The following is a 57671-nucleotide window of genomic DNA, read 5'->3' on the forward strand; positions in this document are numbered from 1 at the left end:
ACCGTACGCAGTGGTGGTCCACCGTCGTCACGGGCCCGCTGCGCGCCGCCGGCTTCGAGGACTGGCTGGACAACTCCTTCGTCATCACCGAACTCCACGTCCTGCCGCTCCACCAGCGCCGCGGCCTCGGCCGCCGCCTGATCACCATGCTCACCGACGCCGCCGGGCAGCCGCGTTCGCTGCTCTCCGCGATCGACACCGACAGCCCGGCCCGCTCCCTCTACCACCGCCTCGGCTACCGGGACCTGGCCCGCAACGTGCACTTCCCGAGTGCGCCGAGTCCGTACGCCGTGATGGGGGCGTGGCTGCCGCTGCGCAGATCCTGAGCGGCGCGGGGTCCGGCCCTGAGCGGCGCGGCGGATCTGCGGGGGCGGGGGAATCGCATTTCCGTGCCGTGCACGGGGCCGGATAGTCTCCTCCCCAGTTGTTTCGACTGCTTTCAACCACCGCACGGAGAATTCCATGGCAGCCCGAGTCCAGCGTTTGTCCCGGTCGATGCTGAAGACACTGCGCGACGACCCGGCCGATGCCGAGACCGTCAGCCACAAGCTGCTGGTGCGTGCCGGATACGTGCGCCGTGCGGCGGCCGGGATCTGGACATGGCTGCCCCTGGGCCTGCAGGTGCTGGAGAACGTCACCCGGGTCGTACGCGAGGAGATGGACGCCATCGGCGCCCAGGAGGTGCTCCTTCCCGCGCTGCTGCCCAAGGAGCCCTACGAGATCTCCGGGCGCTACACGGAGTACGGCGATCTGCTCTTCCGCCTGGAGGACCGCAAGGGCGCGGGTTATCTGCTGGGGCCCACGCACGAGGAGATCTTCACCCAGGTCGTCAAGGACCAGTGCACGTCCTACAAGGACCTGCCGGTGACGCTCTACCAGATCCAGACCAAGTACCGGGACGAGGCGCGTCCCCGCTCGGGAATCCTGCGCGGGCGTGAGTTCACGATGAAGGACGCCTACTCCTTCGACGTGAGCGACGAGGGCCTGGCCGAGTCCTACGCGCGCGAGCGCGAGGCATACCAGCGCATCTTCGAGCGCCTCGGGCTCGACTACCGCATCGTCTCCGCGGTCTCCGGCGCCATGGGCGGCTCGGCCTCGGAGGAGTTCCTCGCACCGGCCGCCGCCGGCGAGGACACCTACGCGCAGTGCCCCTCCTGCGGGTTCGCGGCCAACACGGAGGCACTGTCGGTCGCCGTCCAGCCCGCCGCGGACGCGGACCACCCCGCGGTGGAGGAGCTCGACACCCCGGACACCCCGACCATCGAGACCCTCGCGGAGCACCTGGGCGTCCCCGCCTCGGCCACGCTGAAGAACCTGCTGGTGAAGATCGACGGTGAGATCGCGGCCGTCGGCGTCCCCGGGAACCGCGACGTGGACCTCGGCAAGCTCGCCGAGCATCTCGCCCCCGCCGAGGTGGAGTTGGTCACCGCCGACGACTTCACGGACAGGCCCGACCTCGTACGCGGCTACGTCGGCCCGCAGAACGGCATGGCGGGCAAGGCCTTCCGCTACATCGCCGACCCTCGCGTCGCCCCCGGCACGGAGTGGGTCACCGGTGCCAACAAGCCCGACAAGCACGCGCGTCACGTGGTGTGCGGCCGCGACTTCGAGGTCGACGACTATCTCGACGTGGTCGTCGTCGAGGCCGGCGACCCCTGCCCGCAGTGCGGTTCGGGCATCGTGCTCGACAGGGCGATCGAAATCGGCCACATCTTCCAGCTCGGCCGCAAGTACGCGGACGCCTTCGAGCTGGACGTGCTGGGCCAGGACGGCAAGCCCGTTCGCGTGACCATGGGCTCGTACGGCATCGGCGTGACGCGCGCGGTGGCGGCTCTGGCCGAGCAGACCGCGGACGAGCAGGGGCTGTGCTGGCCCCGGGAGATCGCCCCGGCGGACGTCCACGTCGTGGCCGCGGGGAAGGCCCTGCAGACCGAACTCGCCGTCGACGTCGCGGAGAAGCTCGGCGCCGCCGGTGTGCGCGTGATCGTGGACGACCGTGCAGGCGTCTCGCCCGGTGTGAAGTTCACCGATGCCGAGCTGATCGGCGTGCCCTCGATCCTGGTCGTGGGCCGGGGCGCCAAGGACGGTCTGGTCGAGCTGAAGGACCGCCGCAGCGGCCGGCGTGAGGAGCTGACGGTGGCGGACGCCGTCGCCCGGCTCTCGGCCGACGCCTGAGTCTGAGCCGGGGCCGGGACCTGAGCCGGGGCCGCTCGGTCGCTGACCGCCTGACTGCCTGACTGCCTGACCGCGTGGCCCCTGACCGCCCGACGGTCAGGGGCCCCCGCGTCGCCGGTGGCGCCTGAGGATCTCCTGGGCGTTGGCCGCCATGGCCTCGTCCACCATCTGTCCCTCGAAGGTCACGGCTCCGGCGCCCTGCGCCTGCGCCGCCCGCACGGCGGCGATCAGGCGCTCGGCGCGGGCGAGTTCACCGGCGTCGGGGGAGAACACCTCGTTGATCACCGGGACGTGCGAGGGGTGGATCGCCATCATGCCCGCATAGCCGAGGGAACGGTTCTGCTCGGCGAACCGGCGCAGCCCCGCGAGATCGTCGATGTGCGTCCACAGCCCGCTGACGGGGTGTTCGGCGCCGGCGGCCCGTACGTCCAGCAGGACGCGGGAGCGCAGCGCGTGGGTCTCGGTGCTCCTGGGACTCCAGCGGTAGCCCAGCGCGCGTTCGACGTCGCCGCCCGGGGCGGTCAGCGCGCCGGTGTAGTCGGTGCGGGAGGCCGCGGCGGTGATGTCGTGTGCGTTGCGCAGCGCCTGGGCCGTCTCCAGCAGCGGCACCAGGGCGATGCCGCCCGCCGGCAGCCCCTGGTCGCGCTCGGACCAGGCCAGCAGCCGGTCGGCGGTACGCACCTCCTGCTCGGACTGCACCTTCGGCAGGACGAGTCCGGCGAGACCGGGACGTGCGACGGCCCGCAGCTCCTCGACGGCGGACCAGGCGTCGAGCGAGTTGATCCGTACGAACAGGGCCATGCCGCCGCCGTCGTGTCCGGAGCCGCCGCCGTCGGCGTCCGGGGCACCGGCGCGGGCCGCGTGACGGGCGATGGCCTCGACGACGTGATCCAGGGCTGCCCGCTTGTCCTGCTCCGCGACCGCGTCCTCCAGATCGAGGATCGCCGCGTCGGCGCCGGACGCCTCGGCCTTGGAGAGCCACTCCGTCTTCGTGCCGGGCACGAACAGCAGCGAACGCAGCGGCGTCCGCGCGGGACGGGACGGCCTGCCGGACTCAGACGACACCTTGCTGCTCCAGTTCCGCGAGCTTCTCGTCAGCGACACCGAGCCAGTGATGGTAGACGAGACGGTTGTCCTGGCCGAGCTCGGGCCCGGTCCGCCACACCTGCCCCGGGTTCTGCCGGAAGTGCGGGATGACGGCCTGCATCCGTACGGGACCCAGGTCCGGGTCCTCGACCGTCACGATGTCCTCCCGCTCCTCGTAGACGGGGTCGGCCGCGATGTCCGCCGCGTCGAAGACCCGGGAGGCGACCACCTCGTTCTGTGCGAACAGCTCCAGGCACTCCCGTGTCGGGCGCCGTGCGACCCACTCCCGCAGCCCGCGTCGAGCCGCTCACGTCCGGCCTGCTGCGCCTCGGAGGTGGCGAACTCCGCCTCGTCCAGGCCGAGAAGGCGGGCGACGTTGCGTACGGAGCGGAGTGTCGCGGAGGTGACCGTGATCCACTCACCGTCCGCGGAACGGTAGGTGTTGATCACGGCGGCGGGTGCGACGGCGAGCTGGTTGCCGGACCGTTCGGGAACGGTGCCCAGCTGGTCGTGCACGATGACCTGCCATTCGACGAGCCGGAAGAGCGGTTCGAAGAGGGCCATGTCGATCCACTCGCCGTCGAAGTCCGGATCACGTTCGCGGCGGTGCAGGGCGGCGAGGACGGCGTAGGCGCCCATCAGCCCGTTCACGGCGTCCCCGTGGGAGAAGCCGGTGTGCACGGGCGGGCCGTCCGGGAAGCCGGTCAGATGGACGACCCCGCTTCGGGCCTCGCCCATCTTCCCGAAACCGGGGCTGTCGGCCAGCGACGAGGTGGCGCCGTAGCCGGAGATCTGCAGCAGCACGGCCCGGGGGTTCAGCCGGTGCACCGACTCCCAGTCGAGTCCCCAGTCGCGCAGGCGTCCGGCCCGCAACGTGACGATCACGACGTCCGCCCAGGCGACGAGGCGGTGCGCGAGCGCGCGTCCCTCTTCCTGGTGCAGATCGAGGGTGACGGACCGTTTGTTGCGTCCGGCGACCTTGAACCACAGGGGAGTGCCGTCGCGCCTCGGGCCCATGGCGCGGGCGGCGTCACCCGCACCGGGGGGCTCGACGTGTACGACGTCCGCTCCCTGGTCCGCCAGCATCGAGCCCGCCAGCGGGCCGGCGACGACATGGGCGAACTCGACGACCTTCAGGTCGCACAGCTGCCCGCGGCGTCCGGCGTCGTCGTGGTCGTCGGTCACAGGGGCGCTCCTCGCTCGGCGGTCGGTCACGGCGTCTTCGGCTCAGCCTCTCCGAGCGGAGAAATGCCTGTCCAGCAAGAAAGGACGATCAATCGATGCGCTTTTCGCATGAGGCGGGCGGGCGTGTACGTCCCGGCGTCATGCCCAAGTGACGCCCTCCGGGAGACTTCCGCCCTCCTCGCGCAGCGCGTCCAGTGTGTCGAGGAAGCCCCGGGCCGCCAGCGGCACCGTCCGCCTCGCCCTCATCACCACGTCCAGGCGGCGGTGGACCACCGGACGGACGAGCGGGGCCGGGACGAAGTCACCGGTCCCCAGCAGCGGCAGCACGAGCGCGGGCATCGCGGACACCCCCAGCCCGGCGGCCACCAGCCCGCCGACCGTCGCCACGCTGGCGGCCTCGGCCGCGGGCGGAACCCGGGCGTCGATCTGCGCGAACGTGGCGTCGGCGAGCCGCCGCACGCTGGAGTCCTGGCCGACCGCGAGAAACGGATGCCGTGCCAGGTCCTCCCAGGCCACCTCCGCCCGCCCGGCCAGCGCGTGCCCGCTCGGCAGCACTGCGACGAACCGGTCGCGCACCAGCGGCAGATGCTCCAGCTGGGCCGAGGGCTCGCCGGCCGTGGTGATGGCGAAGTCCGCGTCGCCGGAGGTCACATGGTCCAGCACCGGGCGCTCCGGGCCATCCATGATCCGTACGGCCGCGTGCGGCCGCCGGCCGCGGAAGTCGGAGATCACCCGCGGCAGCAGCACGGCGGCGACCGAAGGCAGCGTCGCCACGGCCACGGTCCCGGACTCGCCCAGCAGGAAGCGCTCCAGTTCCTTCATGCCCGCGCGGTGCGCGCCCAGGATCTGGTCCGCGATCCGCAGCGCCTCGGTCCCGGCGGCGGTCAGCTGCACGTTGCGGGTGTCGCGCTCCAGCAGCTGCGCGCCGAGCACACGTTCCAGGTCCGCGACCGCTCTGCTGAGCGACGACTGCGAGACGTGCAACTGCGACGCGGCGGCCGTGAAACTGGCCGCCCGTGCGACGGCGGCGTAGGCGGAGAGCTGGCGGAGGGTCGCATCCATGAGCGGCGAGCATAGGCGGCACAAGGCAGAACTGATGCACAGATCGCATGAGTGAATCCCGGTTCAATGCTGGACACCCATTCGATCCGGCTCCGAAACTCTCGGGCAGCGCGACGCCCTCGTACATACGTCGCCCGCCGCAAGGCCCGGGAACAGGAGAGCGAGAGATCATGCTGGCAGCACTGGGCTTCACCACGATCGGTCTCTTCCTGCTGCTCACCATGACGAGGCGGCTGTCCGTTCTCGTCGCGCTGGTGCTGCTTCCGGTACTCGCGGCGCTCGCCGGGGGCTTCGCGGACCGGCTCGGCGAGATGATCCTCGAGGGCCTGACGACGGTGGCGCCCACCGGCATCATGATCGCCTTCGCCTACCTCTACTTCAGCCTGATGGTGGACGCCGGGCTCTTCGACCCCCTCATACGCGGCATCCTCCGCTTCGGCCGCCGCGACCCGCTGCGCATATGCATGGGCACGGCCGTCCTGACGATGTGCGTCGCCCTGGACGGCGACGGCGCCTCCACATTCCTGATCACCGTCTCCGCCCTGCTGCCCGTCTACCAGAAGCTGGGCATGCGGCCACTGGTGCTGAGCGGGATCATCTGCCTGGGCGCAGGCGTGATGAACATGATCCCGTGGGGCGGTCCGACGGTACGGGCGGCTGCCGCGCTGAAGCTCGACACCTCGGAGGTCTTCCTGCCCGTCCTCCCCGCCATGGGGTGCGGGATCGCGTGGGTGCTGGTGGCCACGTACCTGATCGGTCGCCGTGAGCGGAACCGGCTCGGCAGCGTGGACGCCGTGCCGGCGGGCGGGGGCGAGCCCGGGGACCCCGGCGCCGGCTCGGCTCGGCCACGGGTTCGGGTTCGGCTCCGGGTTCCGGCGACGGTGAACGCCCAGACGTGAGCCGCGAGAACGCGGGCGGGGACGCGGACAAGGAAGGTCACGTACGGCTCGCGGTCGCCGGGCGTCCCCGCACCTGGCTGACCGTCTTCAACCTGGTCCTCACGCTCGCTCTGCTCGTCAGCCTCGTCCTGCAGCTGATGCCGCTCGAAGTGCTCTTCATCATCGGCTTCGCGGTCGCTCTGCTCGTGAACCACCCCCGGTGGGAGGACCAGCAGGCGCTGCTGGACAGGCACGGCAAGAACGTCGTCCTCGTCACCACCATGATCTTCGCCGCGGGCGTCCTCACCGGAGTCCTCACGGAGACAAAGATGATCGACGAGATGGCGAAGACCCTCGTCTCCGTCATCCCCGCTTCGCTGGGCGGCCACCTCCCGGGGATCGTGGCCGTCACCGGCATGCCGCTGAGCCTCGCCCTGACCCCCGACGCCTACTACTTCGGTGTACTGCCGGTGCTCTCCGAGACCGCTCAGGGGTTCGGCACCGAGCGGGCCGAGATCGCACGGGCCGCCATTCTCGGCCAGATGACGACGGGCTTCCCGCTCAGCCCTCTCACCGCCTCCACCTTCATCCTCGTCGGCATGACGGGCGTACAGCTCGGCGAACACCAGCGCTTCATCTTCGGCTGGGCGTTCGGGACCACGCTGGTGATGTCCGCCGCCGCGATGCTGACCGGCGTCGTCCCGCTCTGAGCGCCGACGAAGCAGGAGCGGGGGCGGCACCGGGGGCGGTGGGACCGGGACCGGTTCCGGACGGGCCGCTGGTCAGAGCCAGCCGGCGAACTCCAGCAGCAGCTCGCCGTCCTCCCGGTTGCCGCTGCCGATGTGCCGTACGCCGGACTCGACCGCACGGTAGAGCGACCAGCCCCGCAGCCGTTCCCGGTCCACCTCCAGGGAGTCGGCGAGCTTGTGCAGACGCCGCCGGGTCGCCGAGGCCGCGCCGGGGGAGGCGAGGAGGTCGTGCAGCCGGTCCCGTACGAGACGGGCCAGGTCGTACGTGCGCTCGCCCAGCAGCGGGTCCGGGCCGGTCGCGAGCCACGGCACCCGACCGGCGTCGGCGGCGAGGACCGCCCCCTGTCTGAAGTCGCCGTGCAGCAGCACCTCTTCGGGCGGATCGGCCAGCAGCCCGTCCCGCAGCTCCAGCGCCTCGTCCCGCAGCGGCCGCACCTCCTCCGGCGTCGCGGGGGAACGCAGGAACGCGCTGCCCGCGGCGGTGTGCCCGGCCACCGTGCCGAGGCTCCCTGCCCCCGCGGCCGAACCCGCGGCCGAGCCCGCCGCCGATCCGGCGCCCGGTCCCGCGACCGTGCTCTCGGCGGCCGCCGCGCCCGCGCCGTCCGGCTCCGGTGCGACCCACAACCGCCGTACGGCGGACGCGGCCTCCAGCATCGCTTTCGCCTCGGGCAGCGACCGCAGAGACATCTCACCGTGCAGCCGCTCCAGCAGCAGGGCACCTTCCGCGTCGTCCGAGCGCAGCAGCTGCACCGCACCGTGGCCGTTCCAGTGCGCGAGGGCCGTACGCTCCCGTTCGGTGCGCTCCCGTGCCCCGGAGACGTACGGAGCGAGCAGCTTCAGCGCGGCCGGAGCCCCGTCGGCCTGCCGCACGAGCGTCACCAGACTGCCGCGGCCCCCGGGCGATACCACGCGTTCCGGCGTCAGCTCCCACTTCTCCAGCACCCGCTCCAGCAGAGCCGGGAGCTGCGCGAGCCATTCCTCACCGGCCCGGCCCATCTGCTCGCCGGCGTGCCCGTGCTGCGAGCCGAGGGTGCGCACAAGCCGCTGCGGAGGATCGAGAGGCAGTGCAGAAGCCATGCGGTGAAGTGGACCTTTCCGGACGGATGTGGCCTACGGGCGGGACGGACGGCCGGCGGTGCCGTGCGTGCGGTGCGGGCGAAGCGGTGCAGTGCCGTGCGGGGCCGTGCAGAGCGTGCTGCGCAGTGCGCTGCCGGGTCGTGCCGGGTACCGGTACGCCGGGAGTGGGACCGTCAGAGCGAACCGGACGTCTCACCGTTCGCGGGCGACCCCGACGGCGCCGGTCCGTCGGAGGCGGAGCGCTCGGAGAGACCAGGGAAGGCTACGCTGCTGCCGCGCCACCGCGCCGACCGGACCGCCGCCTCGCTCAGCGCGGACGCCGCCTCCCGCCGCCGGGCACCCTCGCTCACCCGTACGAGATCCCCGTACACCCCCGCCAGCCGGTCCTCCAGTTCCGCCGCGAGCCGTACCGCGGCGGCGCTGTCCGGCACGGCGAACGGCAGGGCGTACGCCGCGGCGGCGGGCTCCGGTTCGCCGCCCAGATCCCGCACTTCGCGGCGCAGCGCGTCGCGGCGGGAGCGGTGCACGTCGTAGGCGCTGCGCGCCTCGTCCTGGCGTGACGATCCGATGCGGCCGCCGACGACGCCGTAGCCGTAGACGGTCGCGTGCTCCGCGGCGAGGGCCGCCTGCACGGCGTCGACCAGCTTCTTCATGCGCCGCCGTCCTTCCGGTCCTGCGTTTCCCGTCCGTCCTGCGCACCGAGCAGATACGCGTGCGCCGCGCCCGCCGCGGCCAGGGACGCGAGCACGCGCGCCGTCTCCGGCGGTGCCTTCACCATTGCCGCGGTGCGGGCACGTGCCGTGCGGCGCTCGGCGTCGCCCAGCGCCGTCAGCGCGGCCTTCTCGCCGTCGGGCACCCGGGGCCTGCCGTGCTTGCCTCCCCCAGAGCCTCTGGCCTGGGGGTGCCCCCACCGGTCGCCCCCGGCGCCGCCGTCGTTCCTGCTCCCGTCGTCGTCCTCGCTCCCGTGCCTGTCCCCGCCCTTGTTCTCGCCCCCGCCCTCGCCGCTGAGGACCTCGGCGTGCCGCATGGTCGACTCACGCAGCGGACGGAGCCGGTCCGCGAGCCCTGAGTGGGCGTCGGCGGTCGCGTCGTAGCTGGCCAGCAGTTCCAGGCTCTGACGGGCGGCCTCCCGCCGAAGCCGCTTGTCCGAGGCGGCGACCTGCTCGGCGTCCGCGCTCGCGTCGTCCCCGGAACAGCCCGAGGTGAGCGTCGTCAGGGCCCCGAGCGGAGCCAGAGTGCCGAGCGTCCCGGCGACCATCGACCGTCTGCGCGGGCCCGCCGGCGGCTGGGGGCACCCCCAGGCCGGAGGATCTGGGGGAGGCATGAGCGGCATGGGGGCTCCCTGATCGGCGTCGTATCGCTCGAACCTCTGCGGTGGGCACCGCATGCGGTGATCACCGCCCGTGAGGGTACCTGCGCGCATTCGAACGTATCGACGGGCCACCCTCGCTGCCCCATGAATACCCGCACGTCCCCTGACATCCCGCCCGGATCGCCCGTCTGGTCGGCGCCGCCCGTGGCAGACGTTAGGCTTGGACCGGTACACGACCACGTCATCTCCCCCATCACAGGCGCCCCTACAACAGCACACGCGGCCGAGGAGTCACCCGGATGAGCACCACCCAGAGCGAGAGGCTGCGCGAACTGCTGGAGCCCCTCGTGAGCAAGAAGGGGCTGGATCTCGAAGAGATCGAGGTGACGCCCGCCGGAAAGCGGCGGGTGCTCCGCGTCGTGGTGGATTCCGACGACGGAGTCCAGCTGGACACCTGCGCCGAGCTGAGCCGGACCCTCTCCGAGTCGCTGGACGAGACCGACATCATGGGCGGCTCCCCTTACGTGCTGGAAGTGACCTCACCCGGCGCCGAGCGCCCCCTGACCGAGCAGCGCCACTACCGCCGCGCGCTCGGCCGGCTCGTGAAGGCCGACCTCACCGAGAGCGCCGGCGGCGGCGAGCTGACGGCGCGCATCACAGGTGTGGACGCGGCAGGCGTCGATCTGGAGGTCCCGGGCGTGAAGGGCCGCAAGCCCACCGCCCGCCGGCTCGCCTTCGAGGAGATCGCGAAGGCGCGCGTCGAGATCGAGTTCAACCGCAAGGCCGCCGAGCAGAGAGCGCAGCACGAGTCCGCGGCCGCTGACGACGAAGGCAAGGAGGAGGCGTAGCCGTGGACATCGACATGAGTGCCCTGCGCGGGCTTGTGAGGGAGAAGGAGATCTCCCTCGATCTGCTGGTCGAGGCGATCGAGTCCGCCCTCCTCATCGCGTACCACCGCACAGAGGGCAGCTACCGGGACGCCCGCGTCGAGCTGGACCGCAAGACCGGACACGTGACGGTCTGGGCCAGGGAAAGCGCGTCAGAGCTGGCCGAGGGTGCGGAGCCGCGGGAGTTCGACGACACCCCCACCGGCTTCGGGCGCATCGCCGCCACCACGGCGAAGCAGGTCATCCTGCAGCGGCTGCGGGACGCCGAGGAGGAGGTCACCTTCGGCGAGTACGCGGGCCGCGAGGGCGACGTCGTCGCGGGCGTGGTCCAGCAGGGCAAGGACCCCAAGAGCGTGCTCGTCGACATCGGCAAGCTGGAGGCGATCCTTCCGCCGCAGGAGCAGGTCCCCGGCGAGGACTACTCGCACGGCACCCGCCTGCGTACGTACGTCGTACGCGTCGCCAAGGGCGTGCGCGGACCTTCGGTGACGCTCTCGCGCACCCACCCGAATCTGGTCAGGAAGCTCTTCGAGCTGGAGGTGCCGGAGATCGCGGACGGTTCGGTGGAGATCGCCGCCATCGCCCGCGAGGCGGGGCACCGTACGAAGATCGCCGTACGCTCGACGCGCTCCGGGCTGAACGCCAAGGGCGCCTGCATCGGCCCGATGGGCGGCCGTGTGCGCAACGTCATGGCGGAGCTGCACGGAGAGAAGATCGACATCGTCGACTGGTCCGAGGACCCTGCGGACCTGGTCGCTCACGCGCTCTCCCCGGCACGTGTGAGTCAGGTCGAGATCATCGATCTCGCGGCACGGTCGGCGCGTGTGACGGTGCCCGACTACCAGCTCTCCCTCGCGATCGGCAAGGAAGGCCAGAACGCACGCCTCGCCGCACGTCTGACCGGCTGGCGCATCGACATCCGCCCGGACACGGCTGAAGCGGGCGAAGCCGTATCGGCCGAGCCGGAGCCGGCGCCCGGACAGGCTGCCGAGCAGGGCTGAAACCATAGGGGTGGCCGTTACCCCCGAAGGGGTGTGACGGTGCGGGGAGGTAGACTTATCAGTGTCTGGCCGGACGCGAGTCCGAGCATGCCCACAGCGCACTTGCGTGGGCTGTCGGAAGCGCTCGGACAAACCCGATCTGCTGCGTGTGGTGCTGAACGGGGGCCGTTGCGTCCCTGATCTTCGCGGTACGCTGCCCGGCCGGGGCGCGTATCTGCATCCCACGTCAGCCTGCCTTGACCAGGCTGTCCGTCGACGGGCGTTCAACAGGGCCTTCCGTGGCCCGGGGCCGTTCGACGTGACGGAGCTGCACCGGCAGGTGGAGCAGATCGAGCAGGCGGAACCGTAAGACAGTCCGTTCGGAACCCTCCGTTCGGAGAGGTACCTCGCGAGTCGGAAGTAGGTCGAGATTGCGATGAGCACTCGATGAGTACGCGATGAGTACGCCCATGCATAAGTAGCGAAGGTCCGGCGGCGGACGAGCCCCCCGGACCGTAAGGAGCGAAGTGGCTAAGGTCCGGGTATACGAGCTCGCCAAGGAGCTCGGAGTCGAGAGCAAGGTCGTCATGGCCAAGCTCCAGGAACTGGGCGAATTCGTCCGCTCGGCGTCCTCGACGATCGAGGCGCCGGTAGTACGCAAGTTGACCGACGCCTTCGACGCGGGCGGTGGTGCCGGCGCAGCGTCCGGTGCCAAGAAGTCCGCGGCGAAGCCGGCGGCGCCGAAGAAGGCGGCCGCCCCCAAGCCCAGTGGCGCCGCAGCACCCAAGCCCGCCGACGGAGCGGCACCCAAGCCCGGTGCCGGAGCCGCCAAGACGGGCCAGTCCAAGACCCCGAAGCCGGGAGCCCCCAAGCCGGCGCCGGAGGCCCCCGCCGCACCCGCTCCCGCGGCCGAGACCGGCGGTCCGGTCACTCCGGCCGTTCCCGAATCGGAGAAGGCGCAGGCGCCCAAGCCGGGCGGCCCCAAGCCGGGGCCTGCGAAGCCCGAGTTCTCGGCGCCCGCCGCCGAGGCGGACGCGCCCAAGCCCGGCGCGACGGCTCCCAAGCCAGGCCAGGCGGCACCGAAGCCGGGCCAGGCGCCGCCGAAGCCCGGTCAGAGCCAGGGCCAGGGCGGCCGTGGCGGTCAGGGCGCACGTCCCGGTGGCGCACCCAAGCCGGGTGGCCGTCCCTCCGGGCCGCGTCCGGGCAACAACCCCTTCACGTCCGGTGGTTCCACCGGCATGGCACGTCCGCAGGCCCCACGGCCCGGCGGTGCGCCGAAGCCCGGTCAGCCCGGTGCCAAGCCGGGTCAGGGCCAGGGCGGTCCGCGTCCGCAGGCGCCGGGCGGCCGTGGCGGAGCCACGCCGGGCAACATGCCTCGTCCGCAGGGCGCCGGCCAGGGCGGTCCGCGCCCCGGTGGCGGCGGCGGAGGCGGTAGCCGGCCCAACCCGGGCATGATGCCGCAGCGTCCCGCTGCCGCTCCGCGTCCGGGTCCCGGCCGCGGTGGTCCCGGTGGCGGTCCCGGCCGCGGTGGTCCCGGTGGTGGCGCCGGCCGTCCCGGTGGCGGTGGCGGCGGCTTCGGCGGTCGTCCCGGCGGCGGTGGCGGCGGTGGCCGTCCCGGTGGCGGTGGCGGCGGCTTCGGCGGTCGTCCCGGCGGCGGTGGCGGCGGTCGTCCCGGTTTCGCGGGGCGCCCCGGCGGTCCCGGTGGCCGTGGCGGCACGCAGGGCGCGTTCGGCCGTCCCGGCGGTCCGGCACGGCGTGGCCGCAAGTCGAAGCGGCAGCGCCGTCAGGAGTACGAGCAGATGCAGGCGCCGTCGGTCGGCGGCGTGATGCTGCCGCGCGGCAAGGGCGAGACCGTACGGCTCTCGCGCGGCGCCTCGCTCACGGACTTCGCGGAGAAGATCAACGCCAACCCGGCGTCCCTGGTCCAGGTGATGTTCAACCTGGGCGAGATGGTCACCGCCACGCAGTCCGTCTCCGACGAGACGCTGAGCCTGCTCGGCGAGGAGATGAACTACGTCGTCCAGATCGTCAGCCCGGAGGAGGAGGACCGCGAGCTTCTCGAGTCCTTCGACATCGAGTTCGGCGAGGACGAGGGCGGCGAGAAGGCGCTCATGCCGCGTCCGCCGGTCGTGACCGTCATGGGTCACGTCGACCACGGCAAGACGCGTCTGCTGGACGCCATCCGCAAGACCAACGTCATCGCGGGCGAGGCCGGCGGCATCACCCAGCACATCGGTGCGTACCAGGCCTCGACCGAGGTCAACGATGAGGAGCGCAAGCTCACCTTCATCGACACCCCTGGTCACGAGGCGTTCACCGCCATGCGTGCCCGCGGTGCGAAGTCGACGGACATCGCGATCCTCGTGGTCGCGGCGAACGACGGCGTCATGCCGCAGACGATCGAGGCGCTGAACCACGCCAAGGCGGCCGAGGTGCCGATCGTGGTCGCGGTCAACAAGATCGACGTCGAGGGTGCCGACCCGACGAAGGTGCGCGGTCAGCTGACCGAGTACGGCCTCGTGGCCGAGGAGTACGGCGGCGACACCATGTTCGTCGACATCTCCGCCAAGCAGGGCGAGAACATCGAGGCGCTGCTGGAGGCGGTCGTGCTGACCGCGGACGCCGCGCTCGACCTGCGGGCCAACCCGGAGCAGGACGCTCAGGGCCTCGCGATCGAGGCGCACCTCGACCGCGGCCGTGGCGCCGTGGCGACCGTGCTGGTCCAGCGGGGCACGCTCCGCGTCGGCGACACCATGGTCGTGGGCGACGCCTACGGCAGGGTCCGCGCGATGCTCGACGACAAGGGCGAGAACATCAAGGAAGCGGGTCCCGCGACCCCCGTCCTCGTCCTGGGTCTGACCAACGTCCCCGGCGCAGGCGACAACTTCCTGGTGGTCGAGGAGGACCGTACGGCCCGTCAGATCGCCGAGAAGCGCGCCGCCCGCGAGCGCAACGCCGCGTTCGCCAAGCGCACCCGCAGGGTCTCCCTGGAGGACCTGGACAAGGTGCTCAAGGCGGGCGAGGTGCAGCAGCTCAACCTCATCATCAAGGGCGACGCCTCCGGTTCGGTCGAGGCCCTGGAGTCCTCGCTCCTGCAGCTGGACGTCGGCGAAGAGGTCGATCTGCGCATCCTGCACCGCGGCGTCGGTGCGGTCACCGAGACCGACATCGACCTGGCGACCGGTTCCGACGCCATCGTCATCGGCTTCAACGTCCGCGCCGAGGGGCGCGCGACGCAGATGGCCGAGCGCGAGGGCGTGGACGTCCGCTACTACTCGGTGATCTACCAGGTCATCGAGGAGATCGAGGCGGCCCTGAAGGGCATGCTCAAGCCGGAGTACGAGGAGGTCGAGCTCGGCACGGCGGAGATCCGCGAGGTCTTCCGTTCCTCCAAGCTCGGCAACATCGCGGGTGTTCTCATCCGCTCCGGCGAGGTCCGGCGGAACACCAAGGCCCGCCTCGTGCGCGACGGCAAGGTCGTGGCGGAGAACCTCAACATCGAGGGCCTGCGCCGCTTCAAGGACGACGTCACCGAGATCCGCGACGGCTTCGAGGGCGGTATCAACCTCGGCAGCTTCAACGACATCAAGGTCGACGACGTCATCGCCACGTACGAGATGCGGGAGAAGCCCCGCGGCTGACGCTCCGGCGTCAGAGCGCGGATGAGGCGGTCCGGGGCCGGTCGGCGGAGGAAACTCCGTCGATCGGCCCCGGCGGCATCTTCTACGATCTCCAGGTGTATGTGGGGACTCTTTCCATCGACTTGCTGCTGGGCGACGTGCGTTCGCTGAAGCAGAAGCGCTCCGTCATCCGCCCCATCGTCGCCGAACTGCAGCGCAAGTACGCGGTGAGCGTGGCGGAGGTCGCGGAGCAGGATCTCTACCGGCGCACCAGGATCGGCCTGGCTGCGGTGTCGGGGGACGCGGGGCACGTGACCGACGTGCTGGACCGGTGCGAGCGGCTCGTGGCCGCCCGTCCGGAAGTGGAACTGCTGTCCGTGAGGCGGCGCTTCCACGGAGAAGACGACGATTAGCGAGGAGACGGACCAGTGGCCGACAATGCACGGGCTAAGAGGCTTGCCGACCTCATCCGTGAGGTGGTCGCTACGACGCTTCACCGGGGGATCAAGGATCCGCGGCTCGGCACCCATGTGACCGTCACGGACACCCGGGTCACCGGGGACCTGCGGGAGGCGACGGTCTTCTACACCGTCTACGGGGACGACGAGGACCGCAAGGCGGCGGCCGCGGGCCTGGAGAGCGCGAAGGGCGTGCTGCGTACCGCGGTGGGCGCGGCGGCGGGCGTGAAGCACACCCCCAGCCTCAGCTTCGTCGCGGACGCCCTGCCGGAGAACGCCCGTACGATCGACGATCTCCTGGAACGGGCCAAGGCATCCGACGAGGAGGTGCGTAAGGCCTCCTCCGGCGCGGACTACGCGGGCGGCGCGGACCCTTACCGCAAGCCGGCCGACGGCGAGCAGTCCGAGGACGAATGAGCCGTGGCACGTAAGAAGGACCAGGAGCCCGGCGGGCTTGTCGTCGTCGACAAGCCCGCCGGCTTCACGTCGCACGACGTCGTGGCGAAGCTGCGCGGCATGGCCCACACGCGACGGGTCGGACACGCGGGAACGCTGGACCCGATGGCGACCGGCGTGCTCGTCGTCGGGACCGGGAAGACCACCCGGCTCCTCGGGCATCTCGCCCTCACGGAGAAGGAGTACACCGCCACGGTCCGGCTCGGGCAGAACACCGTGACCGAGGACGCGGAGGGCGAGGTCACCGATGCGCCCGGGGCGTCCGGCATCACCGGCGAGGCCGTCGGCGCGGCCGTCGGCAAGCTCACCGGGCGCATCCTTCAGGTGCCGTCGAAGGTGAGCGCGGTGAAGGTCGACGGCAAGCGCTCCTATCAGCGGGTGCGCGAAGGCGAGGCCGTCGAGCTCGCGGCCCGTGAGATCACCGTGTCCGCCTTCGACGTGCACGAAGTGCGCGGCGGGGAGCGGGCGGAGGACGGCACGGAGGTCACCGATCTGCTGGTCTCCGTCGTGTGCTCATCGGGCACGTATGTACGGGCGCTGGCGCGCGACCTCGGCGAATCCCTCGGTACGGGCGGGCACTTGACGGCTCTGCGCCGCACCAGGGTCGGGCCCTACCGGCTGGCGGACGCCCGTTCACTGGAAGAGCTGCAGAGCGAGGCCGACAGCGGTGCGGGGATCTCGCTGCTGCCCCTCGGCGAGGCCGCAGCCGCGGCCTTCCCGCGCTGGGACGTCGACTCGGAGGCGGCACGGCTGATCGGCAACGGTGTCCAACTCCGCATGCCGGCGCGGGAATCGGCGCGCCAGGAGGCCGGTGCGCCGGCATCGGGGGCGGCCGGGGCTTCGGCGCCCGTGGCGGTCTTCGGGCCGGAGGGCGGCCTCGTGGCGCTCGTCGAGGAGCGCGACGGTCGCGCGAAGAGCCTCGCAGTGTTCGTCTAGCCGTCCGCCTGTCCGCCTGTCCGCCTGTCCGCCTGTTCGGTCGTCGGGTTCGGCTGCTCGCTGTAGTTGCGCGGTTCGCGCGAAAACTCCTCTCCTTGTAGCTCTTGACAGCGCCTGCCTGCGGAGACGACGCTTCGTTGAACGAAACACGCAAGAAGCATTGCGTGAATCAGTCAAGAAGAGTTCGGTCGAGGCCGCCAGGCCGGATGCGGGCCGAAGCCGGGCAGGAAAGGGCATCGTGGCGCAGATACTCGTGGTCGCCGACGACCTCACCGGCAGCAACGCCACCGGCGCCCTCTTCGCCCGGCTCGGGCTGCACACCGTCACGGTCAGCGACGTCGCCCAGGTGCCCCGGTACGCCGGCTCCGTCGACGTCCTCGTGGTGAACACCGGCTCCCGGCACTTCACACCCCAGCAGAGCTACGACGCCGTGCACGCCGCGGTCTCCGCCGCCGCCGGCGACACCCTCGTCGTCAAGCGTGTCGACACCACGCTGCGCGGCAATCCCGGCCGCGAACTCGACGCCGTGGTCGAATCGGTCACCGCGCGCCACCCTTCAACTTCCGTACGGGTACTGGCTGTTCCGGCGTTCCCCGACGCCGGACGCACCACGGTCGGCGGCATCCACCTCGTGGACGGCGTCCCCCTGACCCGTACGCCGGTCGCCCACGACCTCTTCAACTCGGTACGGCACTCCCGGGTCGCCTCCGTCATCGGCGAGCAGAGCTCGCTGACCACCGCCGAAGTCCCGCTCGACGTCGTCGAGGACGGCGTGGGCGGAGTGGCCGAGGCACTGCGGCGTCCCGCCGGGATCGTGGTCTGCGACGCCACCGAGAACGAGCATCTGCGTACAGTCGCCGCGGCGGCCGCCAGGATCACCGCCGAGGACGGCACGCGCTGGATCTCCCTGGACTCCGGGCCGTTCGGCGCGGCGCTCGCCGCGGAGCTCGGAATCCGCCCCGCCGGGTCCCCGCCCTGCATCCTCGCCGTCGTCGGCAGCGTCACCGAAGCCACGCACGAGCAGCTCGTGAGGACCGAGAGGGCGCTCGGCGCGCACTACGTGGAGCTGGACCCGGAGGAACCGGCGCCCGATCCGCGCCGCATCGTCCGCGAGCTCCAGGAAGCGGCCGATTCCGGGGCCGCCGTCCTCGGCGTACGCATCGCTCCGCGTGCCGTACGCGATCCCGGCGCAGCGGCGCGCATCCTGCGCTGCCTCGCCGAGGCCGCCGCCCACGCCGTCAAGGCCCTGAACCCCGGTGGCCTCTACACCTCCGGCGGCGACGTCGCCGCGGCGGTCACCGGTGCGCTCGGCGCCGAAGGATTCCAGATCGAGGCCGAGGTGCTGCCGCTGGCAGTCGCCGGCCATCTGGTCGGCGGTCCGCACAGCGGCCTGCCGTTCGCGACCAAGGGCGGGCTCATCGGCGGGCCGGACGCCGCCGTGGCCTGCCTGGAGCGGTTGCGCGCCATGCACACGCGCGGCGCACTCCGTGCTCCGGGGGAGCCCGGCTTCCCCGTCCGCCCGTACGGGCCGGGCACCGCCCAGGCCGGCTCCGCACCCGGTTCCGGTCCCGACCACCCGACAGAAGAAGAGGTTTCCTCATGAGCAGCCGCCGGCTTCCCGTCCTCGCAGTCACACTCGGCGACCCGGCCGGCATCGGGCCCGAGATCACCGCCCGTACCCTCGCGGACCCGCAGACCGCGGACCTCGGCCACGGCATCGCCGTCGGGGACGCCGCCGTACTGCGGCGGGCCGTGCAGGTGTGCGGCCTGGACGTCGAGGTGAACGCCGTCGGATCGGTCGCGGAGGCACGCTTCACACCGGGCACCGTCGACGTGCTCGACCTGGGCATCGCGGGCGACGACCTGGAGTGGGGCGAGGTCAGCGCCGTCGCGGGCCGCTCGGCCGTGGCCGCCATCGAGGCGGCGACCCGTGCCGCCCTGGCCCGCGAGGTCGACGGAATCGTCACCTCGCCCATCAACAAGGAGGCGGTCTGGGCGGCCGGTGCCCAGCACCTCGGCCACACCGAGATGCTCGGTGAACTGACCGGCGCCGCACACTTCGACACGATGTTCGTCGTCCGCGGACTGAAGATCTTCTTCACGACGCGGCACGTCTCGCTGCGCAAGGCGCTGGACCAGATCGACGAGGAGCGGGTCGCCGCCAGCATCCGCCATGCCACCACCGCTCTGCGGGTCTTCGGGCACGACGAGCCGCGGCTCGGCGTCGCCGCCATCAACCCCCACGGCGGGGAGAACGGCCACTTCGGGGACGAGGAGATCACCGCGCTGCGGCCGGCGGTCGAGCGGACCGCGGCCGAGGGCCTCGACGTCACCGGTCCCGTACCCGCCGACTCCGTCTTCCACCAGGGCCTGCAGGGCCGGTTCGACGGGGTGCTCTCGCACTTCCACGACCAGGGCCACATCCCCGCCAAGACCGTCGACTTCGACGGGACGGTCTCGGTGACCGTCGGCCTGCCGATTCTGCGTACGTCGGTGGACCACGGCACGGCGTTCGACATCGCCGGCACCGGCAAGGCCTCGCCGGGCACCATGGCCGCCGCGTTCCGCTCCGGCGTGCACTTCAGCGCCTTCACCGACCGCATCCGGGCGGCCTACGGAACCGGCGCCTGAGCCGCCGGACCGCCAACCGAAGCGCCCAGCAACACCCGTACCACGCAAGTGCAGTTGGAGCAGCAGATGACCCCCGCCTCACCACCGCCCGCGTCGCCGGCGGCCGGAACGCCCGTACCCACGAAGCGCTGGACGTACGTCATCCCCGTGGCCGTCGTGATGTACATGCTGGCGTTCCTGGACCGCAGCAACGTCTCCGTGATCCTGCCGTACATGGACGGCGACCTGAGCCTGTCCGCCGCCGACGAGGGCATGGTCACCGGGATCTTCTTCCTGGGATACGTCTTTCTGCAGATCCCCGGAGCGATCCTCGCCCAGCGCTGGAGCGCCCGTAAGACCGTGACGATCCTGATGATCGCCTGGGGCGTCGCCGCCATGGCCTGCGGACTCGTGCAGACCAAGGAGCAGTTCTACGTCGCGCGGTTCGTGCTGGGCCTCTTCGAGGGCGGGGTGTGGCCGGCGGTGCTCATCCTGCTCGCCTCCTGGTTCCCGCTGCGGGAGCGTGCGCGGGCCAACGCCCTGTGGATGGCCTGCCTGCCGATCTCCTCGATCCTCATGGCTCCGCTCTCCGGTCTGATGCTCGACCACACGGACTGGCGCTGGGTGCTCGTGCTGCAGGGGCTGCCGCCGCTGATCTGGGCCGTGGTGTGGTGGTTCGCCGTCGCCGACCACCCCTCTCAGGCACGCTGGATCTCGCGGCGCGAGTCCGAGTACGTCGAGCGGGCGCTCGCCGAGGACGAGGCGGCCAAGCCCGCTGCCGGCAGCGGTTCCTACCTCGACGCCATCAAGCAGCGGTCCGTGCTCGTCCTGATCGGCGTGTACTTCTTCTGGATCACCGGCTTCTACGGGTTCACGCTCTGGCTGCCCTCCGTCGTCAAGACCCTTACGAACGACGGCTCTTCGACGGAGGTCGGGCTGCTCAGCGCGATCCCGTTCACGGTGGCGCTGATCGTGATGGTCGCCAACGCGGCGTGGTCGGACCGTACCGGGAAGCGGCGGCAAGCCGTCGCCGTACCGCTCGTCGTGGCGATGGCCGCGCTGCTGCTCGGGCAGGTCGTGGAGGGCGGCGTCCTCGGGATGCTGCTCCTGTGCGTGACCGCGGGCGCGCTCTACGCACCGTACGGACCGTTCTGGGCGATCCCCGGCGGAGTACTGCGCATCGAGGTGGTGGCGGTGGCCATGGGCCTCATCAACGCCCTGGGGAATCTGGGCGGTTACGTCGGCCCGTACCTGGTGGGCTGGCTCACCGACAGCACGGGTACGAGCGTGACCGGCTTCGGGGTGCTGGCCGGGTTCCTCGCCGTGGCCGTGGTGCTGGTGCTGGCGGGGCTGCGTCCGTCGGCCGAGGAGACGGCTCCCGTTGCCGGAGCAGGCCGTGCCGGCGGAGACGCCGGTGCCGAGGGCGGCGCGGATGCGGAAACCGGTGCCCGCACGCGTGCCGGTCAGGCCTTCGCGGAGAGGACGCGATGACGAACGCCCGGTCCCGCGCCCCGCGCCGTGGCACGGCACGGCGCCGCGACGACATCCTGCGAGAGGTCCTGGCGGGCAACGGCGAGATAACCGCGCTCGCCGACCGGTTCGGGATCTCCGTCTCCACGGTCCGCCGCGACCTGCAGGAGCTGGCAGGGGACGGGCACGTCCACCGCACCTACGGAGGCGCCGTCGCGGGCGGCCACACCGCCGAACGCACGCTGGACGAGAAGGAGTCGGGCAACCCCGCCCAGAAGGAGGCCATCGCGCGTGCGGCGGCCGCGCGGGTCTCCGACGGCGACGTGATCCTCATCGACGCGGGCACCACGACGGGGAGACTCGCGCGGGCGTTGCGGTCGCGCAGCGGGCTCACCGTCATCACCAACTCCACCATCGCGGTGCGCCATCTCGCCGAGGCGCAGGGGCTCGAACTCGTCGTGCTGGGCGGCCGGGTGCGCCGTCCGAACGGCGCGATCCTCGGGCCCGAGGGAGACGAGACGCTGCGGCGGCTCACGCCTGATCTGGTCTTCCTCGGGGCGGACGGACTGCACGCACGGGACGGACTGTCCTGCCCCACGCTCGAACAGGCCCATTCCAAGGAGCTGATGGCGGAGCGCGGCGGTGAGGTGTTCGTCCTGGCCGACTCCTCCAAGCTGGGCGACAGCCCGTTCCCGTACCACGCCCGTCAGCGCCGCCCGTGGACTCTCATCACGGACGCGGAGGCGTCGCCCGGGCAGGTTGAGGAGTTCGCCGCGAGCGGCGAGTGCGACGTGGTCACGGCGTAGGCGCTTTCAGGAGATCCGCAGTCGCCGCCGCATTCCCCTACCCGGCGGGATTCACTCCAACGGCCGGGCGCTCGGAATGAGTCGAGGGCGCAGGTGGGGGCGCTTTCCCGGATGCACTGTCGTTGCTGATCAACTTCCCTTTACGGTCAGGGCAGTTCGGCCGATCGGGACACAACTGGACGGTGCGTGATGGGAGCGGTGCTCGCGGAGCAGGCGCTGGTGCGGATCCGCGATCTGGCGGGACGGCCGCGCGGCACCGGCTTCGTCGCGGACGCCGGCGGCACCGTGATCACCAGCCATGAGGCGGTGGACGGGCTCACCCGCGTCGTCGTGCACGCTCACGGGGGCCGCGGCCACCTCGCGGAGTCCGGCGCCATCACGCCGCTCCCCGAATGGGACCTCGCCCTGATCCGTACGGAAGGCCTCGGCCTGGCGCCCCTTCTCGTCGGGGCGGAACGTGCGGCGGCCGGGAGTACGCCGGTGCGGCTCTTCACATGGGGCGACGAGGGCGGTGCCGCCGACGGGAGCGGTCCCGGCGGCTCGGACGGTGAGTGCGGCCCGGGCGGGACGGACAGCGCGGGAGGTACCCGCGCCGGTGCCGCGCGGCAGCCGGGCGGCGCCTGGACCGAGGCGGTACTGTCCGGCGGCCCGGCAACCGTCACCTACACCTCGACCGACCGCTTCCAGGAGCTGGAAGGGGCGCTCGAACTGACGATGCCCGAGTCCGCGGCCTCCCGGCTCCGGCTGAACCGCCGGGCATCGGGCTCTCCCGTGCTCGACGCCGGGACCGGCGCGGTGCTGGCCGTACTGGGCACCGCGCTGCACGCGCCCGGCGCGGGCAGCTGTTCGGCGTTCGCCGTGCCGCTGCGTACGGCCGGACTGTGGGACGCGGAAGGGCAGTTGGGGGCGTTGCTGGCCCGTAACGGTGCCACCGTCCCCGGCTTCGGCGCGGACCTCAATCTGGCGGGCGCACTGCGGCTGACGGCGGCGACGGTACGTCCCGCGGTGAGACGGGCCGCGGAAATCGCCACGAGGCACGTGGAGCGCCCCGAAGTCACCGGTGCGCTGCGCGAGTTCAGCGGAAGCGGTGCGTCGGTGGCGGCGCTCGTGGGGCGTGCGGGCACGGGCCGTACGACTCAGCTGGCCGCGCTCGCGGCCCGGCGCGCGAGCGACACGGCGCCCGCACCCACGGTGTGGCTGCGGGGCGCGCAGCTGCGCGAGGGCGACGGGAGCGTACGTGAGGCGGTGGGACGGGCGATGGAACCCGGCCCGCGGCAGCAGGGGTCCGCCGCGGCAGACGCGGCGGCTTCCCGTGCGGACGTGGTTGCCCGGCTGGCGCGGGAGGCGCGGCGTCCCCTGCTGGTGCTGCTGGACGCGCCCGAGGAGATGCCCGCGCGGCTTGCGCGCCAACTGCGCCGCTGGACCGCCGGTACGGCGGGGTGGCTCCGTGCCGCCGGTGCCCGGATGGTGATCGCGTGCGGGCCCGAACAGTGGGAGGAACTGGGGGAGTTGTTCCCCGCGGAGCTGCTGTTCCAAGCGACCGGCGAGGCAGACGGCAGCAGGTCGGCGGGTGAGGCAGCAGCACGCGGACGGTCGTCGCGAGGACGGCCTCCGTGCGTACGGATCGCCGGCCTGAACGCACCGGAGGCCCTGCGCGCACGCGAGCTGTACGGCCTCGGCGCGCATGACCTGGCACCGGCGGACGCCGGGCATCCACTGGTGATGCGCATGCTGTCGGAGATCCGGGCGGCACAGGACGACGGCCGGGCGGCGCTGCACGACAGCGCGACGCCGGAGAACGACCACGCGGGGCCGGACGGTGCGGGGCAGGGCCGAGCGGGTACCGACGACGGCGACGGAAGCGCTTCCGCACCCCCGAGCCGGGACTGCGTCTTCTCCGCGTATCTTGGCCTCGTCGCCCTGCGCATCGCACAAAGGCTCTGCGGCCCTGCGGCTTCCGCCGGCGCGGTGCGGCGCGCCACCGCCCGCGCGTCGGGAGCCCTTCATCAGGCTGCGCGGCGCTGTCTCGGGCCCGCCCAAGGCGCCCTGAGCCGGGCGGACTTCGAGGAGGTCTTCCCACCTGGCGGCGGCTGGGCCGAGGCGGTCCTCGCGGACGGGGTTCTGGAGGTCGCGGGGGAGCAGCAACTCCGTTTCGCGGACGAGGAGTTCGGCGACTGGCTGCAGGGCAGGCACCTGGACGTCGACGCGGCGCTGGAGACCCTCGTGCCGGGGCGCTGTCACGACGACGGTGCGGCCGCCGGGCCTGCCGGGCGCGCCGCTGGGGGCACCCCAAGGCCGGAGGCCCCGGGGGAGGCAGGGCCCGCAGCCGCGGAGGGCCGGGTGCCGAGGCACAGAATCGGGCCCGTCGTTCACGCGCTCGTGCTGAGCGCCCGGCTCGAAGGCCCGTACGCGCTGGAGAGACGGCTGCGACCGCTGGCCGAAGCAGTCACCTCGGACAGGGACCTCACGCACAGGGACCCCACGGGCCCGGACCTCACGGACAGGGACCCCGCCTCGGACCGGGACGTGACCGAGGACAGCGACCTCACTTCGGGCAGGGACCGCATGCCGGCTGCCGCCGTCCCGCCGGGCGCGGACGGCGAGGCCGCCTGGTGGGCCGGCCGGCTGCTGCGGGAGACGCTGCTGCGCGTCCCCGACGCCCGCCCGTACTACGGGCTGCTGCGCGGCCTGGCAGAGCACATCGCCGCCGAAGGTCGGGAGCGCACCGGCGGGTTCGGGCCGTCGTTCTGGCGGCGGCTCGCCCTGCCGACCGCGCAGCGGACCGGACTGCTGCGCCTGCTGCTGCCCGCCGACGCGGCGTGCGCGGTCACGGCCGGCCGGGCGGAGGAGCGCTACCTCGACGTCGTACGGGAGCTCCTGGCCGCGGAGCCGCAGACCGTACAGCCGCTGCTGTGCGGCTGGTTCACCGACCGCCGGCCCCTGGCCCGGCCGGAGGAACCCGCCGGTGACGCGGGCCCGGAGGCGGCCCGCGACCGCGAAGTACCGCGGCCCACGGTCGCATCGGCCGCGCAGGCACTGCTCTACACGCACCGCAGGCAGGCCGTGGACATGACCCTCGATCTGCTGACCGACGCGTGCCATCCGCGTGCGGACGAACTCCTCGGCGAGCTGGCTGAGGAGGAGCCCTCCGCGTTGTGCCGCGCCGTCGAGCGCTGGGCGCACGACGAGCGGACGCTGCGGCAGATCGCCGCGGCCGAGTACGGACCGCGGATGGCGCGGCGCGTGCGTACGGCCGCCGGCCGCCGGCGTCTGGAACGGGCCGCGCGTGCTCTGCTCCGCCTGCCCGGCGGTTCCTCGGTGCACGGCCCGGCCGCCGTGACGATGCTGCTGCGGCTCCAGCAGCTCGCCCGGCCTCGGCCCCAGCAGCCTCAGCCGTCCGAGCTCCGGCCGGCCCAGCCGCATCCCCTCCAGCAGCATCCGTCCACCGCGGAGGAGGAGGCCGAGCGGCAGGGCCTTGTCGACACCGCTCTCGGCCTCCTCTCGGCGACGGGCTCCACCGAGCTGTCCGACGTGCTCGTGGACGAGCTGACCTGCCGGCCGGCACTCGCACTCGCCGCCTTCCGCGCGCGGCTGTGTGAACAGCCCGGCGGAGGCGCCCCTCACCTGGCCGAGGTGCTCGCTGCCGTGCGGCGGCCGGATCTCGCCGTGCCGACCGCGGAAGTGGTACGTGAGCTGGCCGAGAGACATCCGGAGACCGCCGGTGACGCGCTGGCCGCGTTCGTGCGGCGCAGGCTCACGGACCGCCCGGAGGGCTGCGACGGGCTTCAGCTGCTGACCGATGCGCTGGTGTGCACTCCGTACGCGCCGCTGAGGGCCGGCCTCGCCCGCGCGCTCGGCGCGGCCGGCGGACCAGCACCCCGGAAGCTGCTGGACGTGCTGCTCGTCGGGGAGCAGGACGCGGCCGTGCTGGAGGCCGCACCTGCCCACGCGCGGGTCCCGTGCGGTCGTCACTGAGCAGCATGGCACCCTTGGACCGGCGGAACCATCGGCATCGGCGAGGAGCAGGGACGTGCAGCGCTGGCGTGGCTTGGAGGACATCCCTGAGGGCTGGGGGCGCAGCGTCGTCACCATCGGCTCGTACGACGGGGTGCACCGCGGGCACCAGCTGATCATCAACAGGACGGTCGAGCGTGCCCGTCAACTGGGCGTGCCCGCGGTCGTGGTCACGTTCGATCCCCATCCGAGCGAGGTCGTACGCCCCGGGAGCCACCCCCCGCTGCTCGCGCCGCACCCCCGGCGCGCCGACATCATGGCGGAGTTCGGCGTGGACGCGGTGCTGGTGCTGCCCTTCACCGCTGAGTTCTCCCAGCTCACACCGGCCGACTTCGTCGCGAAGGTACTGGTCGACAAGCTGCACGCGGCCGCCGTGGTGGAAGGGCCGAACTTCCGCTTCGGGCACAAGGCCGCAGGTGACGTCGCCTTCCTCACTGAACTGGGCCGGACCTACGACTACGAAGTCGTCGTCGTCGACCTGTACGAAAGGGGCGCGGCCGGCGGCGGAGAGCCGTTCTCCTCGACACTGGTGCGGCGTCTGGTCGCCGAGGGCGACGTCGAGGGCGCGGCCGAAGTGCTCGGCCGGCCGCACCGAGTGGAGGGCGTGGTCGTGCGCGGCGCGCAGCGCGGCCGCCAACTGGGCTATCCGACAGCCAACGTCGAGACCGTCGCGCACACGGCGGTGCCTGCCGACGGGGTGTTCGCGGGCTGGCTGAACGCCGACGGCGAGCGCATGCCCGCGGCGATCTCCGTCGGCACGAACCCGCAGTTCGACGGGACGGAGCGGACCGTCGAGGCCTACGCGATCGACCGTGTGGACCTGGACCTGTACGGCAAGCACGTCTCGGTCGACTTCCTGCAGTACATCCGCGGACAGGAGAAGTTCGACACCTTGGACGCCCTCATGGAGCGGATGGCCGAGGACGTCGGCCGCTGCCGGACCCTGGTGGCAGGGGCCGAGGCGGAGGAAGCCCGTACGGCGTGACGTGACGAAAGCGGAGGGGCCGGCCCGGGATCAACCCGGGCCGGCCCCTCCGCTGTCTGCCCTTCCGGCCGTCCGCCGCCGTGTCCGTCCGTCACCGCTGAGGCGGCACCTGCCCCGGAGGCTGCTGCGGCCAGCCGCCGCCCTGCTGCGGATACGGCTGCTGTCCCGGCTGGGGCTGCTGCTGCGGGAACGGCTGCTGACCGTACGGCTGTTGCTGCGGCTGACCCGGCTGCTGGCCGGGCAGCGGCGGCGCCATCTGGGCCGGCGGGTTGGTGCCGTTCCCCGACCACAGGCCCTGCTCCTGCTGCTGACGCGCGAAGTCCTCGGCGATGAGGGCCGAGAGGTTGAAGTACGCCTCACGGGTCTTGGGGCGCATCATGTCCAGGTCCAACTCGGCGCCCGCGGAGAGGTGTTCGTCGAAGGGAATGGTCACCACGCCGCGGCAGCGCGTCTGGAAGTGGGCCACGATGTCCTCGACCTTGATCATCTTCCCGGTCTCGCGGACACCGGAGATCACCGTGATGCCCCGCTGCACCAGGTCTCCGTAACCGTGTGCCGAGAGCCAGTCCAGCGTGGTGCTTGCGCTGCTGGCGCCGTCGACGGACGGGGTGGAGATGATGACCAACTGGTCGGCGAGGTCGAGCACTCCGCGCATCGCGGAGTAGAGGAGACCTGTCCCCGAGTCGGTGAGGATGATCGGGTACTGCTTTCCGAGGATGTCGATGACGCGGCGGTAGTCGTCGTCGTTGAAGGTCGTCGAGACGGCCGGGTCCACGTCGTTCGCGAGGATCTCCAAGCCGGAGGCGGCCTGCGAGGTGAAGCGACGGATGTCCATGTAGCTGTTGTTGAGGTACGGGATCGCCGTCACCAGGTCGCGGATGGTCGCGCCCGTCTCGCGCCGCACGCGGCGGCCGAGCGTGCCCGCGTCCGGGTTCGCGTCGATCGCGATGACCTTGTCCTGGCGCTCGGTCGCCAGGGTCGAGCCGAGCGCGGTCGTGGTCGTCGTCTTGCCCACGCCGCCCTTGAGGCTGATGACCGCGATGCGGTAGCAGGAGAGCACCGGCGTACGGATCAGACCGAGCTTGCGCTCACGCTCGGCCTCCTCCTTCTTGCCACCGAGGCGGAACTTGCCGCCGAGCGCGGGATTCTGGGAGCGCGGCTTCTTCCGGTTGTTGACCAGCCGGTCCGACGAGAGCTCGACCGCGGCCGTGTACCCGAGAGGATTGCCGCCCTGACCCTGGCGCCGGGCGTCCTCCGCCGGTGACTGGCCCGGCGCCATGGCTCCCGGGTCGCCGCCGGGGGGCGGGGGGCCCTGCGGAGCGGGCCCGGCGGGGCCGGGCTGCTGCTGGGGGCCGGGCTGGTAGGGCGGTTGCTGCTGGGGCTGCTGTTGGGGCTGGGCCTGCGGAGGCTGGCCGGGTTGGCCGGGTTGGGGGTAGCCGTAGCCCTGTGGTGGTTGTTGCTGGCCGGGGTGCGGCTGCTGCTGTGCGGGTTGTGGGTAGCCGTAACCGGGCTGTGCCGTCTGGGGGTCGGTTGCGGGCGGCTGCTGTTGGGGCTGGGCCTGCGGAGGCTGGCCGGGTTGGCCGGGTTGGGGGTAGCCGTAGCCCTGTGGTGGTTGTTGCTGGCCGGGGTGCGGCTGTTGCTGTGCGGGTTGTGGGTAGCCGTAACCGGGCTGTGCCGTCTGGGGGTCGGTTGCGGGCGGCTGCTGTTGGGGCTGGGCCTGCGGAGGCTGGCCGGGTTGGCCGGGTTGGGGGTAGCCGTAGCCCTGTGGTGGTTGTTGCTGGCCGGGGTGCGGCTGTTGCTGTGCGGGTTGTGGGTAGCCGTAACCGGGCTGTGCCGTCTGGGGGTCGGTTGCGGGCGGCTGCTGTTGGGGCTGGGCCTGCGGAGGCTGGCCGGGTTGGCCGGGTTGGGGGTAGCCGTAGCCCTGTGGTGGTTGTTGCTGGCCGGGGTGCGGCTGTTGCTGTGCGGGTTGTGGGTAGCCGTAACCGGGCTGTGCCGTCTGGGGGTCGGTTGCGGGCGGCTGCTGTTGGGGCTGGGCCTGCGGAGGCTGGCCGGGTTGGCCGGGTTGGGGGTAGCCGTAGCCCTGTGGTGGTTGTTGCTGGCCGGGGTGCGGCTGCTGTTGTGCGGGTTGTGGGTAGCCGTAACCGGGCTGTGCCGTCTGGGGGTCGGGCGCGGGCGGCTGCTGTTGGGGCTGGGCCTGCGGCAGCTGCGCCTGCTGGGGCTGCGGCTGTCCCTGCTGGGGGTAGCCGTATCCAGGCTGAGCGGCCTGCTGATCGGGCGCGGCGGGGTGCGGCTGCTGTTGTGCGGGTTGTGGGTAGCCGTAACCGGGCTGTGCCGTCTGGGGATCGGTTGCGGGCGGCTGCTGTTGCGGCTGCGCCTGCTGGGGCTGAGGCTGCGGCTGGCCCGGCTGCGGGTACCCGTACCCGCCGTACGACTGCTGCGCCGCCGGCTGCTGCGGGTAGCCGTAGCCCCCTTGCTGCGGGAACTGCGCGGGCGTGCCGGCCGGGGGCGTACCAGGAGCGGCGGCGCCCGAGGGCGGGTTCCCCGCGACGGGAGCCGAACCGCTCCCCGAAGTAGCGGGCTGGAAGTCCGGGGGCAGGGGCGGCAGTTCGGTGGGCTGCGCGCTCTCGTCGCCGCTGCCGCCGCCCGGCGTCGTCCAGGGGGCACCCTGCTGGGGGAGCGGCGTCGGTGCGGTCTCGGGCGCAGGCGTCGCGGTGGGCTCGGGCGCCGCGCTCTCCTCCGCCCCCGGGAAGGTGCCGGTGCTGCTCGTGCCGTCGTCCTGGGACGCCGGTTCGTCCGCCTCGTTCGCGGAGTCGTCCGCCTCGTTGGTCCCGGCGGATGCGGCGTCTTCCGCCTGTTCGTCGGCAGAAGGGCGAGGCTCGTCGGGCCCGTTCCCGTCACCGCCGGTGTCCGGACCGGCGGTCACGTCCTGGGCCGCCACGTCCGTCGACGAGGACTGCGGGTCGTACGAACGGGGGTCGATCGAGGACGTGTCGTCCCGTCCGGGCAGCGGGGTCGCCGAGCCTTCGGACTCCCCGGCACCCGTCGAAGCAGAGTCCTCGGCAGAAGGCTGCGGAACCGCGGGGAAAGAGGGGAACGACGGAGGGGAGGCGGCAGGTGCCTCCGACGCCGTCGCGTCCGTCGCATCCGTGGCATTCGTGCCGTCCGCGCCGCCGTGCGATGTGCCGGACTGGACTCCGCCGCCCCCTGTGGACGGCTGCCCGAACTCACCCCGGCCGTCCCCGTGTTCACCGGTGTCGCCGGGGCGTGTCCCCTGCTCCTGCTGATCCGGTCGTGGGGGCGGCTGCGGCAGCGGCGCCATCACATAGGTCGCGTCCGCGCGGACGGGCGGCACGGACCCGGAGTCCTGCGACCCCGGCCCGGCGTACGAAGAGCTGCCGGGATCGTGATCGCCCGCGGCCGGCGCCTGCGGGAACTGCGGAGGCTGCGGTGCCGCGGGCGGGGCCTGGGGCGGTTCCGGAGTCACGGGGCCGGGCCCGGCCTGTTGTCCGGGCGCACCCGGCAGCGTCTGGGGCGGAGTGAAGGGAGGCGGGGTCGTCGGACCGCTCGGATTGTCCCCCACACCAGGGGTGTTCGGGGCTGCGGCACTGTCCGCGTCCTGCGTGTACCAGGCAGGAGGCGTGTAGTCGATGGTGAACTGGCCCGTCGACTCGTTGTCGTTCTCGGGAGCTGAATCATCGAACCGATCGGTATCGGGCCCCGTCCTGCCCCAGCGGATCTCGTCCCGATCGCTGCTCACAATGCCTCCTGCTGTGTGGTCGCACACCCCGTTTGTTGCGCAGTGGCCCAGCCTAATCACGACGGCTCAGGGCACGGCACCGTGGCCCCGCCCGTGCTCTGCGCACGGGGGCCACTCTGTTCGGCTACGACCCGACTCAACCAGTCGAAGGTCTCGGTCCAGTCTCGGAGCGCTCCGTCCGGCGGTCAACTTTCCGCCGTTTCACGTTTGCTGTCCGTCCTGTACCAGTGCCGCTGCCAACGTCCCCTCGCCCCTTCGGGGGCGGAGCGGATGACGAGTGTCAGGGGAGTGCGCCCGGCCCCGGCCGGGGCCGGGCCGGACTGAGGCCGGGCCCGGCCTCAGCCGAGACGGCCTCAGTCGAGACGGCGCGCGTTGCCGAGCAGCCCCGCCTCGGCGTCCGTCGGCTGCGTCAGCGAGTAGTACCTGTCCTTGCGTGTGCACCACAGGGTGACGCCGTCACCCAGCGTCGAGAGGGCTTCCGTCTCCTCGCGGGGCAGCCGCATCGTCCGAGACAGATGCGCCGACTCGTCCGGGGAGACCCGCTGGATTCCCACGAGCGACGACGTCTGCAGCAGCCTCGGCGCCGCCGGGCTGAGGTACGGCAGCAGTGTCACCACCGACTGCCAGGGTGCCGAAGTCACGCGCCCCCGCGGCGGCTTCATGCCGCAGTCGCGGATGATCACGACGGGGCTGCCGACCGAGGGGCCGAGCGAGGGCACATGCCCGACGTCGTACAGAGTCATGCACTGCTGCTCGGCTCCCGCGGCCCGCACCAGCGACGTCCACACATGCGTACGGCCCGTCTCGACGGCGACGCGGGCGCCGGTGCCCGCCGCGCGCAGCGCCAGCACCTGTGCCGTCCACAGACCGCCGATCAGCAGCACGTCGTACGCCGTGCGCCGGCTGAGCCCGAGAACGGCGGGCTGCCGCTGCGCGTCCGTACCGATGACGACGCCGTCGTCACCGAGCGGGACGCCTATCGCGGCGAGTTGTTCCACGGCGACCTTGTGCCGCAGATGGCGCGGGCCACGCAGCCCGAACCCGGGGCGGCGCGGACGGGCGGTCCCCTCCTGCTCCTCGTCGTTGTGCCCGAAGACCGGGACGACACCGGTGTCGGTCGCGGTCGCCACGTGACGCGGCTGCGCCGGTTCGCCGTCCTGGCCGAGGCCGCCCTGCGGCTGCTGACGGCCCAGGCCCGCACCGGGCATGCCGGTCTGCCTGGGCATCATCGGAGTGGACATCAGCTGGTGCCTCCGAGGGGCAGGGTGGCGAGCACACCGGGCGTCTGCTCCCGGTCCAGCGGGACGAGCCCGGTCTTCGCCCGGCTCGCCGTGCGCTGCAGTTCACGCCGCGCGGTGGACAGGTCGTTCTCGCTGCGGGTGACGATGCGCACATGCCCGGCGATCGATGCCGAACGCCCGTCCCCCCGGCTCAGCGTGAGGCTGAAGACGGAGGTGAACACGCGCAGCGAGGTGAGGATGGACGCCAGGTGCGCCGAGCTCACGGCGTTCGGGCCGACCTGGGGCCAGCGGCTGATCCAGTACGTCGCGTGCCAGCGGTCGTCGCAGCGCCAGCCGCGCACCGACTCCTCCGTTCGCCGCTGACCGGGCCGCCCGTCCGGCGAAGTGGCGTTGCCCGCCCGGGGGTTGAGACACGTGGAGGTGGCCAGCGCCTGGATGAGCTCCGTCTCGTTGAGCACGGAGGCGCTGAATCCCGCGCCCTCCAGCCGGCTCGCGAGCTGGTCCGCGGCGCGCACCAGCGAACGCTGCGCGCCTCCGAGCCCGCCTCCGCGCGCCTCCACGGCCTCCGGCGTCAGTTCGGGCGTGAGCTTCAGCGCGACCCACGTCATACGGAGCGACGGGATTCCCGAAGCCTCCTGGAGCATCCCGTACGACCTGGCCACCACCGACTGTTCGGGAAGATGCGGCGCCGGCGCGGGCTGGGTGTGCTGAACGATCTGGACGGACTCCAGGCGGATGTCGTCGGTCGTCAGCGCGTCGTGCAGCACGTCCAACGGCACGGGGCGCTCGACGCGGCCCCTGCGCCCCGGGCGCAGCGGAGCGTCCTGGCCCTCGACCGCGATGAGCGCCGTCAGGAACGTGCCGTCGCCGACCATGCCGACGGCGCGGTCCTCACGCGTCACGTACGTGGACGTCTGTACCGCCGGATCGCACTCGACCACCGGCGCGAGACTGGGATCGGTGCCGGGTGGGAGCGGATACTTCGCCTCCCGCTTGCGCCGCCGCAGCGACCGCTTCAACTCGTACCACTCGGAGAGCGGGTGCTGCCGGCGGCGCACCAGGGCGAACAGGGTCAGCAGCCCGGCCGCCACGGCGGCAGGAACGACCAGCCAGTTCTGTGCGATCCAGGCGAGCAGCAGAAGCCCCGCGGCTACCTCGATCAGCACCAGCTGCTGCAGTCGCACCGGGCCGAAACTGCCGGGCTTGCTGCTCAGCCGGAGCGTCGCGGTGCCGGGTGCCTGCGAGGCAGCCGGGGCCTGTTGCCCGTCGCTGCGCTGAGACGGGACGCGCTGGTCCCGGGACCGGCTGCGGGTGGCGCTCGTCATCCCCCGTGATTCCCCTTCGAGATGTCATCTGCACGGCTGCTGAACTCAGTCGCCGTTTCCGCGTGCGGCTCGCTTCGCTGCGATTTGCTTCGCTTGTGTCGCCGGACGCGGTCCGGACTCCGCCGCACAGGCGGCTTCTGCTGCGTAATGCTCTCGGTGATGTCGCCGCTTCAGCGATTCGCCGCTTCGGCGTCTGCGGTCGCCCCCTGCTGTGCCGTCGTCTTCCCGGCTCCGGTGCCGTAGGCGGAGCCGTACCGGCCGGCATCGTGAACGGATGCGGGCCGGACGTCAGGATACTCATCGCCGACGCGGCCCCGCAGGCGGCTGACAGCAGGGCGAGTGAGGGCATTGTGCGGATACCGCGACGTCCTCCACCACCCGCGCGTTTGCGTACGCATCGTGGGGCGGCATAGTAGTGCAGCCGGGGGAGGCGGACTCGGGAGCCGGCGCGGAGCCGGGACGGCCCCGCAGGGCAGACTTCTACGAGCACCGCACACCACCAAGACACCACCAGTACCTGGGTACTTCGGTACTTCACCAGCACGTGAACGGGAGAGACGGGGACCGATGGCGACGCGGCGGGACGAGCTCAGCGCCCACACCTTCGCGCGGAAGCGCACGCTTGCAGCCTTTCTGCAGCCGGAATCGAGAGTGTCCGACGAGGAGGCCCCGCGTCCCGTGCGGGCGATCATGCCCAGCGCGGTGATGGGCCTGGTGCTGGTCGCCGGCTTCATCGCCTGGGGCGCCATCGCCCCCAGCGCGCCTCCGGGTTGGGACGACGTGGGCAAGCACATCATCGTCGACAGTGACTCCACGACGCGGTATGTGGTGCTTCCGGAGAAGACCAAGAGCGGCGAGAAGACCAAGCAGCTCCACCCGGTGCTCAACTTCGCCTCCGCCAAACTCGTCCTGGACAAGGGGAAGGGCGAGGTCATAGAGGTCTCCGGCAAGGACATCGACGAGAGCCCCATCGCCCGCGGTGCCACCATCGGAATCCCGTACGCGCCCGACCGGCTGCCCACCACTGCCGACGCCGAGTCCGCCAAGGAGTGGGCAGTCTGCGAGAAGCCCGCCTCCAACGGCCAGGGCGAGCCCCAGCAGGGCGTGTTCGTGCTGGGCGGCCGCGACAAGGACAAGCTCAGGAACAAGTACCGGCTGGGCAACGGGCACGCGCTGTTCGTCGAGGACAGTGAGAGCGGGGACCAGTACCTGGTCGACGGCAGGGGCACGAAGATGCTGCTGCACGGTCGCATGCAGGACGACCCGGCCTACCTGAAGGAACGCAGCCTGCTGACCAGGCTCGCGATGGAGAAGCCGGAAGAGCCTCAGAAGGTCTCCAGCCAGTGGCTGAAGACCCTGAACAGCGGGGACACGCTCACATTCCCCAACCTCGGAGCCCGGGCGGGGAGCCCCGCACAGTTCGACGGGGTGGACCAGCTCCCCGCCGAGGCCCGTGAGGTCGGGAAAGTGCTCAAGTCCACCGACACGGGCACGCCGTACCACTACGTCGTGATGAAGGACAAGGTGCAGCGGACGAGCCCGCTCGTCGCGAAGCTCGCCATGGGCGGCGCGCGCCTGGGCCAGCAGGAACCCATCACGGTCAACGACATCCAGGCGGGGGCGAACGCGGGCGCCGGGGAGAGCGAGGCGACCGGCGGCAAGGGGTGGCCCGAGGACGTGCTGACTCGCGTCAATCGCCCTCCGGAGGGGATCGGTTCCACCTCACGCACGGTCTCCTGCAGCGTCTACACGGGGAAGATGTCCGGGGGCACCCCCAAGCTGGCCGCCTGGGCCGGGCCGGATTACCCGGCCAACATCGTCGACGGTGCGGCCAGCGCGTACGTCAGCTCCGGATCCGGGCTGCTCTACCAGGAGTTGAGCGGCAGGGGCGGCGGTGGCGCCCGGTATCTGCTGACCGACTCCGGGCTGCGCCACGCCCTCCAGGGCGGTGGCGGCGGCCAGCAGGCCGGCGGCGCCGACGAGAAGGGCGCGCAATCGCGGCTGGGCTACGAGAAGGCCAAGCTCGCCAACGTCCCGCAGACTTGGTCCTCGCTGCTGCCCAAGGGCCCGACGCTGGACCCCCGGAGCGCATCGCAGGAACAGGGTCTGTGACGAACCTCGCTCCGGCGGGCGCAGTCGTGCGAATCGGCCGGCTGCTTTTCGGGTAGAAGTAACTCCCGTCCTCCGGGCGGGAGTTACGCGCCTTTCCGGGGGTTTCCCGGGTTTCAGGGGGTGGACGGGGGGCAGGGTGATTTCGGTGTGTGAAGCACCGGCCGCAGTGTGATCACAAATCGGTCGCGGCAGTGTGTTGACCACGTGACGGTAATGGCATGCGAACAGCTGTGTCGGTGGGGCAGGGTAGTGTTCTCACGGTGTCAGCTGACGGCCCGTTCTGTACGTGGCATAGGGTGACCCACCAGCCCGACACGGGCTGCTGAGACGTTCACAGGATGAGCATGGGGGAAGGTGCGCCATGGCAGGACAGTTTCGGGTAACAGAGGACGAGCTCCGGGCTCTGTCGTCGAAGATCAGCGAGGTCAACAGCTCCGTCCAGGGTGAGGTCAAGCGCCTCGACGGTGTGATCAGCCAGATCGCCGGCGGCTGGCAGGGCCAGGCGGCCAGCGCGTACAACCGGCTGCAGCAGCAGTGGAACGAGGATGCACGCAAGATGAACAACATCCTCAACGACATCAAGGACGCGGTCGACTCCACCCGTCAGAACTACTCGGCGACGGAAGAGCAGCAGAACTCCGAGGTCAGCAAGATCATGTCGGACTTCGGCTGATCCAGGGCCAGTTGGCCGATCAGGCGGAATTCGTCATTCCGTAAGAGTTCACAGCTACTACTACCGAAGAATCGCTGAAGGAGGAGTCGTAAAGTGTCCGGAATTCTCGTCAATTTCCAGACGGTCACGCAGGCGTCGCAGGACGTGAGGTCCACGGCCGGCCGTATCAAGAGTCAGCTCGACGACCTCGAGGCCATGGTCAAGCGTGTGGCCAACACCTGGGAAGGTTCCGCCCAGGAGGGCTACCAGGCCAAGCAGCGTCAGTGGGACCAGACCGCTGACCACCTGCACCAGGTTCTGCTCAAGATCTCGACCGCGCTGCAGAACTCGGCGGACAACTACCAGTCAACCGAGAAGAGCAACGCGAACGTCTGGGGCAACTGAGCAACCGGCAGCGCCCGTACGAGGAGTGGGCCCGGCCTCTCGCAGGCGGGCCCGCTCCTGCCGTTGCGTCAGGGCGTTCGACCGGGCCGGGGTGAGCACGTCGGCACGGACCGGCGTCCCCGGGGGAGAGTCACGATGTCCATGGCTAGCACTGGATTCAATCAGCAAGTCCTGAGCGCGGATTCGCTTCAGGCAAGGCCCCGCAGAACCCGCTGCGCGCAGCGGGCGTTCGTCGTGCTCGCGGCGCTGGGTCTCGTGGCCGCCGGCTCCGCCGCACCTGCCGTCGCGGCACCGGCGTCCCCCGCGAAGGGCGGCGGCAATCCGTCCGCGGAGCACGTGCCTGGCAGGGCGGGCCAGGATCAGGGCCTGGACAGCACCGAGTGCAAGTTCGGCGGCAAGAACATCACCAGCACCCCGTGGTCGCTCCAGCGCGTACTTCTGGACGAGCTGTGGAGCACCGGGAAGGGCGACGGAGTCACGGTCGCCGTCATCGACACGGGCGTCGACAAGGGCAACCCCCAGATCCGCCCGGCACTCATTCCGGGCGGCAAGGACTTCGTCGGCAAGGCGAAGAGCGGCACGACGGACGTGAACGGGCACGGGACCCGGGTCGCGGGCATCATCGCCGCCCGCCAGAAGACCGGCACCGGCTTCTCGGGCATCGCCCCTGAGGCGGACATACTGCCGCTCCGGTACACGGGCAGCGAGGACCCGGAGGAGCAGGGCAACTCGGTCACGATGTCAAAGGCCATCAAGTATGCGGCGTCCCAGGACGTCGACATCATCAACATCTCGTCCGACACGGTCAAGAAGGAGCCCAACGCGGACCTCGAAGCCGCCATCGACGTGGCGGTCGAGAAGGACATCCTCGTCGTCGCCGCCGCCGGCAACGACGGCGCGGACGGGAAGCTCGAGAACACCTACCCCGCCGCCTACGAGGGCGTTCTCGCCGTGGGGGCGTCGGACCGCAACAACGACCGGGCCTTCTTCTCCCAGTCCGGCGAGTTCGTGGACATCGCGGCGCCCGGCGTCGGCATGGTCTCCACCGTCCCCAAGGGCGGCCAGTGCTCCGCCGACGGCACCTCCTTCTCGGCCCCGTATGTCGCCGGCGTCGCCGCGCTGCTGTACGAGAAGTACCCCGACTGGACTTCCGAGCAGATCGCCTCCCGCCTGCAGCAGACGGCCAACAGGCCCGGCCTCGCCTCGGACGCACGACTCGGCTGGGGCGTCGTCGACCCCGTCGCCGCCCTTTCGAGCGACGACAAGCCGCAGAGCACTCCGCGGCCCGACGAGCCCAAGCAGAGCGGACACGTCACGCCGATGTCCCTCACGGTCGGTGAGAGCGAAACCGAACGCACACAGCGCATCTCGGTCTACGTCATGGCCGCAGGCACCGTACTGACCCTTCTCATCGGCGGCACTGCCATCGCAGCCCGCGACCACCGCCGCAAGCGCGCAGCCGCGAACGGCCCGGCGGACACCACAACTTCAACGAGGCATTAGGCAGCAGGGGGAGAGGAGACGGGGCTATGAGCAGCGGATACAAGGTCGATCTGAGCGCCCTGGACGAGGTCATCAAGAAGCTGAACCGCGTCGTCGACGACATGGGCGGGCCCCACACCACGGCCAAGTACGAGACGTACCTGCCGGCGGGGTGGCTGGGGAAGGGGTTCAGCGAGGAGAACGACTTCCGTGGGGCGCACTCCAGCGTCAAGAGCGATGTCGAAGGCTACGTCAAGCAGTTGCAGAACCTGATCACCCAGTTCAGCTCCAACGCGTCGCAGGTACGTCGGAACTACGACGACCAGGAGCAGAAGAACAAGCGTGGAGTCTCGAGCGACACCGACTTCGGCGCCTGAGCTGTGATTCTGACAATAACGGTGGGGAGTGACTGCTGATGGGATACCCGGCCCATGGCCATATGACGCCGGAGCAGATCGAGGCTCAGCAACGGGCGATCGAGCAGGCCAAGAAGGAATCGCACGACGAGGGTCTTGAGGGTCACGAGAAAGAGATCTCGGACTACAAGAAGGCCAATGAGCAGTTCCCGCTGCAGACGAACTTCACGGCTCACGACATCGACCAGCTGAAGGGCATGATCGAGCACGCCAATCCCGATGGCGTCGAAACGGTCGGCAAGAACTGGAAGCGGGTCCACGACAAGCTGGTGGGTGAGGGTGGAGGATCACCCTCCGGTGACAGCGCCTACGGGCAGTTGAAGAAGGCCGTCGACGATGTTCTTGAACACTGGGAAGGCGAGAGCGCGAACCAGTTCAAGTCCAAAGCGAACAGGATCCTTCAGCAGATCGCCAACAGCGCATCGCACGCTCAGAACGTTTCTCAGGTCATGACTGCGGCCGCGAACGACCTCCGTACCCAACGCGACGCGATCAGCAAGATCGAGAAGCCCAACTGGCTCTCCAAAGCATGGGACTGCGTCACCGACTCCGGACGTGATGACAAGTACACGCAGGAGGACGTGAAGAACGGCAACATCCCGAAGGACCTCATCTCCGACGCCAACGAGAACTACATCGGGGAAGAGAAGGAAGCGCAGCTCAAGGCCGCCGCCATCATGGAAACCCTGGGGCGGAGCTACGTCGGGTACGGGCAGCGGCTGAGGAGTGGCGACAAGGGGTGGGACGACGAAAAGGGAATTCCGCCGTCAGAACCCACGAGCCCCATGCCGACACCGATTCCGGCTACTTCGGGATCTACCGCCACACCTTCCGCCAGCAGTAGGCCCGGAGCGACTGCCGGGCTGTCGAGCACGTCGCAGGCTCCTGCGACGACTGGGCCCCGCGACGCGGGTATCTCGGGTGGCCAACAGGTGCCGGCCAGCCAGACGAAGGTCGACAGCCTGCCGTCCGGGATTTCAGGCGGCGGAGCCGGCAGCGCCCCTGGCGGCGGCGCCGTGTCGGGAGCGGGGGCGGGCGGGGGTGTCGCTGCCGCTGGAGGCGCTGGTTCTACTGCAGGTGTTCCCGGTGGTGGCGTGATCGGCGGAGCAGCGGCTGCAGGGGCCGCACGTGGCGGAGCTGGGCGTGCTGGCATCGGAGGTGCGGGTGCAATGGGCGGCCGCGGCGGTGGCGCGGCGGCTGGAGGCGGCCGAGGAGGCGCAGGTGCTGCGGGCCGTGGCGCACTGGCCAAGGCGAAGGGTGGTGTCGCGGGCGCACCCAAGGGGATCAGCGGCGGCAGGCCGGCGACCCCTGGAGGGACGGGCCTTGGAAAGGGCCGAGCCGGTGCTTCTGGCGCTGCAGGACGTGGCGGCGCTGGAATGCTCGGTGGCGGAGTGCGAGGCACGAACCAGCGTCCCCGTGACGAGGAAGGCAACCAGGGAAGCCGTCCCGACTACCTGGTTGAGGACGAAGAGACTTGGACGCCTGAGGACAACCGCAGCGTACCCAGGACAATCGAGTAGGAGCGGTGGCAGGTAGCCACTGAGGAAGACAGATGGCCCTCGCGAAAGCACTTCGCGGGGGCCGTCGTCGAGAGCACGAAGAGGAGCAGGAGTTGAGTCTCCGACGAGCGCTGCACCTGGTGGGCACCGGGGCGTTGACAGGAGCCCTGCTCCTCGGCTCCGCACCCGCAGCTTCCGCCGATGACATCCGCGACCGACAGTGGGCATTGGAAGCCTTTGACGCCGACAAGATCTGGCAACGTTCCACGGGCAAAGACGTAACGGTTGCTGTACTGGATACCGGAGTCGATGCTGCGCATCCCGACCTCAGAGGACAGGTTCTTAAGGGTAAGGACCTCACGAAGAAGGGGACCAGTGCGCAGGAGGATACCGACGGCCACGGAACAGCGATGGCCGGACTGATCGCAGGTCGTGGGCACGGCCCGGGAGGAAACTCCGGAGTAAAGGGTCTGGCGCCCGATGCAAAGATCCTTCCTGTTCGATATCAGCGCAAAGACTTCGAGGCGGGTACCTCTCTCGCTGCCAGCGTGCGGTATGCGGTGCGTCAAGGCGCCGATGTCATCAATATTTCCCGAGGGGGCCACCAGAACTCCGAGGACAAGCGGGCCATCGAATATGCGATCAAGCAGGATGTGGTGGTCGTAGCCGCGACGGGAAACGAAGGGATCAAGAAGAGGACCTATCCAGCAGCTTATCCAGGGGTTGTATCCGTTGGTGGCGTGGATGACAGGGGCGCCGTATGGCAGGATTCATCGTGGGGATCCAACACCACGCTGGTGGCCCCTGCTGCCAAGAACGTAGTGACCAACTCAACCTATGAGTCCGGTTATGCGATTGCTAACGGGACATCAGACGCCACAGCGTATGTGTCTGCTTCTGCCGCCCTCGTGCGCTCTGCCCATCCAGACCTCACGGCAGGTCAGGTAATCAACCGCCTGATCAAGACCGCCAAGGTGCCCGGGCCGGAAGAAGCACGAAACCCGAAACTCCCTGATGAGAAGTTCGGCTACGGCGTCGTCCGCCCCTATCGGGCGGTGACGTATGACATCCCGGCCGGTGCCAAAGCGGGTCCACTCGCGCAGCCGGACAAGTCTTCGGACTCTGCGGCCGACGAGGCCAGTTCAGATTCTGGATCATCGTCCTCTGACGACTCGGCCGGCTGGATGTTCGCCCTCGGGCCGCCCATCGTCCTCTTCGGGCTCATCTTCGTCGTGCTCGTAGGCCTCGTGGTCCTCGTGGTCATCCTCATCAAGAGGAAGGACCGCCGCGACCGGGTCAGCGACCCCTGGGGATCGGGCGGCAGTGGCCCAGTCGTGCCGCCGCAGCAGTACCCAGGCCAGCAAGTTCAGGCGCCGTCGGGTCAGTTCGGGGGGCCTCCGACCTCGCCGCCTCCGCCGCCGAATCAGCCGCCCTCGCGCTGAGGTACGTGCGAGCAGACGTGCCCCACTGGTGTCTCGGCGACCAGTGGGGCTCTTGCAAGGACAAACAGGGGGAGAGTTGAGGTTCGCAAGAGCAGTTCGCGCTGGCGGAGTCGGAGCATTGACAGGGGTTCTGCTCCTCAGCTCAGCCCCGGCGGCTTCCGCTGACGACATCCGCGAGCGGCAGTGGGCACTTGATGCCTTCGCTGCAGAGGACATTTGGGAGCACGCCACCGGCAAGGGCGTGACGGTAGCGGTGGTCGATACCGGAGTTGACGCTTCACACCCTGATCTCAAGGGCTCAGTGGTCTCCGGCAAGGACTACACAGGGGGCAAGGGGACCAAGGACAAGGGCCGTCACGGAACCGCGATGGCGAGCTTGATCGCTGCACACGGCCACGGGCCGGGCAACAGTTCAGGGATGAAGGGACTGGCTCCTGGCGCCAAGATCATGCCTCTGACCACCCAGATCGGATCAACTGGATCCGATACGCATCTGGCGATTCGCTACGCGGTGGATCACGGGGCCGAGGTCATCAACCTCTCATACGGCGGGCCCGCGATCTATGGCGAGCAGAAAGCGATCGAGTACGCAATCTCAAAGGACGTAGTAGTCGTATCCGGTACTGGGAACACGCCCGGCAAGCATAGACAATATCCCGCTGCCCACCCCGGAGTTGTAGCTGTTGGCGGTCTGGGTCGTGACGGGACGTTGTGGAGTGATTCGTCATGGGGTTCGAATACCACGCTTGTCGCCCCGGCGGAGAACAACGTTGTGGCGAATCGCAAGTACGAGTCCGGGTATGCGCTTGGTGACGGCACTTCTGATGCCACCGCCTATGTGTCAGCCGCAGCCGCTTTGGTGCGTGAGAAGCACCCCGACCTCACAGCCGGACAGGTGATCAACCGGCTCGTCAAGTCGACGAAGCCTTTGACGGATGCCAAGGGGAACGCCCCCAAGTTGCCCGACGAGAAGTTCGGTTACGGCGTTGTCCGCCCATACCGGGCCGTCACGTATGACATCCCGGCCGGCCCCGAGGCAGGTCCCCTGGAACAGCCGGACAAGCCCGCGGATTCGGCGGCGGGGGACACGGACACCGGATCGTCGTCCTCCGAGGCGTCGAACGGCTGGATGTTCGCGCTCGGCCCGCCGATCGTCGTGATCGGGATTGTGCTCGTGCTGGTCGTCGGTCTGATCGTGCTGCTGGTCGTGCTCATCACGAGGACGAAGCGGAGGAATGCTCCGCAGCCGGGGATGCCCGCCGGCCCGGGCCCGGCCGCACCGCCCGGATGGGGAGGCGGGCCCGGGCCGGCCGCACCGCCTCCGTTCCCGGGTCAGCAGCAAGCACCCCAGGGGCACCCCGGGCAGCCGCAGTGGCAGGCACCGCCCGCGGGACAGTTCGGCGCTCCTCCGTCAGCGCCGCCCGGGCCGCCAAATCAGCCACCCGCCTGGTGAGTTGAGCGGTTGAGCGGGCCAAGACATCGGCAGCGGCTAGTCAGACAAGCAGGGTGAGTGCAGCGTGGTGAGTGGAAACAGCCCGGTGGGGCTACGGTCGAGCGAAGAGCTGGCGCTATTGGTGTCGTCAGCCCTTCGAGGGACGGATATTGCTGTTGCGTTCAGCGCCGTGAACCGGGGAAAGCACGCCAAGAAGTGCCCGCGACGCCTCCTCCCGAAGTCCGAGGTACTGGCCCCGAAACCGAAGCCGAAGCCTCAGCCGGCGACGTGGTACCAGAAATTCGCAGTCGGGGCCGTCGTGTTCGGCGCGTGGCTCATGGCCCCCTTCGACTTCATCGGGGATGCGCTCTGGTCACTGGTGCAGCGGATCTTCCGCGGAATCAGGTGGGTCTTCCGCACACCCGAGAGGCGTCGCCGCAGGACGCAATTGAAAGGCGGCTGGAAGAGCCTGGCAGGAGGCCTCGACACGTCGATGTGCATCCATGGCCACAAGGTGCTGGTGGTCGGCGAACGCCGTCTGTCGCTCGTGTACGTCGGCGTCGACGATTCGGAGATCGGCTGGCACCACCCGCTTACGGACGTCGCGCGGGTCGAGGTCGCCACGTGGAGGAGCACCGACGACCGTGGCGCGACGCTCCGTTGGCACTTCCGGGACGGTTCGTGGGCCGACGTCTTCGCCAAGGGACCCGGCTGGAAGGCTCTGGCGTCTGCCGTCCCGAACTCGTGAACCCCCGAACTCGTGAACCTTCCCGCACTCCTTGAACTGCCCCCGTCGCAACCGCAGTTCCGCGGCACGCGCAGTGCCTGCCGCTTGGAACGCAGAGATCATTTTCACCACCGCTGCCCAGCGGTCGGCCGTCGCTGTCCTGCCAGTTCCAGCCGAAGATCCCGCGGCTCATGGTTTGCAGCTCACCCCCCGACGGCGGGTGACGAGGAAGACGAATTCCCCCACCAGGCCCGGTAGTTGCTGGGTCGGTCGGCCGGGTGCCGGCCTTCGCTCATGGACGGCACCCCGCTCAGAGTTGCCTGACCAGCTCAACCGCGTCCTTGAGGGGCAGCCTCGGCTCCTGGCGGCGCAGCTCCTTCACGGCGCTGGCTTCGCCCTTGCTCGCCTTCACCGAGCGCACGGCATCGGTGTCGATGCGGTCGCGCACGTCAGTGGGGGACAACGAAGAGGCGCGTTGCCTCTGCTTGCGGACCCAGATACTGATCACCGCAGCGATGGGGATGAAGATCCACGCCACGATGTTGATCGCCGTCTCGGTGGTGGTCGTGTCCGTGAGGGAGAGCAGAAGGATCCCGGCCGTTGCCAATGCCAGAAGAGACAGAAACGAGATCAGTTCGAACTTCTTGAGGGATCGTGCGTCGGTGCGCCTGTCGCGGGGCTGGTTCTTCACGCGGGGGCCCTTCTGCCTTGTCTCGGGAGTCCATGGTGGGGGTTCCGCCCTTGCCATACGGTACGTGGGCCCCGTTGTTCCGTCACAGAGCGGTGTGGATTTCCTGTGGAGCTTCCCGGAGGTCGTGCCAAGAAAGACGGCCGCTCACAGTCACTCGCGGCTCTTCCAACTCCCCGATAGCGTGCGGCCGTTGTCACTGGCGCGGAATCCGCCGCCCGGGCACCGGGGCCGGCACCGATTCCGTTCCGGGGAACGTCCTCGGTCCATATAATCACCGCTGCTGCGGGAGTCATCGTCGCCGGAGGATTGCCCGGTTCAGGTGCTTCTCGTCCATCCTGTTCGCTCCCTTCACCACCGAGGAGAGGCACTTTCATGGGGGACCACCTCAAGACGGACATCGGTCAACTTGACCAGTTCGTCAAGACGTTGAACAGCAGCGTCAAGGATCTTGACGACGCCCGTTCCGCGCTGGAGCACGTTCGAGGCGATCAGATCGGTACATCCCGGCTCGACAAGGCCTGCGACGAATTCCAGGAGCGCTGGAAGTACGGTTCCGAGCAGATGAGCGAGATGATCGGCGGGATCAAGGAGGGCGTGAAGGCCAACAAGCTGAGCTATGAGGAGATGGAGACGAACCTGACGAAGGCGCTCAAGCAGATGGAACAGCAGGGCACTTCGGCAGGCGGGGGTAACTGATGGCGGCGAATCCATATCCGCACCTCGGCTGGAACCCGGTTCCCGGAATCCCCTCCGAAGTCCAGTCACTCAAGACCAAGGTCACCAAGGCGGCAACCGCACTGCGCAGCTGCCACACGCAGATCGAGCGCCTGCTCGGCGAGAGTACCCACTGGGAGGGCGACGCGGCGGATGCCTTTCGCGAGAAGCTCGACGGCGACCTGCCCAAGTACATGAAGGACGCCGCCACGTCCATGGAGAAGGCCGCTGCCCAACTCGCCAAGTGGGACAGCGACCTGACCGCCAATCGTGGGCTCGCCAAGAAGTACGACGACGAGGCGCGGGAGAAGAAGGAAGCCGCCGGCACCGCCAAGGAGCGGCAGGACACAGCGAACAAGGACCCGGACCTCAAGCTCGGTGGCAAGGAGTACCCGAGCCAGGCTGAGGCGGACGCGGCGACGGCGCGTCTGCGTGCGGCTGAGGGCCGGTTGAAGGAAGCCTCCGCCAGCCTGGAGAAGGCCAACGAGGCGTACAACGACGTCATCGAGAAGGCCAAGAAGCTGGAGGACGAGCACGAACGGGAGGCCAACAAGGTCGCGGACGAGCTCGACAAGGCCGACGACAAGCTCGCTCCCGAGGAACCCGGCTGGCTGAGCAAGACCCTCAGCGCGATCGGCGACGGCCTGAAGGCGGCCGGCCAGTTCCTCCTCGACCACGCGGGCACCATCGGCGCGATCGCGGGCCTGCTGGCCCTCTTCCCGACGCCGCTGGCTCCGTTGTTCGCGGGTATTGCGGTCGTGGCGAGCGCCGCATCGTTGTCCAAGAACCTCTCCAGCGAGGACTTTCGAGATTCGCTGACGGGTAAGTACGGCTGGGGCGAGGGCCTCACTGCCTGGGGCTCCGTCGCCGGTGACGCTCTGGGTGTGTTGCCCGGTGTCGGCGCGCTCGCCAAGGGAGGCGGGGAGACCGCCATGCTGGCGGGTGCCGCCAGAGAGGGCGGCGAGGCGATGTCTGCCGGCTCCAAGGCAGCCACGTTCGGACGGGAGACCGTGGAGGCGTTCAACTTCAAGGCGCTCGACACGGCCACCGACCCGAACACCGGGCTCTACGACTACGGCCTCCAAGGCGCCAACACGGTTGCGAATACGGTCTCGTCCCTGGAGACGATGGATGTGTTGCCCGACGAGGGCGCCGGACACTACGGCACCGAAGCGGCCAAGGCAGGCATCGCTGGTGCGGGGGCACCTGGGAACGTCGGGGACGTGACCCACGGCGTCACTGAGCTGCTGGCGGGGCTCTCACTGCGATGAACAGCGCTCAGGGAGACGCCGCGATCAAGCCGCCGCCGCAGTTCTGGTACGACATTCCTTACGGATACGCGCAGTTGGAGGTCTATCCCTCCGCAGAGCGGATGGCCGAGCTGGCGCGCGAGGTCCTTGCCCTCCCCGACGACGTCCGGGAGCGTGCGGACGAGGTTTTCAGGCTGTACGCCCTCGTGATGTACGAGATGCAGAAGCACCGCGTGCAGGGCTGCGCGCTCGGCCTGCACCCGGATGAACGGGACGGCGCGGCGATGTCCGTGCTCACCGTGTCCAGTGTGGACTCACCGGGCGTCAACCCCAAGGCGGTCCTTGCGACGTTGATGGCGTCCGGGGCAGGGGAGACGGCGGAGAGCGGGATCGTCCCCGTCGAACTGCCCTGTGGGCCGGGCTTCGTGACCCAGTTCGTGCAGCGTCCCGTCCCGCCCGGTGGGTCGCCTGTGGACGGTGAGGGCGGCGTCGACGAGACCCCGGTCTGGCGTGGTCTGCTGGCGATTCCGGACACCCGCTCGTCGGCGATCATCGCCATCCAGCTCGTCACGCCGTCGGTGCATTTGGCCGACGACTACCGAGGTGTGCTCGTCGGCGTCGGCCGCACGGTGAGCTTCACCGACCCTGCCCTCGCTGCCCGGACCGGCGACGAACCGCCGGAGCCGGGTTCCGCGGCTGCGGCGGTGAGGAGCGATTTCGGGTGAGTTCGGAGAAGCCGGTGGGCAGTGGCGGGCCCGGACCCGCGGCACGGCCGGGTTCGGTGAAACCGCCGTCCCGGTTGTTGACGCTGGCGAAGTGGGCCCTGGCCTTCGCCGCCGCGTACGGGCTCTCACTCCTGGTGCTGACCGACTCACTCGTCTTCCTCGCGATCCCCGGGCTGATCGCACTCCTGGCACTGACCTCCACCGCAGTGCTCCTGCTGCTCTACGAGCCCGTCCGTGGCACGGTCCCGTACGCCACGGACGGCTCGGACCGCCGAGGGGTGGTGCGTCACCATCGGGCGGTCCTGCTGCGCCGCTATGCCATGCTCCTGTGCGTCGTCGCGGCGCTCGTGGCTCTTGTGTTCGCGACTCAGTCCGACTATGCCGTCATGGCCGCACCCGCGGCGGTGTTGGCCTTCTTCGTGGGGACGGGCTTCTGCGGCGAGCAGATGCGCACGGTGCTGTTCGCCGCCCGAGTGCTCGATGTGTACGACTTCACCTTCCGCGCCCCGGTGGAGAAGCTCAACCTGCGGAGCTCCGGCAAGCGTTCACTTCGTCTCGGCGGAGCGGGCAGCGCTGATGAGCGGTCCCCGGAACTGGCCGCCCACCAGCCCCTGGGCAAGCTGTGGCCGAAGAACATCGAGGACGGCGTGTGGTTCGCCGGGGACGAGATCTTCGGAGGGGTCGTGATGGTCCCGCGCTCCGGCGAACTGATGCGGGTACAGCCGCTGCAGTGGGACGAGCTCGGCGCAGAGCGGAGCCGTGCCGGCGCCGAGCGGATCGAGAAGGCCGCGCGGGCCGGGCTCGGCAGGCGGTCGCTGTAGCACGTGCACGGACCGGGACCGAGGAAACGAGGAGAGGACCTGCGAAAGTGGGAGAGCAACAGCCCCGAGTGCCGCTCACAAGGGTGGCGTTCGACGATGAGGGCACTCAGGCGGCGTGGACGGCGACACATCGCCGGATCAAGCACAAACTGTGGCTGTGGAGCGCACTGTTCGCCGCCGCAGTGGTGGTGGCCATCGTGATTGCGCCGTCGGATGCGTCCGTCGACTTTCGCGGCCGGGCCCGGGGCGACAGCAGCGCGAGTGGCGTCATCGGCGGACTGGCCGTCCTGGCCTACGTGTTCGCGCTGTACACCTGCTGCGGAGCACTGTCCCGGTTGCGCAAGGCCCGCAGCATTCTGGAGGCGTATCCCTGGCGGTCGTTCCCGGCGGTGCGGAAGCTGTCCGGGACGAAGGAAGCGACGGGCGTTCCCGTGCAGTTCAGGCTTTCCGATGACGCTGCGGCGGATGCTGCGGATGAGAACGCATATGTGGACGACGACGGTTCGACGTGGTCCCAGAGCATGTCCGCCCGCAACCCCCTGCGTTGGAACCGCTGGGACGAGTCGATGGAACGAGGCGCCTGGTACGCCGGGGACGTCGAGCTCGGCGGAGTCCTCGCGCTGCCCGGCGGCAGCGGTTTGATGACCGTACAGCGCAGAATCCAGGTGCGCTCCATGGAGCAGCGGTCGGTCAGGGCCGACCACGAGCGCATCCTCGCTGCCGCCCCCGGACGGGACTGACCCTCGGCCGGGAGAGGCCCGGGCACCCGAGTGCCGGTGCGCGTGCCCTTGGCGGAGGCTCCCCGGTCTCCGCCTTACGCTCCGCCGTTTTCCCGTGTCGGCTCCAGGTCGAACTCGCCGTCGCGCGCGCCCAGTACGAACGCCCGCCACTCGGCCTCGGTGTAACGCAGCACCGTGTCCGGGTCCTTGGAGTTACGCATCGCAACAGCGCCGCCGGGAAGGTGGGCGATCTCGACCTTCTCCTCCTCAGGGCCACCGGGAGCGGACTCCCAGACGGCGTCGGAGATGTCCATCGCGTACAGCTCGTCCTTCTCCTGCTGCGTCCCCATCGGCGCATGCTCCTCTCTTCGCTCCCCGGCGTGAGACATCCTCCCACGCGGCTGTGACCGGGCAGATCGGATCGAGTCAGCGACGAGTCCTCGGATGCAGTGCGCGGCCCCCCACGCAGGAGCCGGGCCGCGATCCCAGATCCCGGCCCGGCTCCTGACTGCTCACCGGGCAGCTTCAAGCCGCCCGCCGCCGCCTCAGTTGTTCGCCGGCATCCATCCCGTCTGCACGAGCTGCCCGCCCCGGCGCCGCGTCTGGAAGTAGCCGCGGCCGACCGGGAGTTGGGTGGGCGAGATGTTGCCCAGCAGCGCGCCCTCGGACTTGTCGCCCGACAGTACGACGCCCTGCGCGCCCAGCTCCTTCATCCGCTGCATCACCGGCTCGTACAGGGCGCGGCTGGCGCCGCCTGACGAGCGGGCGAGGATGACGCGGAGCCCGACGTCCCGTGCGAAGGGCAGATACTCCAGCAGCGGCATCAGCGGGTTCTGCCCTGTCGCCACCAGGTCGTAGTCGTCGATGACGACGAACGCGTCCGGGCTGTCGTACCAGCTGCGGTTGCGCAGCTGCTCCGGAGTGACGTCCGGCCCGGGCATGCGACGGGACATGGAGCCGGCGAGGCCCTCGAGCGTCTCCTGCAACGACGGAGCCGCTGCGCAGTACCGCGACACGTGTGCCTCGGGTACGCCCTGGAGATGCGCGCGCCGGTAGTCACCGACGACGATCTTGGCCTTGTCCGGCGTGTAGCGCTCGGTGATCTGGTGCATCAGGAGCCGCAGCAGCGCGCTCTTGCCGGATTCGCTCTCGCCGAAGACCACGAACAGCGGGTCCGTCTCGAAGTTGACGAAGACCGGCCGCAGTGAGCTCTCGTCGATGCCGAACGCCAGCCCGTGCTCGGGGTAGTCGGAACCCTTGGGGAGCCTGGACGCCTCCAGCATGGTCGGAAGCAGCCGGACCGCGGGCGCGGGCTCGCCCGTCCAGTGCTCGTTGACGGCGCTGATCGTCTGCCGGGTGGCGTCCGGCAGGTCCTCGAGCGTCGAGGAGCCGTCGATGCGCGGCAGGGCCGTCATCAGGTGCAGCTTGTCCGGGCTGAGACCGCGGCCCGGCATGGCCGCCGGGACGTTCGCCGCGACCTTGCGGTCGATCTCGGACTCGGAGGGGTCGCCCAGCCGCAGTTCGATGCGGTTCTGCAGGAGGTCCTTGAGCGCGGGACGCACCTCCGTGTACCGCGAGGCGGTCAGGATGAGGTGGATGCCGAAACCGAGCCCGCGCTGGGCGATGTCGGTGACGTCGGCTTCGAGCATCTCGTAGTCGTTCTTGAACGTCGCCCAGCCGTCGATGACGAGGAAGACGTCACCCCACTTCTGGTCCGGCAGCTGGCCGGCCGCGCGGCGCTGGCGGAACGTGGCGATGGAGTCGACGTTGTGCGCCCGGAAGTACTCCTCACGCTCGTTGAGGATCGTCATGACCTCGCTGACCGTACGGCGCACCTTCTCCCCGTCGAGGCGGTTGGCCACGCCGCCGACGTGGTGCAGGTCCTCCATGGACAGCAGCGAGCCGCCGCCGAAGTCCAGGCAGTAGAACTGCACTTCGGACGGCGTGTGCGTCAAGCCGAACGACGTCATGAGCGTACGCAGCAGAGTCGACTTGCCGGACTGCGGTCCGCCGATGACGAATCCGTGGCCCGCCGCACCGGAGAAGTCCCGGTAGAGCACGTCGCGCCGCTGCTCGAACGGCTTGTCCAGCAGGGCGACCGGCACCGCGAGACGGCCGAGCGCCGTGTACTCGGGTGCCGTCAGGCCGCGCTCCGGCGTGGCCGCGAGCGCGGGCAGGAGCTGGTCGAGGGACGGCGGCTCGTCCAGCGGCGGCAGCCACACCTGGTGCGCGGACGGGCCCTGCCCGACCATCTTCTGCACGATCACGTCGAGCACGGTGTCGGCGAGCGCGTCGTCGACGGTGTCGGTGTCCGGGGCCTCGGGCTCCGGTGCCACCGGCAGTGCCACAGGCGTCGCCGTGAACATCACCGGACGCGTCTGGGTGGCCCGGCTGACCCGCGTCGGGCCCGCCGCGCGGTACGCACCGGAGACGTAGGCCGCCTTGAACTGCACCATCGTCTCGGTGTCGTACTTGAGGAAGCCCGCACCCGGCACGTTCGGCAGGTGGTAGGCGTCCGGGACGCCGATCGCGGTGCGCGACTCGGCGGCCGAGAACGTACGCAGGCCGATCCGGTACGACAGGAAGGTGTCCAGGCCCCGCAGCTTGCCCTCCTCCAGGCGCTGCGACGCCAGCAGCATGTGCACACCCAGTGAACGGCCGATGCGGCCGATCTGGATGAACATGTCGATGAAGTCGGGCTTGGCGGTGAGGAGTTCGCTGAACTCGTCGATGATCAGAACGAGGGACGGCAGCGGGTCGAGCGCCGCACCCGCGGCGCGCGCCTTCTCGTAGTCCGTGATGTTCGCGTAGTTGCCCGCCCTGCGCAGCGTCTCCTGACGGCGGTTCAGCTCACCGGTGATCGCGTCGCGCATGCGGTCGACGAGCGTGAGTTCGTCGGCGAGGTTGGTGATGACCGCCGCGGTGTGCGGCATGTCGGCCATGCCCGTGAAGGTCGCGCCGCCCTTGAAGTCGGCGAGGATGAAGTTGAGCGTCTCGGACGAGTGCGTCACGGCCAGACCGAGCACGAGCGTACGCAGCAGCTCGGACTTGCCGGAGCCGGTGGCACCGACGCACAGGCCGTGCGGGCCCATGCCCTCCTGCGAGGCCTCCTTGATGTCGAGCATCACCGGCTCGCCCTCGCCGCCGATGCCGATCGGCACACGCAGCCGCTCGTGCAGCGAACGCGGCCGCCAGGTGCGTGCCATGTCGACCGAACCGGCGTCGCCGATGCCCATGAGGTCGGTGAAGTCCAGGTTGGACAGCAGCGGTTCGCCCTCCTCGCCGCTGCCCATGCGCAGCGGCGAGAGCTGACGTGCGAGGGCCTCCGCCTGCTCGTAGCTCAGCAGGTCGGGCTTGCCCGAGTACGCCGACTCCCGGCCGACGTACAGGTCGAGGGCCTTCTCGCGCACGTGCACGGTCAGGCCCCCGGACATCTGGTCGTCGAGCGCTCCCGGAGCGACCTCCAGGAAAGTGACGCCCTGGAGGCCCTCGGCACCGGCGAGTTGGGAGTCCGGCGGGATCGAGCCGCCGTCGAGCACCACGATGATGTGCGGCTGGTCCGCGACGGGTGTGCCGTCCCTGTTCCAGCGCGGACGCCCGTCGAGCTGGCTCGCGAGCGACTCCTCCAGCTGCCCGAGGTCGTCGAAGAACAGGCGTGCCTGGCCGGCGCCGTCCGACTGCGACGGATGCTGCGCGTGCGGCAGCCACTTCGTCCAGTCCCATTCGGCCATCGAGCCAGGGTGGGCGACGACCGCGATGATCATTTCCTCGGGGGAGTGGAGCGCGGAGAGCTGGCCGAGCGCGGCACGGACATTTCCGTACACCTCGTCGGTGCTTCCTGTGACGACCACGTGGTAAAAGGCTCGCAGACTCACCGCGATGGGGAGATCCGGAAGTGAACGGTGAATGTCCAGGAAGGACTTCATCGCTTCGGCGGTGAGCGGCTCGAGTTCGTCCTTGGGCGCCGTTTCCGGCGCGACGAGCGGAGTGCTCAACTGCTGCCAGCCCGTGCCGATTCGCACGGACGAGAAGTCGTTGTCGGACGGTCGGCGTTCCCACAGCCGCTTGCCGTCGCCGGCGATCGCCCACAGCTGATCCGGACTCGGATGCTGATACAGCTGCGCGTTCCGCTGTGCCTCCGAGGTCTTGCGTACGTCCTTCCGCACCTGGTCGAGATAGCGGAAGTAGTCCCTCCGCTCCTGGCCCATCTGGGCCCTGCCTCCACGCCGCGCCCGTACGACCTGCGCGACCGCCATGGCGACCGTGGAAACGGCCATCAGCGCACCGACGACCTTCATGTAGGGCGCTGCGCCCGGCATGAAGAAGAATGCGACCGAACCACCCATGCCCATCACGGGCAGGAGATTCATCCAGATGTCGTTGTCACCGTCACGCGGCAGTTCTGGAGGGGATTCCAGCTTGACTTCCCCTTCGGGCACGGTCGGCGGCATGACCCGTGGCTGCCGCTTCACGATGACCACACTCACCGTTACATCAGTCCTTCACGATAAATTCGCAATTACGCACCGACGCCCCCGCCATCGCAACAGCTACCGGTCATGCAGACGCTGATCCTAGTAGGTGTGAGAGTCTCCGGTATCCGGGAGGACCGACTGTCCGCCGCGGACGGTAAGGTGACCCGCAATCTTCCCCAAGTACTTCCGATGTGAGGGAGCTTGGGGCAATCCATGGGCCCTAGGGCCTGTTTCGAAGTAGCGTCGTCCGCCCGTTAGGGCGGGCGGGGCGGCGTCAGGTGCGTGCGATCGCAAGGCGGAGGAAGGAGAGCGCAGCGGGCTGCGCCGACGACTGACAACGCAGCGAGCGTGCGTGCATGACGCCGCCCCGCAGACGGGACTTCGAAACAGGGCCTGGATGTCTGTTATTCATCGTGACGCCGAGTACGAGCAGTGAGCAAGGGGGATCAACAAGGTGGCCACGACCGCAGCGACCGGCTTCTGCCGCGTCACGGTAGTTGCTCCCGGGGGGCGCATCGACGTTGCGCTCCCCGAGGACGTGCCCCTGTCCGACGTCTATCCGGAGATCGCGAGGCTCTCCGGGGGCAGCACCGCCGACGGTTCCCTGTCGGGGTATCACCTGGTGCGACGGGACGGACGGGTCCTGGAATCGGGGCTTTCCCTGGCGGGCAACAGCATCAGGGACGGCGAGGTGCTGCTGCTGCGCCCGTTCGCCGACTCGTTGCCCTCCGCCGTCTTCGACGACGTCAGTGACGCCGTCGCCTCCGGGGTGCGGCAGGACCGCGCTCTGTGGAACGAGGGGCGGATGCGCGCGGCCGGACTCACCGGCGGCGGCGTGCTGTTGGTGCTCATGGCCTTCGCGCTGTGGTTCGCCGACCCGGTCGGGCACGACATGCACGGGCTGCCCGGCATCATCGCCGCCGCGGCCGGCGTCCTGCTCGTCGCCCTCGCATGCGTCCGTGCCCGTGTGTACGACGACCGGCTGTCGTCCATCGCGCTCGGCCTCGGCGCGATGCCGCACATCATGATCGCCGGGTCCGGGATCCTCCCGCTCGGTGAGGGCCAGGGCATCGGACGGCTGCAGTTCCTCATGGGGTGCGTGGCCGTGCTGCTCGCCTCGGCGGTACTGATCGCGATCACGCCCAGGGGCGACGGCCCGTTCGTCGCCTCCGCGATCGTCTCGGCGGTCGGCACCGTCTTCACCTTCATCGCCGTCGTCGCCGACATCGGGCCCGTCGACGCGGCGGCCATCGCCGCTCCCGTCTCCGTCGGCCTCATCGCCTTCCTGCCGGGGCTCTCCGCCCGCTTCGCACGGCTGCCCATAGGCTTCGAGCCCCGCGCCGGGGGCCCCGGCGGCTACGACGGCGGGCAGGACGGCTCCCGCGCGGCCCAGGGCCCGGTCGACGCCGAGCGCATCGCGGCACAGGCGCGGCGCGGCCACGAGATGCTCGTCGGACTGGTCGGCGGCTGGTGCGCCGCCGTCGTCGGATCCGCCGCGGTGCTGGGCTTCTCCCACAACGGCTGGGGCCAGCTGCTCGCCCTCGCCACCGGCATCGCGATGCTGCTCCGCGCCCGCCTCTTCCGCTACACCTCGCAGGTCATCTGCTCCCTGACCGCGGGCCTCGGCGCTCTGACGCTGCTCGCGCTCGGGCTGTCCCTCAACCCGCCGTCGGCGCTGGTCCGCGACTTCCTCAGGGGCGACAGCGGCGGCCTCGACGTCCGTACGGTCTGGATCGCGGCGTCCATCGCGTTCGCCGCTGCGCTGGTCACCGCCATCGGCCTGATCGTTCCGCGGACGGGGCTCACCCCGTTCTGGGGCCGCTTCATGGAGCTGACGGAGACCTTCGTGCTGCTCTCGCTGATTCCGCTCTGCCTCGCGGTCATGGACGTCTACCGCGATGTCCGGGGATCCATCGGAGGCTGACCGGGCCGCCGCCGCACCGCCGCGGTGCGTCCCTCCGCCCGCCCCCAAGAGCCGTACCGGGGGCGGGCGGAGGCATGCAGCGGCGCTGGTAGGCTGGTGCGGCCCGCCGAGTTGTCGAAGTAACCCCTGAGACGAAGACCAGGGGCGCTCTCGGGCAGAATCCGCAGAGGAGTACGCGTGTCGTCTCTCGATGTCGCGACCAAGAAGAAGATCATCTCCGAGTTCGCCACCAAGGAGGGTGACACCGGCTCCCCCGAGGTCCAGGTGGCGCTGCTCTCCCGTCGTATCTCGGACCTGACCGAGCACCTGAAGACCCACAAGCACGACCACCACTCCCGCCGTGGTCTGCTGCTGCTGGTCGGCCAGCGCCGCCGCCTCCTGCAGTACCTGGCGAAGAAGGACATCCAGCGCTTCCGCGCCCTCGTCGAGCGCCTCGGCATCCGCCGCGGCGCGGCGGGCGCCCGCTGACATGTGACGCAGGGAGCGGTTCCCATCACAGGGGGCCGCTCCCTTCGCCGTATCTGAAGGGACCGGATGGTTTGTAGGCTGGTCCCTGCACGACGTACAACCCGAAGACCGCCCCCACAGGAACGCGGCTTCACGCACACATAACCCGAAACAGACGCGGCAGGGGCGCCCCGCCGTCGCCGGTCCTCGGTAGTGGCCCCCGGACACAAGGAAGTTCCGGGTGCTTCGATCGAAGACCGGCCCGCACACGGAGCGCTCCTCCGCAGCCGGTCCGCCGCCACACGGGCGCCGGACGCAGACGAGGAGATATCCCTGGTGGAGAACGAGACCCACTACGCCGAAGCCGTCATCGACAACGGCACGTTCGGCACCCGCACGATCCGGTTCGAGACGGGCCGGGTGGCCAAGCAGGCAGCCGGCTCCGCCGTGGCATACCTGGACGACGACACCATGGTGCTGTCGGCCACCACGGCCTCCAAGCAGCCCAAGGACCAGCTCGACTTCTTCCCGCTCACGGTCGACGTCGAGGAGCGGATGTACGCGGCCGGGAAGATCCCCGGTTCCTTCTTCCGCCGCGAGGGCAGGCCCTCCGAGGACGCGATCCTCACCTGCCGCCTGATCGACCGCCCGCTGCGCCCCTCCTTCAAGAAGGGCCTGCGCAACGAGATCCAGATCGTCGAGACGATCATGGCGCTCAACCCCGACCACCTCTACGACGTGGTCGCCATCAACGCCGCCTCCTGTTCCACGCAGCTGTCGGGCCTTCCCTTCTCCGGCCCCATCGGCGCCACCCGCGTCGCCCTCATCCGCGGCCAGTGGGTGGCCTTCCCCACACACACCGAGCTGGAGGACGCCGTCTTCGACATGGTCGTCGCCGGCCGCACTCTCCCCGACGGCGACGTCGCGGTGATGATGGTCGAGGCCGAGGCCACCGAGAAGACCGTCGAGCTGGTCAGGGGCGGAGCCGAGGCTCCCACCGAGGAGATCGTCGCCGCCGGCCTCGAAGCCGCCAAGCCCTTCATCAAGGTGCTGTGCAAGGCCCAGTCCGACCTCGCCGCGAAGGCCGCCAAGCCCGTCGGCGAGTTCCCGATCTTCCTGGACCACCAGGACGACGTGCTCGACGCCCTCACCGAGGCCGTACGTGACGAGCTGGCCCAGGCCCTCACCATCGCCGGCAAGCAGGAGCGCGAGGCCGAGCTGGACCGCGTCAAGGGCCTCGCCGCCGAGAAGCTCATCCCGCAGTTCGAGGGCCGCGAGAAGGAGATCTCCGCGGCGTACCGCACGCTGACCAAGGAACTGGTCCGTGAGCGCGTCATCCGTGAGAAGAAGCGCATCGACGGCCGCGGCGTCACGGACATCCGTACGCTCGCCGCCGAGGTCGAGGCGATCCCGAGGGTCCACGGCTCGGCGCTCTTCGAGCGCGGCGAGACGCAGATCCTCGGCGTGACCACACTGAACATGCTGCGCATGGAGCAGCAGCTGGACACCCTCTCCCCGGTGACCCGCAAGCGCTACATGCACAACTACAACTTCCCGCCCTACTCCACCGGTGAGACGGGCCGCGTCGGCTCCCCCAAGCGCCGCGAGATCGGCCACGGCGCCCTCGCCGAGCGTGCGCTCGTGCCGGTGCTGCCGACGCGCGAGGAGTTCCCGTACGCGATCCGTCAGGTCTCCGAGGCGCTCGGCTCCAACGGGTCGACGTCCATGGGCTCGGTCTGCGCCTCGACCATGTCGCTGCTGAACGCGGGCGTGCCGCTCAAGGCCCCCGTCGCCGGCATCGCCATGGGCCTGATCTCCAAGGAGATCGAGGGCGAGACGCACTACGTCACGCTCACCGACATCCTCGGCGCGGAGGACGCCTACGGCGACATGGACTTCAAGGTCGCCGGCACCCGCCAGTTCGTCACCGCCCTCCAGCTCGACACGAAGCTGGACGGCATCCCGGCATCCGTGCTCGCCGCGGCGCTGAAGCAGGCCCGCGACGCGCGCCTGCACATCCTGGACGTGATGAACGAGGCGATCGACGTCCCGGACGAGATGTCCCCGAACGCCCCGCGGATCATCACCGTGAAGATCCCCGTGGACAAGATCGGCGAGGTCATCGGCCCCAAGGGCAAGATGATCAACCAGATCCAGGAGGACACCGGCGCCGACATCACGATCGAGGACGACGGCACCATCTACATCGGTGCCGCCGACGGCCCGGCCGCCGAGGCCGCCCGCACCACGATCAACGGCATCGCCAACCCGACGATGCCCGAGGTCGGCGAGCGCTACCTGGGCACGGTCGTGAAGACGACCACGTTCGGCGCCTTCGTCTCGCTGCTCCCCGGCAAGGACGGGCTGCTGCACATCTCGCAGATCCGCAAGCTCGCCGGCGGCAAGCGTGTGGAGAACGTCGAGGACGTGCTCGGCGTCGGCCAGAAGGTCCAGGTCGAGATCGCCGAGATCGACCAGCGCGGCAAGCTCTCGCTCATCCCCGTCCTGGAGGACGAGGAGTCCGAGGGATCCGGCGGTTCCGAGCAGAACGACTCCGCGCCGGCCGACGCCGCCGCGGACGACCAGTGACACATTCGCACCGTGCGACGGCCCGCCCCACCACCAAGGAGGGGCGGGCCGTCGCCCGTACACCATCGGGAGTGAACGCG

Annotated in this window: 46 protein-coding genes and 1 pseudogene (2 of these 47 cut by a window edge); 34 read left to right on the plus strand and 13 right to left on the minus strand. The window is 70.3% G+C overall.

What is annotated here, in order from left to right:
- Both AN215_RS26470 and AN215_RS26475 read left to right on the plus strand, forming a co-directional pair.
- Positions 1 to 326 carry the 3' portion of a GNAT family N-acetyltransferase gene (locus tag AN215_RS26470; RefSeq protein WP_070010673.1) on the plus strand. The gene continues 244 nt to the left of window position 1, outside the view, so 326 of the gene's 570 nt are visible here — the last part of the coding sequence; its start codon lies beyond the left edge, outside the window; it ends in the stop codon at positions 324 to 326.
- 136 nt (positions 327 to 462) lie between these two features.
- Positions 463 to 2175 carry a proline--tRNA ligase gene (locus tag AN215_RS26475; RefSeq protein WP_070010672.1) on the plus strand — a complete coding sequence of 571 codons (1713 nt, stop codon included), beginning with the start codon at positions 463 to 465 and terminating at the stop codon, positions 2173 to 2175.
- Positions 2176 to 2271: 96 nt separating this feature from the next.
- Here the strand turns inward: AN215_RS26475 and AN215_RS26480 are convergent, their stop codons facing one another.
- The 4 genes from AN215_RS26480 to AN215_RS26490 all read right to left on the minus strand — a co-directional run bounded on the left by AN215_RS26480 (position 2272) and on the right by AN215_RS26490 (position 5508).
- Positions 2272 to 3240: an HpcH/HpaI aldolase/citrate lyase family protein gene (locus tag AN215_RS26480; protein ID WP_070010671.1), complete on the minus strand. Its 969-nt coding sequence runs from the start codon at positions 3238 to 3240 to the stop codon at positions 2272 to 2274.
- A complete protein-coding gene (locus AN215_RS30715) occupies positions 3230 to 3514 on the minus strand; it encodes a CoA transferase (RefSeq protein ID WP_338057947.1) in 285 nt (94 codons plus the stop codon). The genes AN215_RS26480 and AN215_RS30715 overlap by 11 nt, the downstream gene beginning before the upstream one ends.
- A complete protein-coding gene (locus AN215_RS26485) occupies positions 3415 to 4446 on the minus strand; it encodes a CaiB/BaiF CoA transferase family protein (protein WP_253186439.1) in 1032 nt (343 codons plus the stop codon). Before AN215_RS26485 ends, AN215_RS30715 begins: the two co-directional genes overlap by 100 nt.
- Positions 4447 to 4584: 138 nt before the next feature.
- Complete coding sequence (locus AN215_RS26490; protein ID WP_070010670.1) at positions 4585 to 5508, minus strand: LysR family transcriptional regulator; 924 nt, start codon at positions 5506 to 5508, stop codon at positions 4585 to 4587.
- 170 nt (positions 5509 to 5678) lie between these two features.
- Between AN215_RS26490 and AN215_RS30925 the strand changes: the two are divergent.
- Positions 5679 to 7096: pseudogene (locus AN215_RS30925) on the plus strand (CitMHS family transporter).
- A 72-nt stretch (positions 7097 to 7168) separates the two neighbouring features.
- Here AN215_RS30925 and AN215_RS26500 read toward each other — a convergent pair.
- The 3 genes from AN215_RS26500 to AN215_RS26510 all read right to left on the minus strand — a co-directional run bounded on the left by AN215_RS26500 (position 7169) and on the right by AN215_RS26510 (position 9545).
- The gene (locus AN215_RS26500) at positions 7169 to 8212 is read right to left on the minus strand and encodes an aminoglycoside phosphotransferase family protein (protein WP_070010669.1); all 1044 of its coding nucleotides are present in this window, start codon (positions 8210 to 8212) and stop codon (positions 7169 to 7171) included.
- A 173-nt stretch (positions 8213 to 8385) separates the two neighbouring features.
- A complete protein-coding gene (locus AN215_RS26505) occupies positions 8386 to 8865 on the minus strand; it encodes a ferritin-like domain-containing protein (RefSeq protein ID WP_070010668.1) in 480 nt (159 codons plus the stop codon).
- The gene (locus tag AN215_RS26510) at positions 8862 to 9545 is read right to left on the minus strand and encodes a hypothetical protein (RefSeq protein WP_245694729.1); all 684 of its coding nucleotides are present in this window, start codon (positions 9543 to 9545) and stop codon (positions 8862 to 8864) included. Before AN215_RS26510 ends, AN215_RS26505 begins: the two co-directional genes overlap by 4 nt.
- 278 nt (positions 9546 to 9823) lie before the next feature.
- On the opposite strand from AN215_RS26510, the gene rimP reads away from it, so the two are divergent.
- From rimP to AN215_RS26570, 13 genes are all read left to right on the plus strand, one after another.
- Positions 9824 to 10372, plus strand: a complete 549-nt coding sequence (rimP, locus tag AN215_RS26515) for a ribosome maturation factor RimP (RefSeq protein WP_070010667.1) — start codon at positions 9824 to 9826, stop codon at positions 10370 to 10372.
- Positions 10373 to 10374: 2 nt separating this feature from the next.
- Positions 10375 to 11412, plus strand: a complete 1038-nt coding sequence (gene nusA, locus AN215_RS26520; RefSeq protein WP_070010666.1) for a transcription termination factor NusA — start codon at positions 10375 to 10377, stop codon at positions 11410 to 11412.
- Positions 11413 to 11473: 61 nt separating this feature from the next.
- The gene (locus tag AN215_RS28955) at positions 11474 to 11761 is read left to right on the plus strand and encodes a YlxR family protein (RefSeq protein ID WP_079123432.1); all 288 of its coding nucleotides are present in this window, start codon (positions 11474 to 11476) and stop codon (positions 11759 to 11761) included.
- Positions 11762 to 11918: 157 nt separating this feature from the next.
- Positions 11919 to 15032, plus strand: coding sequence for a translation initiation factor IF-2 (gene infB / locus AN215_RS26525; protein WP_070010664.1), 3114 nt, complete (start codon positions 11919 to 11921; stop codon positions 15030 to 15032).
- A 95-nt stretch (positions 15033 to 15127) separates the two neighbouring features.
- Positions 15128 to 15424: a DUF503 domain-containing protein gene (locus AN215_RS26530; protein ID WP_070010663.1), complete on the plus strand. Its 297-nt coding sequence runs from the start codon at positions 15128 to 15130 to the stop codon at positions 15422 to 15424.
- A 15-nt stretch (positions 15425 to 15439) separates the two neighbouring features.
- On the plus strand, positions 15440 to 15886 hold the full coding sequence (rbfA, locus tag AN215_RS26535; protein ID WP_070010662.1) for a 30S ribosome-binding factor RbfA: 447 nt from the start codon (positions 15440 to 15442) through the stop codon (positions 15884 to 15886).
- 3 nt (positions 15887 to 15889) lie between these two features.
- Complete coding sequence (gene truB / locus AN215_RS26540) at positions 15890 to 16861, plus strand: tRNA pseudouridine(55) synthase TruB (protein WP_070010661.1); 972 nt, start codon at positions 15890 to 15892, stop codon at positions 16859 to 16861.
- Between the two features lie 238 nt (positions 16862 to 17099).
- The gene (locus AN215_RS26545; RefSeq protein WP_070010660.1) at positions 17100 to 18464 is read left to right on the plus strand and encodes a four-carbon acid sugar kinase family protein; all 1365 of its coding nucleotides are present in this window, start codon (positions 17100 to 17102) and stop codon (positions 18462 to 18464) included.
- On the plus strand, positions 18461 to 19492 hold the full coding sequence (gene pdxA, locus AN215_RS26550) for a 4-hydroxythreonine-4-phosphate dehydrogenase PdxA (protein ID WP_070010659.1): 1032 nt from the start codon (positions 18461 to 18463) through the stop codon (positions 19490 to 19492). The genes AN215_RS26545 and pdxA overlap by 4 nt, the downstream gene beginning before the upstream one ends.
- A 66-nt stretch (positions 19493 to 19558) precedes the next feature.
- Entirely contained in the window at positions 19559 to 20962 is a 1404-nt protein-coding gene (locus AN215_RS26555; RefSeq protein WP_079123433.1) for an MFS transporter, read from the plus strand.
- The gene (locus tag AN215_RS26560; protein ID WP_070010658.1) at positions 20959 to 21747 is read left to right on the plus strand and encodes a DeoR/GlpR family DNA-binding transcription regulator; all 789 of its coding nucleotides are present in this window, start codon (positions 20959 to 20961) and stop codon (positions 21745 to 21747) included. The genes AN215_RS26555 and AN215_RS26560 overlap by 4 nt, the downstream gene beginning before the upstream one ends.
- A gap of 189 nt (positions 21748 to 21936) precedes the next feature.
- A complete protein-coding gene (locus tag AN215_RS30155) occupies positions 21937 to 25722 on the plus strand; it encodes a trypsin-like peptidase domain-containing protein (protein WP_070031261.1) in 3786 nt (1261 codons plus the stop codon).
- A 55-nt stretch (positions 25723 to 25777) separates the two neighbouring features.
- Complete coding sequence (locus AN215_RS26570; RefSeq protein ID WP_070010657.1) at positions 25778 to 26746, plus strand: bifunctional riboflavin kinase/FAD synthetase; 969 nt, start codon at positions 25778 to 25780, stop codon at positions 26744 to 26746.
- Positions 26747 to 26837: 91 nt separating this feature from the next.
- Here AN215_RS26570 and AN215_RS28960 read toward each other — a convergent pair whose 3' ends face one another.
- From AN215_RS28960 to eccE, 3 genes are all read right to left on the minus strand, one after another.
- Positions 26838 to 30503, minus strand: a complete 3666-nt coding sequence (locus AN215_RS28960) for an SCO5717 family growth-regulating ATPase (protein WP_245694731.1) — start codon at positions 30501 to 30503, stop codon at positions 26838 to 26840.
- Positions 30504 to 30856: 353 nt separating this feature from the next.
- Positions 30857 to 31711 carry a hypothetical protein gene (locus tag AN215_RS26585; protein ID WP_245694773.1) on the minus strand — a complete coding sequence of 285 codons (855 nt, stop codon included), beginning with the start codon at positions 31709 to 31711 and terminating at the stop codon, positions 30857 to 30859.
- Between the two features lie 32 nt (positions 31712 to 31743).
- Positions 31744 to 33069 carry a type VII secretion protein EccE gene (gene eccE, locus AN215_RS26590; protein ID WP_070010654.1) on the minus strand — a complete coding sequence of 442 codons (1326 nt, stop codon included), beginning with the start codon at positions 33067 to 33069 and terminating at the stop codon, positions 31744 to 31746.
- Between the two features lie 567 nt (positions 33070 to 33636).
- Between eccE and eccB the strand changes: the two genes are divergently transcribed.
- The 9 genes from eccB to AN215_RS26635 all read left to right on the plus strand — a co-directional run bounded on the left by eccB (position 33637) and on the right by AN215_RS26635 (position 43257).
- Positions 33637 to 35181, plus strand: coding sequence for a type VII secretion protein EccB (gene eccB / locus AN215_RS26595; RefSeq protein WP_070010653.1), 1545 nt, complete (start codon positions 33637 to 33639; stop codon positions 35179 to 35181).
- Between the two features lie 361 nt (positions 35182 to 35542).
- Positions 35543 to 35854 (plus strand): WXG100 family type VII secretion target, encoded by a 312-nt coding sequence (locus AN215_RS26600; protein WP_070010652.1) that lies wholly within the window; start codon positions 35543 to 35545, stop codon positions 35852 to 35854.
- A 93-nt stretch (positions 35855 to 35947) separates the two neighbouring features.
- Positions 35948 to 36238, plus strand: coding sequence for a WXG100 family type VII secretion target (locus tag AN215_RS26605; RefSeq protein ID WP_070010651.1), 291 nt, complete (start codon positions 35948 to 35950; stop codon positions 36236 to 36238).
- A 141-nt stretch (positions 36239 to 36379) separates the two neighbouring features.
- Positions 36380 to 37741: a type VII secretion-associated serine protease mycosin gene (mycP, locus tag AN215_RS26610; protein WP_079123528.1), complete on the plus strand. Its 1362-nt coding sequence runs from the start codon at positions 36380 to 36382 to the stop codon at positions 37739 to 37741.
- A 26-nt stretch (positions 37742 to 37767) separates the two neighbouring features.
- Positions 37768 to 38097: a hypothetical protein gene (locus AN215_RS26615; RefSeq protein WP_070010649.1), complete on the plus strand. Its 330-nt coding sequence runs from the start codon at positions 37768 to 37770 to the stop codon at positions 38095 to 38097.
- 38 nt (positions 38098 to 38135) lie between these two features.
- Positions 38136 to 39656, plus strand: coding sequence for a WXG100 family type VII secretion target (locus AN215_RS26620; protein ID WP_171907224.1), 1521 nt, complete (start codon positions 38136 to 38138; stop codon positions 39654 to 39656).
- Between the two features lie 32 nt (positions 39657 to 39688).
- Positions 39689 to 41077, plus strand: coding sequence for a type VII secretion-associated serine protease mycosin (gene mycP / locus AN215_RS26625; RefSeq protein ID WP_079123434.1), 1389 nt, complete (start codon positions 39689 to 39691; stop codon positions 41075 to 41077).
- A 118-nt stretch (positions 41078 to 41195) separates the two neighbouring features.
- On the plus strand, positions 41196 to 42530 hold the full coding sequence (locus AN215_RS26630) for a S8 family serine peptidase (protein ID WP_245694733.1): 1335 nt from the start codon (positions 41196 to 41198) through the stop codon (positions 42528 to 42530).
- Between the two features lie 64 nt (positions 42531 to 42594).
- Positions 42595 to 43257, plus strand: coding sequence for a hypothetical protein (locus AN215_RS26635; RefSeq protein ID WP_141743630.1), 663 nt, complete (start codon positions 42595 to 42597; stop codon positions 43255 to 43257).
- 289 nt (positions 43258 to 43546) lie between these two features.
- On the opposite strand, the gene AN215_RS26640 is transcribed toward AN215_RS26635, so the two are convergent.
- Positions 43547 to 43927, minus strand: a complete 381-nt coding sequence (locus tag AN215_RS26640) for a hypothetical protein (RefSeq protein ID WP_070010645.1) — start codon at positions 43925 to 43927, stop codon at positions 43547 to 43549.
- A 372-nt stretch (positions 43928 to 44299) separates the two neighbouring features.
- Between AN215_RS26640 and AN215_RS26645 the strand changes: the two genes are divergently transcribed.
- The 5 genes from AN215_RS26645 to AN215_RS26665 are packed head-to-tail and all read left to right on the plus strand — an operon-like array spanning position 44300 to position 48177.
- Positions 44300 to 44623 carry a DUF6317 family protein gene (locus tag AN215_RS26645; RefSeq protein WP_070010644.1) on the plus strand — a complete coding sequence of 108 codons (324 nt, stop codon included), beginning with the start codon at positions 44300 to 44302 and terminating at the stop codon, positions 44621 to 44623.
- On the plus strand, positions 44623 to 45912 hold the full coding sequence (locus AN215_RS26650; protein ID WP_070010643.1) for a putative T7SS-secreted protein: 1290 nt from the start codon (positions 44623 to 44625) through the stop codon (positions 45910 to 45912). Before AN215_RS26645 ends, AN215_RS26650 begins: the two co-directional genes overlap by 1 nt.
- Positions 45909 to 46616 carry a hypothetical protein gene (locus tag AN215_RS26655; RefSeq protein ID WP_070010642.1) on the plus strand — a complete coding sequence of 236 codons (708 nt, stop codon included), beginning with the start codon at positions 45909 to 45911 and terminating at the stop codon, positions 46614 to 46616. Before AN215_RS26650 ends, AN215_RS26655 begins: the two co-directional genes overlap by 4 nt.
- Entirely contained in the window at positions 46613 to 47437 is an 825-nt protein-coding gene (locus tag AN215_RS26660) for a hypothetical protein (protein ID WP_070010641.1), read from the plus strand. Before AN215_RS26655 ends, AN215_RS26660 begins: the two co-directional genes overlap by 4 nt.
- Before the next feature lie 47 nt (positions 47438 to 47484).
- Positions 47485 to 48177, plus strand: a complete 693-nt coding sequence (locus AN215_RS26665) for a hypothetical protein (RefSeq protein ID WP_139140785.1) — start codon at positions 47485 to 47487, stop codon at positions 48175 to 48177.
- A gap of 74 nt (positions 48178 to 48251) precedes the next feature.
- Here AN215_RS26665 and AN215_RS26670 read toward each other — a convergent pair whose 3' ends face one another.
- Positions 48252 to 48506 carry a DUF397 domain-containing protein gene (locus AN215_RS26670; protein ID WP_070010639.1) on the minus strand — a complete coding sequence of 85 codons (255 nt, stop codon included), beginning with the start codon at positions 48504 to 48506 and terminating at the stop codon, positions 48252 to 48254.
- Positions 48507 to 48701: 195 nt separating this feature from the next.
- Positions 48702 to 52643 (minus strand): type VII secretion protein EccCa, encoded by a 3942-nt coding sequence (gene eccCa / locus AN215_RS26675; protein WP_070010638.1) that lies wholly within the window; start codon positions 52641 to 52643, stop codon positions 48702 to 48704.
- A gap of 442 nt (positions 52644 to 53085) precedes the next feature.
- Between eccCa and eccD the strand changes: the two genes are divergently transcribed.
- The 4 genes from eccD to AN215_RS26695 all read left to right on the plus strand — a co-directional run.
- Entirely contained in the window at positions 53086 to 54555 is a 1470-nt protein-coding gene (gene eccD, locus AN215_RS26680) for a type VII secretion integral membrane protein EccD (protein WP_070010637.1), read from the plus strand.
- Positions 54556 to 54732: 177 nt separating this feature from the next.
- A complete protein-coding gene (gene rpsO, locus AN215_RS26685) occupies positions 54733 to 55023 on the plus strand; it encodes a 30S ribosomal protein S15 (protein WP_055486267.1) in 291 nt (96 codons plus the stop codon).
- 315 nt (positions 55024 to 55338) lie between these two features.
- Positions 55339 to 57591 carry a polyribonucleotide nucleotidyltransferase gene (locus AN215_RS26690; protein WP_070010636.1) on the plus strand — a complete coding sequence of 751 codons (2253 nt, stop codon included), beginning with the start codon at positions 55339 to 55341 and terminating at the stop codon, positions 57589 to 57591.
- Positions 57588 to 57671 carry the 5' end (the start) of a M16 family metallopeptidase gene (locus tag AN215_RS26695; protein ID WP_070010635.1) on the plus strand. Its footprint extends 1323 nt past the window's final position, so the window shows 84 of its 1407 coding nt (coding positions 1–84); it begins with the start codon at positions 57588 to 57590; its stop codon lies off the right edge, out of view. The genes AN215_RS26690 and AN215_RS26695 overlap by 4 nt, the downstream gene beginning before the upstream one ends.

Origin of the sequence: Streptomyces abyssalis (assembly GCF_001751365.1) — a bacterium.
Taxonomy (GTDB): domain Bacteria; phylum Actinomycetota; class Actinomycetes; order Streptomycetales; family Streptomycetaceae; genus Streptomyces; species Streptomyces abyssalis.

Bases quoted from the DNA above. Each gene is read 5' to 3' on its own strand.
- eccE (WP_070010654.1), bottom strand. From the start codon at position 33,069: ATGACGAGCGCCACCCGCAGCCGGTCCCGGGACCAGCGCGTCCCGTCT.
- AN215_RS26585 (WP_245694773.1), bottom strand. From the start codon at position 31,711: ATGCCCGGTGCGGGCCTGGGCCGTCAGCAGCCGCAGGGCGGCCTCGGC.
- AN215_RS26555 (WP_079123433.1), top strand. From the start codon at position 19,559: ATGACCCCCGCCTCACCACCGCCCGCGTCGCCGGCGGCCGGAACGCCC.
- AN215_RS26650 (WP_070010643.1), top strand. From the start codon at position 44,623: ATGGCGGCGAATCCATATCCGCACCTCGGCTGGAACCCGGTTCCCGGA.
- AN215_RS26620 (WP_171907224.1), top strand. From the start codon at position 38,136: ATGGGATACCCGGCCCATGGCCATATGACGCCGGAGCAGATCGAGGCT.
- AN215_RS26615 (WP_070010649.1), top strand. From the start codon at position 37,768: ATGAGCAGCGGATACAAGGTCGATCTGAGCGCCCTGGACGAGGTCATC.
- pdxA (WP_070010659.1), top strand. From the start codon at position 18,461: ATGAGCAGCCGCCGGCTTCCCGTCCTCGCAGTCACACTCGGCGACCCG.
- AN215_RS26490 (WP_070010670.1), bottom strand. From the start codon at position 5,508: ATGGATGCGACCCTCCGCCAGCTCTCCGCCTACGCCGCCGTCGCACGG.
- AN215_RS26645 (WP_070010644.1), top strand. From the start codon at position 44,300: ATGGGGGACCACCTCAAGACGGACATCGGTCAACTTGACCAGTTCGTC.
- AN215_RS26500 (WP_070010669.1), bottom strand. From the start codon at position 8,212: ATGGCTTCTGCACTGCCTCTCGATCCTCCGCAGCGGCTTGTGCGCACC.
- eccB (WP_070010653.1), top strand. From the start codon at position 33,637: ATGGCGACGCGGCGGGACGAGCTCAGCGCCCACACCTTCGCGCGGAAG.
- AN215_RS26670 (WP_070010639.1), bottom strand. From the start codon at position 48,506: ATGGGGACGCAGCAGGAGAAGGACGAGCTGTACGCGATGGACATCTCC.
- AN215_RS26600 (WP_070010652.1), top strand. From the start codon at position 35,543: ATGGCAGGACAGTTTCGGGTAACAGAGGACGAGCTCCGGGCTCTGTCG.
- AN215_RS30155 (WP_070031261.1), top strand. From the start codon at position 21,937: ATGGGAGCGGTGCTCGCGGAGCAGGCGCTGGTGCGGATCCGCGATCTG.
- AN215_RS26505 (WP_070010668.1), bottom strand. From the start codon at position 8,865: ATGAAGAAGCTGGTCGACGCCGTGCAGGCGGCCCTCGCCGCGGAGCAC.
- mycP (WP_079123434.1), top strand. From the start codon at position 39,689: ATGGCCCTCGCGAAAGCACTTCGCGGGGGCCGTCGTCGAGAGCACGAA.
- mycP (WP_079123528.1), top strand. From the start codon at position 36,380: ATGGCTAGCACTGGATTCAATCAGCAAGTCCTGAGCGCGGATTCGCTT.
- AN215_RS26655 (WP_070010642.1), top strand. From the start codon at position 45,909: ATGAACAGCGCTCAGGGAGACGCCGCGATCAAGCCGCCGCCGCAGTTC.
- AN215_RS26510 (WP_245694729.1), bottom strand. From the start codon at position 9,545: ATGCCGCTCATGCCTCCCCCAGATCCTCCGGCCTGGGGGTGCCCCCAG.
- AN215_RS26475 (WP_070010672.1), top strand. From the start codon at position 463: ATGGCAGCCCGAGTCCAGCGTTTGTCCCGGTCGATGCTGAAGACACTG.
- AN215_RS26560 (WP_070010658.1), top strand. From the start codon at position 20,959: ATGACGAACGCCCGGTCCCGCGCCCCGCGCCGTGGCACGGCACGGCGC.
- rimP (WP_070010667.1), top strand. From the start codon at position 9,824: ATGAGCACCACCCAGAGCGAGAGGCTGCGCGAACTGCTGGAGCCCCTC.